A 57,671-nucleotide genomic window follows, 5' to 3' on the forward strand; every position below is an offset into this window, starting at 1 on the left:
TGATGACTCGACCAATGGCATATTATTATCAAACGGCTGGAAGTATTAACGAGCCGCTACCCGTTATGGGGCCGCCTTTGCCTGCTGGCCCTGGACAAATTGTTTATGATGTCCATGCAATGGGCAATCCATTTTTGTGGTGGTTTGGTGTTGCTGCAATTTTATTTTTAATCGGAATGCTGGTGTCCCAAGCCTTAATTCCTTGGGTAAAGGAAAAGCGTTTTTCTGTGCCTGCAACTCTTAGCGTCGATACTTGGATTGCCTTGTATTTAGTAATAAATTATACTGCTAATTTATTACCTTGGGTAAAGGTGACGAGGTGCGTTTTTATTTACCATTATATGTGTGCAGTGGTATTTGTATTTTTAGCGATCGCTTGGTTTGTCGATCAGTGTCTTCGCAGTTATTATCAACAACTCCGTGCAGTAGGCGTCACCATTACTTTTATAATCTTAATTGCTTTTATTTTCTGGATGCCCGTTTATTTAGGTTTACCCCTCTCCCATGACGGCTATTGGCTGCGGATGTGGTTTAAATCTTGGATTTAACTCAGATAAAGCAGGGCAAATACATCAACGCGCTTAACTCCGCTTCCTGTAGGGTATAACAAAGGACAAATGACTAACCACAAGCTTCACCTAAAAATTCCTAAACTAATTTTTATACTTAACACAGCTACATATATATAGATTTTTTTAATCACATGATTTTCACATTTCTTATCTGTATCTCAGTTTGGTCGCTGTTACACTTTTAAAGCGCAAGCAGATTCAGAAAAAGGCTGCAAAACGCAATATAAGGGCATAAAAAATTAGATACTAAGTAAAAATGATGAATTAAAATTACGGAAATTTTTACACTAATCATTTTAAGTGATTATAGATACTCTAGTTTTGATGCTCCCGAACCGCACCAGGAGGATCGTTATGGAAATGAACATACAATTGCCAGGTATTAATCTAATTAGCTTGAAAGAAGCACCGATTCATATTTCTAGTCAAATTCAGCCTCATGGTGTTCTGTTGGTGTTGGAGGAGCCAGAGCTAAAAATATTACAAGTTAGTACTAATACATTAAAAATTTTGGGAATTCCTCCCGAAAATATGTTGCAAAAAAAACTCGAAGATTTACTCGATTCGTTCCAAATAGAAAGAATTAAAAAAGGACTATCTGAGGAAAATCTGGATTTTATCAATCCGACGAAGGTTTGGGTAAGAAAAAAAGGTGATGACTATATAGTATTTGATGCAGTTTTTCACCGGAATCTAGAAGGATTTTTGATTCTGGAATTAGAACCTGCCATTACTCAAGAAAATATTCCATTTTTAAGCTTTTATCATCTAGCTAGAGCCTCAATTAACCAACTAGAAAAAACAGCAAGTCTCCATGATTTTTGTCAAATTATCGTTAAAGAAGTCAGGAAACTAACGGAATTTGACAGGGTAATGTTATATAAATTTGATGATGATGGTCATGGTTGTGTTGTTGCTGAAGAAAAATTAGAAAGCTTAGAGCCATACTTGGGACTGCACTATCCAGAGTCGGATATTCCCAAACCAGCGAGAAAGCTATTTGCTTCCAATTCCATCAGAATTATCCCGGATGCTTATTCAGAGCCAGTAAAACTTTTTCCGGTGAATAACCCGATTAGCGATCGCCCCGTTAATTTAACTAACTCTATTCTCAGAAGTGCTGCTAGCTGTCATCTAGAGTACTTACATAATATGAATGTTGGTGCTTCGCTGACTATCTCATTAATTAAAGACCAAAAACTCTGGGGACTAATTGCTTGTCATCATCAGTCACCAAAATATGTTTCTTACGAATTGCGTAAGGCTTGCGAGTTTTTAGGACGAGTCATATTCACAGAAATTTCAGCCAGAGAAGAAACAGAAGATTACTATCACCGGATAAATTTGACACATCTTCAATCAGTCTTGATTGAATACATGTCCCAAGAAGAAAACTTCATTGATGGTTTAGTTAAAAACCCCCAAAATTTTCTAGATTTAGCCAGTGCCCAAGGTGCAGCCGTATGTTTTGGCGGCAATTGCAGGGTAGTTGGTGAAACTCCTAAAGAAGAAGAACTGAATTTCTTAGTTCAATGGCTGAAAAATAATGTTGAGCAAGAAGTATTTTATACGGATTCTCTGCCGCAGATTTATCCAGATGCCGAAACATTTAAAAATGTCGCCAGCGGTTTGTTAGCTATTCCCATCGCCAAGCGCAATTATGTTTTGTGGTTCCGACCTGAAGTAATTCAAACCGTAAATTGGGGTGGCGATCCCAATAAAGCATTTGAAGTCAACCAATCAGAAGGAAATGTGCGTCTGTGTCCGCGCAAATCATTTGAACTGTGGAAAGAAACCGTTCGCTTAACTTCTTTACCTTGGAAAGAAGTAGAAATCAAAGCAGCGCTAGAATTGCGAAAAGCAATTGTGAATATTGTGCTGCGTCAAGCCGATGAACTCGCCCAGTTAGCGCAAGATTTAGAACGTTCCAATGCCGAATTGAAAAAATTTGCCTACGTCGCCTCCCATGACTTGCAAGAACCACTCAATCAAGTCGTGAATTACGTGCAATTATTAGAAATGCGCTATTCCGAAGAACTCGACGAGGATGCCCAGGAATTTATCAGCTATGCTGTACAGGGAGTTAGCCTGATGCAGACATTGATTGATGATGTGCTGGCATACTCAAAAGTCGATATGCAAGCGATCGCATTTCAAATGAACGAGGTAGAAACACCCTTAAATCGCGCTTTGGGTCATTTGCGTCAACGCATTCAGGAAACTGGGGCTACCATTACCCACGACCCCTTGCCAATAGTTATGGCTGACAGCACCCAACTGATGCAGCTATTCCAGAACCTCATCGGTAACGCCATTAAATTCCACAGTACCCAGCCACCACAAATCCATGTGGGAGCAGAAAGAATAGAAGATGCGTGGTTATTCTCAGTGCGGGATAACGGAATTGGTATCGACCCACAATTTAGCGATCGCATTTTCGTCATCTTTCAGCGGCTACATACACGTGATGAATATACTGGTACAGGTATGGGTTTAGCCATATGTAAGAAGATTGTCGAATGCCATCGGGGACGGATCTGGGTAGAGTCAGAACTGGGTAAAGGCGCAACCTTCTACTTCACGATTCCAGTTGGAGGACGCGAACTTGAGCGTAGAAACGGGAGAAAAACACAAAACCATCTTTTTGGTCGAGGACAATAAAGCCGACATTCGCTTAATTCAAGAAGCATTGAAAAATAGTTCGGTGCCACACGAGGTGGTAACGGTCAGGGATGGCATAGATGCTATGGCTTATTTACGCCAAGAAGGCGAATATGCCAACGCACCCCGCCCTGACCTTATCTTGCTCGATTTGAACTTGCCCAAAAAAGATGGTCGAGAAGTCCTGGCGGAAATTAAAGCCGACCCAGTACTAAAACGTATTCCAGTTGTTGTATTAACAACCTCAAAAAATGAAGATGATATTTATCATAGCTACGATTTGCATGTGAATTGCTACATTACTAAATCCCGCAACCTCAACCAGCTATTCCAAATCGTCAAGAGTATTGAAGACTTTTGGCTTTCTACTGTGACGCTACCATCGGATTGAGGGGAGTGGGGACTTGGGAGATGGCTTCGCAAAGGGAAAAGGGTAAAGGTTAAAGGGAGATCTTTCCTTTCCCCCTTCCCCTTTCCCCCTTCCCCTTTGCCCCATGCCCAATGCCCATTTACAAGATAGAGGAGCAATAGGGGGTGAAACCCGAAGATTATGGTTGTGAGCTACTCAGTAAAAATCTTGTTAATTGAGGATAACCTCGCTTCTGCTAGGTTGTTACAAGAGTTTCTCATGCAAGCCCAGTTGCAAGAGTTCACTTTGGTTCATGTGAAGCGATTGGGGGAAGCACTCCAGGAACTAAGTCAGTCTAATTATGATGTTATTTTGTTAGATTTAACTCTACCCGACAGCCAAGGATTATCATCTTTGCCTCCTCTGATTGGTCAAGCCCCAAGTACACCAATTGTTGTACTAACTAATACAAATGATGAACAACTAGCAATTGAGGCAGTACGCCAAGGGGCACAAGATTATTTAGTCAAGCGACAGGTAAATGTAGATGTGTTGGTACGATCGCTGCGTTATGCGATCGAGCGCAAGCAGGTATTAGAATCATTACGCACGGTTAATGAGACGTTACAAAGCCGGGTTGAAGAACGAACTGCTGAACTGGTGAAAGCTAAAGAAATCAATCAGTTCAAATCTGAATTTGTGTCGATGCTCTCCCATGACATCCGTAATCCCCTGAATACTATTCTTTTGGCTGCTGGATTACTAGAAAGTCACGACGAAAGATTGACCAAGGAGAAAAAACTCAACCATTTAGAGTTGATTCGCTCAGCAATCAAAAATATGGCGCAGCTATTAGATGAAGTCTCATTGATTGGTAGAGCTGATTCTGGTAGACTGCTGTGTGATTTAATTTCTCTGGATTTGGAAGCTTTTTGTCGCCAACTCATCAATGAAGTTCAATTAGCTGCTAGCCAGAAGCATCTTAGTTTGGTGTTCGGCAGTTTTGGCCAATTAGGCCAAGGACTATGGGATGAAAGTCTGCTGCGGCACATTTTAGGGAATTTACTTAGCAATGCTATTAAGTATTCATTACCAGGTAGTATGGTGCGCTTTGAACTAATTGGCCAGGAAAAAGCGGTAATTTTCCGAATTCAAGACTGGGGAATTGGCATTCCTGAAGAAAACCAAAAGCGACTGTTTGAGCCTTTCCATCGTGCAGATAATGTGGGAAGTATTCCTGGCACCGGCTTAGGGCTAGCGATCGCCAAAAAGTGTGTAGAAGCACACGGAGGCGAGATTGTAGTCAATAGTCAAGTTGGAGTAGGTACAACCTTTACTGTCACCTTGCCTTTACTAAAAGTTTAAGCTGTTATGGCAGGGAATAGGCAATAGGCAACAGGGTGAAAGTCTATTGGGGTCTGGATTTTAAGTCGCTTTATTTCTTAAACTTAATTTTGAATTTTGTTAGCGTAGCTAAGCCGTGTCCGCGAGCGTCATTTTGAATTTTGAATTTTGAATTGGAGCGTTCGCCCAGCGTCTCGTAGAGAAGCGACTTGACTCGTCTCCCCTAGTTTTCCCCGATTGTTATTTAATCTAAAAATATAAACTTATGGAAAACCACTTATACAGTAAGCCTTAAGTAGGGTAGGTAGGATAAGCGGCGGCTTCCGTCGATTATAACTGTCGTTGCATTAGGCTTAAGCCTAATGCACCCTACAAAAACTATATTTTTACTTAGAAATAACGTCTAAAAGTTGAAATCAAACCTATCAAGAATATTATGTTCAGATATTAGTTATGATTACCACAAACATTGTACTCCACCCCTTAATTCTCTCCCCGGCTTAGGGGTATTTTTTTATACATTTTGTCCTTGCTAAGGGCAGGGTGCGCGATCGCGCGGCTGGGTGTTTCGGAATTCATAGCAGTTGGAGCATAAAACCCAGATTAGAAGAGACTTTCAAGCCTGTTGTCTGAGGTATCCAGCCATGGCTTCTTTTTTCTATGTTCACAATTAATTCATTGATCTTTACAAAAACTTTATTAAACTTTAGCGGCTGTTTTCGGAATTTATAAATACGATTTGTAGGTTAATTTATCCCTAAAAAAGGAATAATCCCAAAGTCACTGTAAAAAATATCACTTTCCAAAATTAATTTTCTTGCATAAAATAAAAAGCGACTTGTGATAAGTATTACAGATACGACTAAAAATTAGCTTTTGCGATATCTATAGTCATTTCTACTTAAATTTAGAGATAACTGCCTAAATATGCATTGAACATAAGACATTTGTTTGTCAAAAATCAAGTGATTTTACCTATATGGCTGACTCTGAAACGAAAGTTCAAACAAAGTATACAGATGTAAATAGCGGTAAGTATCTAACATCATTTCAGCGAAAATTATTGCTAGTGAATTTACAGAAAAGTTTGCTGGAGTCTTACCGACAACGCATTGAAATTATGTTGTTGGCAGATGAGGGAAAAACTCAAACCCAGATTTGTCAAATTTTGGGGTGTTGTCCAGCAACAGCAAGACATTGGACGCACATAGCGAAGACAGGAATGGCGCATCAATGGCAAGATTGCCCCATTGGTCGCCCGAAGGCAATAAATGACGAGTATTTAGAACGTTTGCAAGAACTGATGAGAAATAGTCCGCGAGATTATGGCTATTCTTTTCGGCGGTGGACAGCAAACTGGCTAGCCAAACATTTGGCAAAAGAATTTGGGATTGAATTAAGCGATCGCCATCTGAAGCGACTGCTCAAACAAATGGGGTTATCCACACGGCCAAAAGCAAACAACACCGAAGCCAGCAGCAACGAGCAGACTCAAGGTAACAAAATTTTGATTGGTGACCTCAAATCGGTAACTAATGCGGAAGATTCCGAATTATTACCTATTAACTTTGCAAAATTAGCAAAAGATTCAAATAATGGCGCACAACATATCCAATCAGTTGCTTTCTCTTGAACAACTCAACAATATTCTGGGGCATTCTCTTTCTAAAGAAGAATTTGAACGATATCTGCCACAATTTAAAGAAAGCAACCCCAAAGTCGGCAAATTTTGGCAAGGGACTGACGTTGAACCAGGTGTATATATTGCGATCGCTGGCAAGGTAAGATTGCTTGATAGCGCCGACGAATTAATCGCTACTTTAGAGCCGGGAGACTCATTCGGGGAATTTACCTTATTCCCAGATACACAATTTCAACCTTATGCTGCCAGAGCCTCAGTAAATTTACAACTGTGTTTTATTCCGGGTGAGGTGCTGGGGTCATTGATGGCTAAGTATCCTCAGATTCGAGAGCATTTATGGGCTAGGGCACTATCTCGCAATCCCGAACAGGTGGAATTAGGCAATACTGCCAACAATGTTGAGACAAATGCAGATTCTGAAACAGATGTTTTGTCGCAACCAGCCGATGTGCCCCAGGGAAAGAAAATTAGCAAAGCCTATTTTCCCAATCCCACTCAGCAAGTCGGGCATTTATGGCAGCGAGTGACACGGCGCTATCCGTTTTTTGCTCAACAGAGTGGATCTGACTGCGGTGCAGCTTGTTTGGTGATGGTGTCTCGCTATTGGGGGAAACGCTTTAGTGTCAATCGCTTGCGAGATATCGCCAATGTCGATCGCAATGGCGCATCTTTGCGCGGGTTATTGGTAGCAGCCGAAAGCTTGGGCTTTGCCACACGACCGGTAAAAGCTGGTTTGAAGCAATTAGCGAAGCAAAGCTTACCAGCCATTGTTCACTGGGAAGGCAAGCATTACATTGTCGTCTACGAAGTTACCGCCAAACATGTGATTGTAGCCGATCCGGCCATCGGCCAACGCACCCTCAGTCACGCCGAATTTAAAGCCAACTGGACAGGTTACACATTGCTGCTGCAACCGACAGCCATGCTCAAAGAGACTCAAGAGAGTTCTACACCTTTTTGGCAGTTCTTTGAGTTGATGAAGCCTCATTCTTTGGTAATGCTGGAGGTATTTATTGCCTCAATATTTATTCAGATATTTGGACTGATTACTCCCTTATTCACCCAGCTAATTTTAGACCGCGTAGTAGTGCAGCGATCGGAACTCACCTTAACAGCTGTGGGAATAGGATTGCTGATGTTTAACCTGTTTCGGGTGGCAATGACAGGGTTGCGCCAATATCTCCTAGACCACACAGCCAATCGGATAGACTTAGCACTAATTGTCGGGTTTATTCGCCATACCCTACGCCTACCTTTAAATTTCTTCGAGTCACGTTATGTGGGAGATATTATCTCTCGCGTCCAAGAAAACCGCAAAATTCAACGCTTTCTTTCTGGTGAAGCATTATCAATCCTGCTAGATTTACTCACCGTCTTTATCTATGTGGGATTAATGTTTTGGTACAGTTGGAAAATGGCGTTGCTGTCATTATTAATTATCCCACCTTTTGCTTTACTGGCTTTAGTTGCCACACCTTTTTTACAAAAAATTTCGCGGGAAATATTTAACGCTGTTGCCAAAGAAAGTAGTTACCTAATTGAAGCTCTAACTGGTGTCAGGACAGTCAAAGCAACAGCAGTAGAACAAACAGTGCGTTGGCATTGGGAAGAGTTATTAAATAAAGAAGTAAAAACTAATTTTTCTGGACAGGTTATTAATAATCGTTTACAAATTTTCAGTAACACAATTCAAGCACTGATGACTACTGGTTTGCTGTGGTTTGGGGCATACCAAGTGATCCACAACCAATTAACTATTGGGCAACTAGTGGCATTTAATATGCTATTGGGTAATATTATTTCGCCCTTTCAACGCTTAACTGTCTTGTGGAATCAGTTTCAGGAAGTCGTGATAGCAATGGAACGTATTAATGATGTATTAGATGCAGAGCCAGAAGAAGATTTACATCACCAGCCACGACAAAATTTACCAAAAATTAAAGGCAATATTCGTTTTGACAAAGTAACATTTCGCTATCACTCAGATAGTGATATCAATATTTTAGAGAATCTCAGCTTTGAAATTAAACCAGGGCAAATGGTGGCACTCGTAGGACGTAGTGGTTCTGGAAAAACTACCATTTCTAAGTTGGTTTTAGGATTGTATCCTCCAACAGATGGCAAAATTTTGATTGATGGACAAGATATTACCAGCATTTCTTTAAGTTCCTTACGTCAGCAAGTTGGGGTAGTTGACCAAGATACCTTTTTGTTTGGCGGCACAATTCGAGAAAATATTAGCTTAGGACATCCTGGGGCAAGTTTAGAAGAGGTAATCCAGGCTGGAAAACTAGCAGGTGCTGACGAATTTATTAAAAAATTACCAATGGGGTATGAAACCCAAATTGGTGAAGGCGGGGGATTATTGTCTGGTGGACAAAGACAAAGAATAGCTATTGCTAGAGCTTTATTAGGTAATCCTCAGTTATTAGTTTTAGATGAAGCAACTTCTCATCTAGATACCGAATCAGAGAGGATTATCCAGCAGAACTTTAACACAATTCTTAGAGGAAGAACTACTTTAGTAATTGCCCATCGTCTTTCTACAATCCGCAATGCCGATTTGATTTTAGTGCTAGACCGAGGAGTGTTAATTGAGAGTGGAAATCATGAAGAATTGATGTCCAAAAAAGGACATTATTTCTATCTAAATCAACAGCAGTTACAGGTGGCAGCATGAACTATAGAAACAGATAATTTATCATTAATTAATGATTTCTAATTTATCAACATTGAAAAATATATTTCAAACATAATTATGCCAAATACTATATTGAATGGGCGAGTGACTAACTCAGTACCAGAAGAAATATTTGAGCAGGAAATTTTAGATTCACAAATTCCAGCCAATCAAACTGATGATTGGTCTGAAATTACCAAGGAATCACTTGATAGCTTTCCACAGGTTTGGACAAGAGGATTGCTATATTTTTTAGCTATATTTGTGTCTATAATTTTACCTTGGGCAATGCTATTTCAGGTTGATGAAACTGGCACAGCTAGAGGACGAACTGAGCCTAAAGAAAAGACAATTAAGCTCGATGCTGCTGTGGCCGGAACTGTTGCTCAAATTCGAGTCAAGGAAGGTGATACAGTAAAACCTGGACAGACTTTATTGGTATTAGAATCGGAACTAGTCAAATCAGATTTACAGCAGGCACAGGATAAATTAGAGGGACAATTAAATCGACTTGCTCAGTTAAATGCATCTAAAAGTCAATTATTTGTGTCTTTAGCAACTCAACAGCAACAAAATCAATCTCAACAGTTAGAGAAGCAGACCCAAATCGCTCAAGCAAGCCAAAATCTTGATGCTCTGAAAAATGCCTATCAATTACAAAAAGAAGAAAAATTAGCTCAGGTTAATCAAGTACAGAAAACTCTTGAACATAGCCATACTAATAGTAAATTGGCTGAGAGTAGTTTGAGAAGTACTCAGCGAGAAGTTGAACGCTATAGGAAACTCAAACAAGAAGGAGTTGTTCCAGAAATTAATGTTGTAGAAAAGGAAGATATAGCTAAAGACAAACAAAAATTATATGAACAAACTAAGTCAGATATTGAACAAGCTAAATTAACATTGGCGGAACAAAAAAGTAGTTACGAGCGGAGTATTCGCCAAACTGATGCGGATATTGAACAAGCTAAATTACGATTAAAAGAACAAGAAAGGAGTTATGAAACTTTGACTCGTTCTGGTCAGCTAGCTGTGCTAAAAATTGCAGAACAGCAGAAAAGTTTAGAAACTGATATTACTTCATTACAATCGGAGATTGCTCAAAATAAAAGACAAATTTTAGCATTAAGATTTCAGTTAGGACAACGAGAAATCAGAGCTACTAGTAGTGGCATAGTATTTCATCTGCCGATTGAAAAAGCTGGTTCTGTTGTCCAGCCTGGAACAATGGTGGCGGAAATTGCATCGCTCAATTCGCCTTTAATAATTCGCGCACAAATGGCAACCACAGAAAGTGGTTCTTTGCAGACAGGATTACCAGTGAAACTGAAATTTGATGCTTATCCTTTTCAAGATTATGGAGTGATATCAGGGGAATTAATCAAAATTTCTCCTACTACTACAGAGATAGATACTCCTAATGGAAAAGTGGCAGCTTATAACTTAGATATTGCCCTAAAACAGAATTGTATCCCTTCTGCAAATAAGTGTATTCCCTTGCGTCCTGGAGATACAGCAACAGCTGAAGTGATTGTGCGCCAGCGCCGAATTATTGATTTTCTACTAGATCCATTTAAAAAGTTACAACAGGGAGATGTGAAATTGTAAACCAATTATTATAATTGCACCTTTTTTCAGTTGCATATGTAGGCTTGAAGAAGAATACATAATTCAGATCCAATCACTTATTCTTTCTTGTGAAATTTTAATTATTTTATTTAGGAGAATCTCATGCCACAAACGATTACAATTACTAACGAAGATATTCTTAATCAGGTGAAATTATCCTGTAAAATTCCTGAAATAATTGAAGATATTATTACTCTTCAAATTATCAAAAATGCAGTAGATAAAGCAGGCATAAAAGTAGAAACCGAAGAACTTCAGCAAACAGCAGACCAAATACGATTAGCTCAAAAACTCAATAATGCTGATGATACTTGGGCGTGGTTAAAAAAACATAGTTTATCTCTCGATAATTTTGAAGAATTAGTCTACAACACTGTTATCTCCGGAAAATTAGCCGCTCATCTGTTTGGAGATAAAGTTGAACAATATTTCTTTGAACATCAACTAGATTATGCTACGGTGTTGCTCTATGAAGTTGTTTTAGATGATGAAGATTTGTCGCTAGAACTATTTTATGCTATCCAGGAAGGTGAAGTTAGCTTTTATGAGGTTGCTCACAAATATATTGAAGATAAAGAATTACGCCGAAAATTAGGTTATCGAGGGAAATTGTATCGTAAAGATTTAAAGCCAGAAATTTCTGCTGCGGTCTTTGCTGCTAAACCTCCTCAACTTCTCAAACCCATAGTTACTTCTAAGGGAATACATTTAATATTAGTTGAGGAAATCATTCAACCAGAGCTAGATAATAAGCTATCCCGTCAAATTCTGACAGATTTATTTACTGCTTGGTTGAAGTTACAAATAGAGAAATTTGAATTTCTCCCTGTTCTGACTTCAGAAAAATAAGCCTTAGAAAATATCCAATTAATCTTTGTGGGGTGGGCATTTTGCCCACCCCACAAAGTTGGATAATTTATTTGTTGGACTTTACTTTATCAGTGACCTTGTAGAACTGGCATACTCATAAATAAATAGACTGATGTTTACAGCTATTAGGACTAGAAAACCAGCCAATCCTGTAACACCAACTGTTAAATCATTACCTCCTTTGATTGCTAATATAGAGAGTCCAGCTGTAGCATTCAATGTTCCATGTAAAATAGAAGTAGCAATTACAGATTGCGACTTGAGTCTGATATAGCTAAAAATTGGTGATAACAATAGGGTAAAAATTGTCATCATCAAAACACCTAATAACGGGTGTTGAGGATAGTTATGTCCTTGGATAATTATTGGGGCGTGCCATATTCCCCAAATCAAACCGATAATAAATGATGACTTCCAGAACCCTAGATAATTAAGTTCTTTTTGCAGCAACCCTCTCCAACCTAATTCTTCACCAAAACCTGCAACAGCATTGATGGTTGCACCTGCAATTAAACCCTGTATTAAGCTAATCCAAATCAAGGGAATTGGCAAAGCTGCTATTTGAGTTTGTACTTGCTGCAATTTTTCTGGAGAGAGTACTGTTTTTAATTGTGCAAATAGCCCTGCCATTTCTGGAGAATATTCAACTCCAGGAAAAAGTAGACTAACTGCAAAGGTCATAAATGCTATAGTTGGTGCCAATAACCATGCTACCAAAAACCACCAATTGAACTTAAAAGAAATACCAAATGGTTTTTGCAATGGTTCGTGGTAAATTAACTTCTGGATAACTACAGCAACGAGCATTGGAATAAACATATAAGCTGTAGTTACAATCAGCGAACCAGGTACGGCCCATTTACCACCTAAAGCTAGGTACAGAATGACTAATAAATAATTAAAGAAAAAAGTTAGACCGAGAAAGAGCCAAACTTTTTTGAAATGTCTTTTCATAAACTCACCAATATACCTGAGTTTGAGGTAATTATGTTTAGATTGATGATGTATTGACATAGCTTGATTATTACATTCTATAGATATTTCGTCTAAGAGGTTGTTTGAAAAGTGGTTGGTTGTGATTGTAGGCACTTGATTGATCCCCCCTAACCCCCCTTAAAAAGGGGGGAACCAGAATCAAAGTCCCTCTTTTTAAGAGTAGCTACTGCGATCTTGGGGGTTTCCCCGATGAGCAAGTGGCGTGGATTTAGGGAGATCTAGAACGTTTTGCTATCGACAAGAGGAATTTTCAAACATCCTCTAAAAGTTCCTGGATAATAAATATAAATATCCAAGAAACTTGTGTAATTTCTAATTATTTTTAGCTGTTGCTAAACTGTGAGAATCAGAGTGAATTTGACTCTTTAACCATGTTTGCAGAAGAAATTCTAGTACTTGCTCTTTGACTTCTCTGAACTCATGAGAAAACCACTTTTCGACTTTGAGAATGTGATAACCCAACTTAGTTTGAATTGGACCAATTACATCGCCATCTTTTGCTTCTGTAATAGCTTGTCCTAGTTCTGGCAGTAGTTCTGAAACAAAACGAATACCCACAAAGCCGCCATTCTCTTTGGATTGTTTACCCTTTGAGTATTGTAGTGCCAAACTACAGAAGGCAGCCTTATCTTCTTGCAGTGCTTGGACTATTCTCAAAGCTTCTGTCAAATCGAGTACGAGAATTTGAGATAAAGCAACGCGTTTAAAAATATAAGGATCGACTAGATATTGAGTATCTATAGTTGAGCCAAATAAACGTTCTTTTAACTTTTGTTTCAGCAGTGCGACTCTAATACTTTCAGACCATTCTTCTACTTGTAAACGCTGCTGTGCTAGCCATGACAAAGTTTCTGAAGCTGTTAATAATTTATGATCTTGGCGAAAGGTATCTCCTGCGGCTTGCAATTCATCTTCAGAAACTGTAATTTCTAGCTGTTCGCAGAGACGTAAAATCAAGACTTCTTGTTCAGCATCAGCAGCAACAGCACCAATTTTATATGAATGGCGTAGGTGGTCTAATATTTGTTCATTTGTTGCGAGTGAAATTTCTGGGAGTTTTAGTGTTGCTAAAAGGTTTTCGCCGCTAGATATTCTTGGTGTAGCTACATTTTCTGTCATAATTATTAACCTCGGTAAATTAATCTATCTGTAGGAATATTTTGGTTTTGGAAACGATGGCGATGTAAATCACCATAAAGGTTGAGATAATCTATTTCTTCCGTGGTGAGTTTACCTTTTTGAATGCCTGCGATCGCTGCGTCTATATGTTCCCGCTTTTCTGAACCCATCAGGCAGACATCTACACAGTTTTGGCTCAAAGAATAACGGTATAAATCGGGAACTGAAGGCTGCCAACATCCTTCTGGCAAACCAGCAGGAGGATGCCAAAGGGGCCCGTGCATTCCCGCAGACTTAAACGTGACAACACCTGATCGCTGTGGATCTTCCGCTTCCAAATTGTTGAATACTGATTTTTGAGCAGTACGATGAGCGACATTATGTCTAACCATCGCCACATCTATTAAAGAATTATTCAGCCATTTGTTAGCTAAATCCAGGTCGTGAAAAGAAGCGCCAATATAACGAACAGCCCCCATTTTTTTGAGACGTTCGGAAACGCCAAACATTCTTTCTACAATCCGTTCGTAGATGCTGCCGGCACCTCTAAGATCGTTAGATCTGTCTAAGCATTTCTCAAACATTGGCTCATCAGTAGTGCCAATCCAGCCCCAAAAGAAGACATCAATATAGTCCATTCTTAGGTCTACAAATTGGTCGATGATGGCTGCCATTGCCGCATCTGGATTTTTGATATAACTCACCGTTGCCAAAACTACTTTTTCTCGCACTGATGAGCCACGACCGCATAATTTCCGCAGTCCCTCAGACATGTGGCTGTAGAGATAGTGGTGCAAATCGCTAGAGTAAAAAAAGAAGTTAATCCCTTGGTCGAAGGCATAAAGAGTATCTTCACTAGAGATTTTACCTCCACCTCCTAATCCTAGAGCGCTAACAGTTAAATCAGTTCGTCCTAGTTTGCGGTAAAATGGCAAATCTGCTTCAGGAAATTTATTATTGAAATTAACTTCGTTGGAAGTTGCTACTTTTGGCGGCGCAAGGTCGAGTATTTGCATTAGTTCAACGGTGTGTAGATGTCTTCAGAGTTGGCATTAAGATAAGAACGGTGTAATTCAATTCCCAGAAGAGAAAAGTTTTCGAGAATAGCTTTTATCCGTTCTTTAGGAGAGTTATTTCCCTGTTGCCTAGCTTGTAACAATCCATTAGCAATAATTTGACAGCGGTTGATACCAAAACTTTCTTGGGCTGCAAATCTCTGGTTTGGTTCTTCTGCCAAACTTAGCCCTGGCATCAGAAATTTTGTGAATAATGGAACTTCTGGATTAAAGTGCAATCGCTTTTCTGTATAAACACTTTGTAAAATTGGTCGGACTGCTTCGTAGTAGCTTTTCTCAAAGTAAAGTACTGCTGAGTCATAGCGACCGTAGTCCGCAGGATTGTATAGTGCTTTAAATGTGAAAGGAATATTAATTTCGTTGAGTTGCTGGGTTAGGCTACCCATGACTGCAACTGCACCGTCAGGACTCAAATTAAAGTAAATGCGTACAGTTTGTGGCTGATGATTTGGATTACCGATAGTTTGGGGACCAGCATTGCCAACTGCCAAATAAAATCCATTTTGAACTCGATTTTTAGGCAGTCGAATCGTAACTAAATCGCCTACTACCGCAGATTGTTCGGCTGGTTGTAAGTGATAATCACGTTTAATGTATAAATTTAAACCGCCCTTTGCGACCATTAAGGTATCATCATTGACTTGTTTCACTACAGACCAATTAGCGTCAAAGTAGCCCTCTCCAGTATTGCTGTTGTGTAAGCGATCGTAAAACGCCAAGTCTACCCCTAAGAAGGAGTTATTTTCTAAATCTTGGTGTAATTGCAAGTTAGATGAATCTCCATCAAGCGCCAGAGTCGTTTGTAGAGAACCGTTGTAATAAATTCCGTAGAGAAAACTACGCAGTTGCAAATTCGAGTATTTATTTTGAACATCCTGAGACATCTTTTTGAAACGAACTATCACCTCTTCTGGCAGATCTAAAGGCTTGTAATTTGGGTGACGAATGCAAAAATCAGACTCGATTTCAACGTTATTAACGATGTCTTCTAAAGCATCCCACAGTCGTCGGTCTGCTTCTAAAAATTGATTTTCGGTAAATTCTAATAATTCAGTACTCATTGAATAAGTTAGTTAATAAATAGACAGGATTTACTCTTGTTTAGGAGTAACAGTGCTTTAATTAGCACTGTTAATAATGCTGGGAAAAACTATTATACAACTTCCAATATTACAAAGTAAAAGTAATTGTAATTGTTATAGTGATAGTTAGTGTTATTCCGAGCAATCCTCCATTAACGTTATTTAATTCTTCAGCATTTAATTCATTGAGAAAGCTTTCAGAATCTTGAAAAAGTTCAGAACCAGCGGGACTTAAGTCGTGCAGTTTGATATTAGCCATGATGAGTTAATCTCTTAATTGAGTGATGAACCTATATCTTGTCAAACAGCCTGAAACTGAGCAAGAGTGATTGTAATCGTGATTGTAATCGTGATAGTGATTGAGAATAATCCTCCATTGACGTGGTTTATTTCTTCAGTATTTAATTCATTGAGAAAGCTTTCAGAATCTTGAAATAGTTCGGAACCAGCGGGACTTAAGTCATGCAATTTGATATTAGCCATGATGAGTTAATCTCCTAATTGAGTAACTTTCAATAAATGATGAACTTTTTAGTTCATGTCTAAATCTTGGCATACTGTTTTGAGTAAAACAACAAAAAAACAATGCTTTTTCGGGCACAACTAAAACCTTTATGTCATGTTTTCTTTTTCTGAATTATCCTATCGAACCTAAAAAATATGCCTTAAGACAATCTGTCATCTAAGCAGAACTAAAACCTTACCAAGTTATCTGTTTAAACATAGAAATACAAAAAAAGACAGTTCCGCCAAGCAGAACTGTCTTTGAGGCAAAACTAAAAAATTACGCAGCCACAATAATAGTAAAAGTCAAAGGGAAAGTCCAAGTCAAAGTCGGAGTCAAAGGCAAAGTAATTGATATAATGCCACCACGTGTTCCTAGTTCTGCATCTGTGAGTTCATTGAGAAAGCTTTCAGAATCTTGAAATAGTTCTGAACCAGCCGGACTTAAGTTATTGATTTTGATATTAGCCATGATTTTTCATCCTCGAGTATTGTGTGAATTATCTACAAAAGATTACAAAAGGATAGTCCAAGACACAGGCCAGCAATAAGTGAATGATTGTGTTCTAAAACCTCCTTGTACTCCCAATTCTGCATCTGTTAGCTCATTGAGAAAGCTTTCAGAATCTTGAAATAGTTCGGAACCAACGGGATTTAAGTCATGAATTTTGATAGTAGCCATCAGTTTTTATCCTCAAAAAATAATGTGTGAATTATGAACAAAAAAAAAGACAGTTCTACTAAGCAGGACTGTCTTTTAAGCAAAACTAAAAAATTACCAAGTCCAAGTCCAAGTCCAAGTAACTGTCACAGTAACAGTGACTGATGCGATTCTCAGACCACCATTTACTCCCAGTTCTTCATCTGTTAACTCATTGAGAAAGCTTTCAGAATCTTGAAACAGTTCGGAACCAGCGGGGCTTAAGTCGTGAATTTTGATAGTAGCCATACGTTTTCATCCTCAAAAAATAATGTGTGAATTATGAACAAAAAAGACAGTTTTACTAAATATGACTGTCTTTTAAGCAAAACTAAAAAATTATAAAGCCCAAGTCCAAGTCCAAGAGTAAGTAACTGTTACAGTAACACTAATACTCACTGATGCTAATGCTCGACCGCCATGTACTCCCAGTTCTGCATCTGTTAGCTCATTGAGGAAGCTTTCAGAATCATGAAATAGTTCGGAACCAGCAGGACTTAAGTCGTGAATTTTGATAGTAGCCATGAAATCTCTCCTAGTTGAATAAAGTAAATTGACTGATGAACTTTTTAGTTCATGCCTAAATCTTGGCATAGGAATTAATAGATGAACTAGGATAAGCAAGTAGTTTTTATTCCTTTAATACACCTTTTTTGTCATCTTTGGTTTTTTCTAATTGGCTAATTAAATAAATCAGATGCTTTACATTTTTACATGCAACACAACTATAAATATTTTGAATCAATGCAATATATAGGACTAGTATTTGATTTTTGCAATTACTCGTAGAGGCAGAGAACAGGCAATAGGCAATATTAGAAGTGTACGGATTTTTTTTAGAAATCAAACCGAATTTCTATATTTCCTGAGTGTTACAGAAGGTTAATCTTTTCTGAGTAATAAAAATAAGGTATAAAAAATGGTGAAATAACATGACTGTCATTTCACCTAAACTGCAAGGATTTTAATACTCAAAAGCTTATTTTAGGGATAACGTAATTTACTAGTTATCTCCTGAAAATTGCTAATACCAATTCTGTATGAAGATGCGCCAAACTATATAAGGAACGAACCGCTAAGGGCGCAAAGGACACAAAGAAAGAAGGAAGGAAGGAAGCCAAGACAATTTGGCGCAGCCTCACAAAGAAATGGTATAAGAGATAATCATTATATTTCCAATTAATTTCACAATTACCAAATTTAGAAACCAAACTGCTTTGAGCTAGCAACTTGGGTTAGATAATACTTCAGTACGAGAGGTACTGAGGCGGGTTAGTTCTGCTGCTGTCGTACCAAAAACGGTAGGAATAGATTGCTCTGGGCGGCACAACAAACTTTTAGCAACCTGAAGCATAGAAATACCCATATTGCCGAAAGATTTTTGATACTGAATTATGGACTGAATTGCTTGAATTAATGCCAAACCAGAAAATTGCACAACTCGCTGAATAAAATCAGGATAGTGAACCAAAATTTCTGGAAAAGACTCCAAATAAGCGCTAGTCAGAGCATAAATAGAAGGTTGTAGGGATTCGAGGGGAGTAGTAGCTAAGCGCAGAGATTCATCGATAGTCATCTCTTTACTAACAATTAAGCTATTGAGCCAAATTTGGAGATAACTGGCAATAATTGTCCCAAGATCGAAAGCTGGATCTCCCCAAGACGATCGCTCCCAATCAATCAGTCGCACAATACCGTTTCCTGATACTTCAGCTTGAGGGAATGAGTGCTCCCAATCCTGATGCAATAGAACATTGTTGAGCTTCAGGTCATTGTGCGTCAGGCATCGGGGTCTAAAAGCTGTACTCAGTTCTCTGAGTGCTTGTCCCAAGCTATCATATCGCTGATAGAGGGCGAAAAATTTCAATCCATCAGCAGGTACTAAACCAAAAATTTCTGGGCCGATATGCTCCAATTTCCGAATTAAAAGCAATACCAGATCGGATTTGATATTATCAGAATTTTGAGAGAAGAAATCCTGATATTTTTGGCAATTGAAGGTCTCACGATGGATTGTTGCTATACAACTACCAATAGCTGCTGCTACTGTTGGAGGGAATATATTCCCCTTCATATAGAAATCGTTTAAATCCCGATAATTATCTAGGTATTTAAAGACAATAATCGAATGTTCTCTATCAAAATAGAGTACTTCGGGCAAAAATGGTTTTGTGTAATTCAGTTCGGAAAAATTTTGTAATAATTCTTGAATTCGCCACTCATCTAAAAACTCACCTGCTGTTTTTCCATCGCGATCGTGCCGTTCTTGCTTCACAAGAAGCTTACCACCGTCTGACAGGCTGAGTAATAAGTTAAAGTTTTTAGCAGGTACAACTTCAATATTCGTGAGAGATTGCTCTGATTGAGTCAATAAGTCACGTTCAACTAAATAATCAAAAACATTGTTGGAGTTCAATATAAATGTCATACGCTATCAAATATGAGTACTAAGCTTAAACAGGGCTATTTTTAGTAAAAGAAATCTTTTGTCTTCTACGATTTTAGACAAAATGAAGATTGTAGACTCTATTGTTAAAACTTTTGCTTCGACACAACTAAAACTTTTATGTCCCATTGAAGAGAACAAGACGAAGGGGAGAAAAACTCACCTTGCCAATGCTTTAAGGCAACAGACAAGTGTAAATAGCTGTCTCTATTCAAGCCAGAAGCGATCGCAGCTATGCAAATTTTGAGCAGCAACTAAAACATTTATGCCCTGAAAACTTTTTTGTCTAGAGATTGTGCTGTTATTCTTCTTGATTCCCTGCCTCTCGCCTGACAAACAAAGCCCGATAAACAGGTTCACCCTTGTTTTGAGTATATATTTCTCGTTCTGTGGCAACTGGTAGCGGGTTTTCAGTTAGCCATTCTTCTGTACCAACTTTCTGATAAGCTGGGTGAGCAGCAAAGCGATCGCGCATTTGGTCAGCGATAAATTCCATATCTGATTGCAGAAATACAACCCCCCCAACCGCAAGATAATTAGCTAATTCTGCTACTAGTTCTGGTTGGACTACACGACGTTTGGCATGGCGGGTTTTAAACCAAGGATCGGGAAATTGAATTGTTACCCGCTGTAAACTTCCTGGAGGCAGGGAAGATAAAAGCGATTCTAAGGAATTATTCACATTGCAAAATAAGTAATGCAGATTTGTTAAACCCAACTTAGAACGTAACTTATTAGCCTCCACCACCAGCGGTTCCCGAATTTCTAAGCCCAAAAAATTCCAGTTTGGTTCTATCTTGGCCATATTCAACAAAAAGAGTCCTTTAGCACAGCCAATATCTAAATGTAGAGATTGATTTGGCTTTGCATAAACGTTTTCCCAGTCAAGAGGATTTACTGGTGTTTGATACTTTTGGGCAAGCGGGTTAACATGTTGGCGGACTCGGACTGCTGCCAAAATTACTCTCCTTATTGGTAATTCGTAATTTGTAATTCGTAATTTTTAGTAATCAAATTTTTCTCATTTTTGCTGATTCAATGCATCTCATAACTTTTGAAGTCAATTGTTACTATAGCGTGTAATCGATGCTCAATGTATACAAATGTTAAGTCGGCGGACTCCTGAGCAGGAATATAGAGTAAGGGTTATACTTTTTGGAAAAGACTTGTTTTAGCTCCTCCTTTTAACATTTTCCTAAATCGATGACTCTCAATTTTCGCTTTGCGATCGTCAGTGACTTACACCTGGCACTTCCCCACACAATCTGGAATCATCCTAGTCGATTTCATTTGGTGGAAGTCAGTATTTCAGCGTTTGAAAGTGTACTAGAACATTTGACACAACTCGACTTAGATTTCCTGTTGTTGCCAGGAGATTTAACCCAGCATGGCGAACCTGAAAATCACGCTTGGTTGCAACAGCGCTTAGCCCAGCTACCTTTTCCCGTCTATGTTGTTCCTGGTAATCATGATGTTCCTGTACTTTTAGCCGATCAACAATCAATTGCTTTTGCAGATTTTCCCTACTATTACACTAAGTGTGGCTATGAAGATCCACGCCAGATTTACTACATTCGTGAGTTGCTACCTGGAGTGAAGCTGATTGGATTGAATTCTAACTTTTTTAATGACCAAGGTGAGCAGGTGGGATGTTTGGATATCAAACAGCTACGTTGGTTAGAAGAAGTGCTGGCGGCATCTGGTGATGAATTAATTTTGGTAATGGTGCATCATAATGTGGTTGAGCATTTGCCCAATCAATCGCGTCACCCACTGGCAAATCGCTATATGCTGGCGAATTCAGCACAATTGTTGCAGTTACTCAGCCGCTACGGAGTCAAACTAGTGTTTACTGGACATTTGCACGTTCAGGATGTTGCTTATTCACAAGGGGTATATGATATTACCACCGGTTCTTTAGTGAGCTATCCTCATCCTTATCGGGTGCTAGAATTTCGTCGGGATAGCCAAGGTAGAGAATGGTTGCAAATTTTATCCCATAGAGTAGAGTCAGTACCTGACTTTCCGAATTTGCAGCAGTCATCACGGCAGTGGATGGGCGATCGCTCTTTCCCATTTTTAATCAAACTACTAACTAACTCTCCATTAAACTTACCATTATCGCAGGCAAAAGAATTAGCTCCTGGTTTGCGTGACTTCTGGGCGACTATTGCCGATGGTGATGCCGTGTTAGACTACCCCCATTTTCCCCAAGAAGTGCGCCACTACATTCAAACTTATGGTGCATCACAGCCCAACTCAAGCATCGCCAGCAGTCAAACTCTGACTTTGATTGATAATAACAGCACACTTTTGCTGAATTAAGCAATTTTAGATTTTAGATTGGGCATGGGGCATGGGGCATGGGGCATGGGGCATGGGGCATGGGGCATGGGGCATCAGGGGAAAATCTCCTCTAGTTCGCCAATTTCCAGTGCCCAGGAGTTATTTAATTTTGAATTTTGAATTTTGAATTTTGAATTGATTTGTCCCCAGTCCCCACTTATTGATTTTGCCGGCAAATTCCAAATGCTGAAGTATAGGCGTGTAAGAAGGTTCTGCCGCCAACAGGGCCGATTTCACCACCACAGAAAAAGCCACCTACAGGAATATCTTTGAGGTAACGCCCAAAAAGTTCCGAATCAAAATTGGGTTTACCATATAGTCCTTCACCTCTTCCCAGACAGGCAAACATCAAAGCAGCTACGGCAGATGGTTCGGAGTTCCGTTGATCTTGATAACTTTGAAGGAGTAACTCTAAATCTTCGGCAGAGGCTTCGGCATCGCGGAGGTGGAATTGCAGCCTTTGACCGGGACGAACGCGATCGCCAATTGCGATCGCTCCTGCTGTAGGATCTACACCTAGAATACCGCGAATTAAAAAGTCTCCCTGCTGTAAAGCTAGCTTAAATTCATCCATTGCCACACCCACAAACAAGGAGTGTTGTGCTAAAGTTCGTTCCTCTTCACTGAGACTGGCAATCAAATCTCGTAATACAACTAAAGGCACTTGCTCATCTAACTCTAGAATGATATTGCGATCGGCTTTTGTGACTTGCAACGGTTTGCCAATAGGCCTGCATCCTTGGGCGACAATCGTTTCCAAAACAATATTCCCAGTCAAAGCTATGCCAATAGTGCCCTCACGATACAAGCTTTGACCCAAATCGCCATAGTCATCTTTACAAAATAAGGCAACACGACCACCCATACCCCCGCCACTAGCTTGTCCCCCCACTATTACCGATCCTGGATAAGCAAAATCCAGCCCCTGCAACAAATCGTTGATTCCAGAGGCGAAAGAACTAGACAGCAAAATGAACTGGGGTGTTGGTGATGGTGGTACACCAACCAAATCAAGCCAAGCATCTGGAGAACTGTCCAAGTCAGGTAATTCTTCAGCAACAACATGAAATACTTGAACCTGCACCCCTGGAAGGTGCGCTAAAGTCAAACTGATAGCTGGTTCAGCTTCTAGTTCTTGGGTTTGTCCGCTAACTGTGGTCCCAATTACACCTCCACCACTACAGCCAATTAGCACTGGCACAGAAAGTTTTTCAGCCAACAAAGGTAATAGTCGAGAATACTCACTCGTAAAAGCAGACGAAATGAATACCAGCCCTAAATCCGCAGGTGCTGTTAACGATGAGACAGCTCGTTGTACCACATCTGCGACTGCTGCTTCCAATGAATGATGGGTTGATAGGGCGTTTGCCCACTGCATTTGGTCTGCCATGAGTTTTGGGCTTCTTTTGCTTTTTAGGCTAGTAGTTTTTGATTTTCCATTTTGAGAAGAATTGCATCCTACAAGAGTTGACCCCAGTTGTTTGTATTCGCCATCCCAGGAAACCGGGGTTGTCATTCCCTAATACATGCATCTAAATATATTGTATGATTATCTATCTGTAGTACTGATTCCATAAAATCTTAAAAAATAAAGGTGAATGCATTATAAATGTCACGGTTTGCTGTATTGGTTAGAGATCGATAGACTCAAACATTAACTTAATTATCAGCCAAGTGGTTAAAATGGTTAGTAATAAAACCAAAAACTGCCATTTTTGAAGTTTTTCTATACTAGTACTAACAACACACAACGAGACTAAAACAATGACCAACATTCAAGAAACAGCAAAGGGCGACATCCAAGAACAAATCCAACAAGAAGTGGAACAAGCACGTACTGTCTGTGATATCAGTGGTAGCAACTCACCAGAGTGTGCTGCTGCTTGGGATGCAGTAGAAGAATTACAAGCCGAAGCTTCTCACCAACGCCAAAGCAAGCCAAAAAACTCTTTTGAACAGTATTGTGATGATAACCCAGACGCAATTGAATGCCGAGTTTACGATGACTAGAAATTGAGACCAGCAAATTTTTTGTTTGTTTACTCAGCAGCTAACCAGGATCTATTTACTGATATCTTGCACCTTGGCATCACTCCGGTCTAAAATCACACTCTTACCTTTTCACCATGTTTGCCAACTGGTAGAGAATTGGTGAAACATCCAGAGTTAAGCATTTATATTGGGTAAGTAAACCTTTACACCCTATAAAACTCGGGTTTTTGTTCAAAACTACTAAATGTATGGGCGATGGGTTAGTTTTCTAACTCTTCCTGATGCTACTACATATCAGTAGGTGCAAAATCAAAATTTAGAATCTTAGAGTTGCTTGTTGTTCTGGCAAATAGAAAACTCAGGAAAATCAATTAACTAAGTTGCAAAATTTCATTTTGTAATACGGATTGCAAAAATTTTTGTAACAAATTAGCTAGCTGTAGGGGCGTGCATTTGTGCGCCCCTACAAACGTATTTTATAGTACAGTCTGTTTAGTGTTAGACCTAAAAACCTTGAACTACGTAGGTTAGAACAGCCCTGCGTTAGTGTTAGGGAAGCGGTAACACCCAACTTAAAATTATCCTTGAGGTAATGAAATTTTCTCTTTTTACGTCTTGCGACGGCAGTCGCTACAACGGGAGGAACCCACGCTACGCGCTGCTTCTTCTTTGCGTCCTTAGCAGTAGCCTGTCTTGAAAAGTAATTTTCACAACTGGCATAGAATTGCTATAGTTAATAGCTTAGAAGTATGTCCGAGTTGATTTAGTTGAACAAAAATTTCTCATACTAATTTGGGTATCATTTGCGTAATTTAGAAATTTCTACTCACTACTGTCTACTCACTTAAACTGAAAATTACAGTTTACAACGTAGATTTGTATCTGTTATAGATATTCACTTTTGGTTAAAAATGTTTTATTTATCATTTGAGAAAGACTATGGATTATAATGTTTGGTTTCGCCCTTTTGTCTGGATTGATTATCGACTAGCAGTATTATTTTTGGTAATTATTCCCCTAATTCTGCTGATTTGGGCATTTGTGCAAAAAGCAGAAAGCATACAACGGTTGTTAAGTATATACTGGCGAGTATCAAGCCTGCTGGCAATAACTGTTTATCTCATGATTGCCCAGTATCCAGTTAGCTTTATTTCTGGATTGATGGCTCGGATTTTGATCCCAATTTCACTATGGTTTTGGGTGGATCTCAACGATGAAATTGAGTATCAAACCAGTGGATCTTTAAAGTTTATTTTTACTTCTTGGCGCTGGGCTACAACTGTTTATTGTCTTTTAGGCGCAGTAGCTTCTACGCTTTTTTTAGGTTGTGCTTTTTCTGGTAATCTGCTGAAGACGCCCTATTGTCGCGTCTGGTTTGAGGCTCCGTTAATGTTTAAAGAATATTTTCATGCTAATAGCAAAGCTGAGTTCTTAGGTTTTCTTGGCATAACTAGTTTAGTAATTTATGTGCTGTACCTAAGTTATTTTGTCCTCATTAAGCTAGGCAAGCAGGGACGCACAGCTACACCTCAATAATAGTTGTTTTGCTTCAATTCAAAATTGAAAATTTCAACTTCAAAAAATGAATTCCATTGGTAAGCGACTGGAACAATATACTGCTAAACGCCCCCAAGAAGTCTTACTGGTAACGGTAGAAATTGCTGGAGAAGAAGATACAATTGCTGTTTTCAAAGGTTTTTCTAGTTCTTTGATGCACCCAACAGCATTCGATCCAGATGTGCCCGTTTTCCCAGATGGGGCAATTATTCTCAACATTGACCGAGTAGCTAGTCCTTACAATCCTGAAGCACCTCGTTATATTCAACAAGGAGTTTCTTGGGAAGCTATGCAAGCTCTATTATCAGAAGTAGGAGTCTAAGTAATTAATAATTTATATTTACTCACTGACTATCGTAGCTTGCCCTTTAGTTACCATACTTAAAATAGCTAAAATCCCGGATGCCAGAGGCTTTCAATCCGCTAATCGGTTGGATGATACTTGCAAAACAATTACCGCAATATTGAACTGTGGTAGATTCTGTTGAAACGATAAGTTGCGATCAACTGTTATGAAAACATCAAACTCTACCTCAGCGAGGGCAAGAAGTTGACGATTCTTGACTCCCGCCCATTTCATCTGTGGAACTGTTTTCACTTCGTAGCCAGAAAATTCTCTCGCAAATTTCCGATCAATACACTCATCTAGAAGCAGCCTCATATTATGCCACCATAGCGATGACCTGTCTTCCAGCTTCTTCCAGGAATGCAAGGACTTGCTTTCTAGTTACAGTTGGGAAGCCGCCTAAAAAATCATCAATTGACTCTCCTGCCATTAGATAGTCGAGAAGCGTCTGCACAGGAACCCGCGTACCAGTAAAAACCGGAGTCCCGCCCATAATTTCGGGTGATGCGCTAATGATTGAGGAGTTCTTAAGCATAGCTATTTGATCGTTCCTGTTCTCATGTTTATAGTTTAGCTATATCTGAGTCAGAGTTCCCAAACTGCTCTCCCAGCGATCGCGGTCTACAAATGGGTCTAAATTGCCATCTCAAATTGTCTTCAATTTTGACTTTTAAATTTAAAAAATGTCCCGTTCTGGATACACGCTTCCCGTTTTTGCCTGCGCTGCGGCTGTTGCTGCTTTACACTGGTTACACGATCGCCAGCCCTTAACTCTAGCGTCGATAGATCTAATTGAACCAAACCAAATCGCAGAAATCCCAATTGAACAGGTAGCGGGACTGTCTGAGAATACAGCTTTGGCAATTACCCGTAGTGACCCTGGTGATAATCTTGACTTGACTAAAGATACACCGATTTGGGCATTGGTGGAATGGCGAGAAGAGGGTGAAGAGGCTGTAATTATTCAAGGTGGCGAAGGAATTGGCAGACAGGCGAATGCTGACGACCAGCCGGCTATTTATGCCTATGCTCGGAGGTTGTTGCAAGAGAATTTGCAACGGATGTTGGCAGGCAAAGAAAAAATCACGGTGACGATTATTCTACCCCAAGGGCGATCGCTTGCTGTTCGCACTTCAAATTCTGCTTTTGGTGTGGTTGAAGGACTTTCGCTTTTAGGCACAACCGGCATTTCCCAACCTTTAAGTACTCCCGACCAACTTGCAGCTTTTCGGGCTGAGTTACAAAATAAAGCTAGTCGTTTTGAGAGTTTGGTATTTTGTATCGGCGAGAATGGTCTAGATTTAGCGCGAAAACTAGGAATTAATCCCGAACAATTGGTGAAAACTGCTAACTGGCTTGGCCCAATGCTAGTAGAAGCTGATGTGCTGGGTGTGAAAGAAATCTTATTATTTGGCTATCACGGCAAGCTGATGAAGTTAGCAGGAGGGATTTTTCACACCCATCACCACCTAGCTGATGGACGCCGGGAAATTTTAGCAGCCCACTGTGCGATCGCCGGTTTAAAATCACCAGATATCCAAGCTATATTTGACAGCCCTACCGCCGAAGCCGCATTAAAATACTTACGCTCCCTAGACGCTTCCACGGGGAGTGATTGGGTAAATCAAGTTTACAGTGCGATCGCCCAAACCATCGACGCTCGTTCCCAAGAATACATCCAAAGCCATAGCCAAAGAGGCACAGAAGTTACAGTCTGTGGTTCTGTTCTGTTTGACCGCGATCGCAAAATTATCGTGAAGAGTGAAACTGGTGGTCTGCTAGTGGGAAAATTATGTTAACTTATTATGAATAATCGTAAACAATTCACATAAATAATCTTTTAAGTAATCTCTTTCGTGTAAGTTTATCCTTCTAATACCATCTCCGACTCAGAAAATAGACGACCGCATATAAATACGCGTTTGTCAAGGTTGTTTATACCATTATCAGCCTGCCCAGGCTGAATAATAGCATCAAGCTATAAAGATCCCAGGGCATCATTTATCCTTCACAGACATAACTCTCCCCGTCATGAATACAGCGGTGACTCTACCAACAGAACAGGCTCCCGAAACATTAGAAAACTTTGGGCAGCTGAATCGCCAATTGATTGTGATTTTGGACTTCGGCTCCCAATATTCCGAGCTGATTGCCCGTCGCATCCGCGAGACTCAAGTATACTCTGAAGTTTTGTCTTATCGCACTAGTTCTGCACATTTGCGCCAACTCAATCCTAAGGGAATCATCCTCTCTGGTGGGCCGAGTTCGGTTTATGGCGATAAGGCTCCCCATTGTGACCCAGAAATCTGGAATTTGGGAATACCCATCTTGGGTGTTTGCTACGGAATGCAGCTGATGGTGAATCAATTGGGTGGGGAAGTGGCAAAGGCCGACCGGGGCGAATATGGCAAAGCATCATTATATATAGATGATCCCACAGATTTGCTCACCAATGTTGAAGACGGTACTACCATGTGGATGAGTCACGGAGACTCAGTTACCCAAATGCCACCGGGGTTTGAATTGCTGGCGCATACAGAAAATACCCCCTGTGCTGCCATTGCTGACCACGAAAGAAAACTTTACGGCGTGCAGTTTCATCCAGAGGTAGTACATTCACTTGGCGGCATAGCATTAATTCGGAATTTTGTCTACCATATCTGCGATTGCGAACCCACTTGGACAACAGCGGCTTTTGTGGAAGAAGCAATTCGGGAAATTCGCGCCAGAGTTGGTGAAAAGCGGGTGTTGTTGGCATTGTCTGGGGGTGTGGATTCTTCAACTTTGGCCTTCTTGTTATATAAAGCCATTGGTGACCAGCTAACTTGTGTGTTTATTGACCAAGGCTTTATGCGGAAATACGAGCCAGAGCGATTGGTGAAGCTGTTCCAAGAGCAGTTTCATATTCCTGTAGAATACGTGAATGCTCGCGATCGCTTTTTAGCCAACATTTCTGGCGTTACAGATCCTGAAGAAAAACGTCGCCGCATCGGACACGAATTCATTCGAGTATTTGAAGAAACATCTAAACGTCTCGGCCACTTTGATTATCTGGCTCAAGGGACTCTTTATCCAGATGTCATCGAATCTGCTGATACCAACGTCGATCCCCAAACTGGTGAACGCGTAGCAGTGAAAATTAAGAGCCATCACAATGTCGGTGGTTTACCCAAAGACTTACGATTTAAATTAGTGGAACCACTGCGGAAACTATTTAAAGATGAAGTCCGCAAAGTTGGGCGTTCCATTGGTTTACCAGAAGAAATTGTTCAACGCCAACCTTTCCCTGGCCCTGGTTTGGCAATTCGGATTCTGGGTGAAGTCACCGCCGAACGCTTAAATATTTTGCGCGATGCCGATTTAATTGTGCGCCAAGAAATTAACCAACGCGGCTTGTATCATAGCTTTTGGCAAGCATTTGCTGTATTGCTGCCAATTCGTAGCGTTGGTGTTATGGGAGATCAACGTACCTATGCTTACCCCATCGTTTTGCGGATTGTCACTAGTGAAGATGGCATGACAGCAGATTGGGCAAGAGTGCCTTACGATGTGCTGGAAGTGATTTCTACTCGAATTGTCAATGAAGTCAAAGGGGTGAATCGGGTGGTTTATGACATCACTTCCAAGCCGCCTGGAACCATTGAATGGGAATAAGTTAGTTTTTGGTAAGGGGAAGATGAGTTTTTCTTTCCCTTTCACTAAATACTAAAATTGGGAAAACATCGTCAGGTTTCGATCCCACCATGCAAACACCACAAATAGGGCAAACAGCGAAAAGTGCGAACCCTATGAAACTAATTTTCATGCCTGGACTCAACAGCAGGCTAACTTATTGCGTCATTACCAATGGAGTCAATTAGATTTGTCCAATTTAATTGAGGAAATTGAATCCTTGGGCAGAAAAGAACGCCAAAAATTGAGAAATTGCCTCAGTATCTTAATTGGACATTTGCTGAAATGGCAATATCAAGCAGAACAACGTAGTCGGAGTTGGTTAGCTACAATTCGCGTGCAAAGGCGGGAGACTCTGAAGTTGTTGAATGAAAATCCTAGTTTAAAATCTTATTTAGCAGAATTACTCCAGGAAGCTGATGAAAATGCTAGAGATTTAGCATCAGGAGAAACAAATTTGCCGCTGTCAATTTTTGCGCAACAATGTTTATATTGATTGGAGAATATTATTAGCGATCGCTTTTATCCAGGCTCATCTGCAAGTAATCAGATGATGGAATAATACCATACAACTAAAGTTTACAAAAATTATCAATTTGATTAAGTTATGTTGATTTTACGCGAATATTTCTCAATAACTCAACGAATTTGCCTTGTTTGAGGAGTTGACTAATTACAGGCTTTTTTGATATTCTCAAATTCTTGGTTATTATTGGCTACTGCTATAACTACTTTGATTTGTGTCAAGTTCAAGGTATAAATTTTTAATTTTTAGAAGGGCAGCTTGATGGTAAAAGTAGCTCCTTGCCCAACGCCAGGACTAGCAACTTGAATAGAGCCGCCATGTAATTCCACCAGATGACGGGCGATGGCCAAACCCAGCCCTAAACCGCCTTGTTTGTAATTGGAATGTCCTTGATGATAGCGTTCAAAAACGTAGGGCAGAAACTCTGGGCTGATGCCAATACCAGTATCGCTAACTGTGATTTCGGCATGAGAGCCATTGCGAAACAATCTAACTTCTACTTGTCCTCCTGACGGGGTAAATTTAATAGCGTTGGCGAGTAAATTTCCGAAAACTTGCAGCAAACGGTTGATATCGCCGGAAATTGTGGAAATTGACCTGTCAATTATGGACTCTAAGCGAATATTTTTGGCGTTTGCAGATGGATAAGCAGTTTCTATTGCTGCGCCTACAACTGCTCCGAGATTCACTTGGCTGACCTCAAGTTGTAGCTTACCTTGGACGATGCGAGACATATTTAGTAGGTCTTCGAGAAGTTTTTCCTGAGACCTAGCATTGCGTTCGATGGTTTCGAGAGCTTTAGCAAGGTTGGCTTCATCGAATTTGCGAGTCCGCAGCAGTTGTACCCAGCCCAGAATGGCGTTGAGCGGAGAGCGCAGGTCATGGGAAACCATTGCCACAAACTCATCTTTAGTGCGGTTAGCAGCTTCGGCTTGGGCGCGGGCGACTTGCTCAAGTTGGAAAAGTTGGTTGCGTTCGGCTTCTAAGTGTTTGCGATCGTCAATATCTGTACTCGTACCAAACCACTTGATGATACTTCCTTGTTCGTTCTTGATGGGCACACCTCGTACTAGATGCCAAGAAGAGCTACCATCGCGTTTTTGATAGCGGATTTCCTGTTGGTAAAGTTCCCCTCTTTGCAAGGCTTGAGTCCATCCTGCCATAGCTCCTTCAATGTCGTCTGGATGAATAACTTTTTGCCAGCCAAACCCTATCGCTTCCTCAACGCTTTGCCCAGTAAATTCATACCAGCGTTCATTAACATGTTCGCATTCGCCCTGAGCATTGCAGATCCAGACAAGCTGTGGCATGGCATTGCATAAGTAGCGGTAGCGTTCTTCGCTTTCACGCAGGGCTAGTTCGGCACGTTTGCGTTGGGTGAGGTCGAGAACGAAGCAGACGCTATAACCGTTGTCCTTTGTGCTTTCTATCCGGGCAATTCCCAGTAAAACTGGAATACGAGTACCATTTTTGTGAAGATATTCCTTCTCGAAAGGAGTGCAAACACCAGAGACTTCCAGTTCTTGAATTTTTTGTTGGTCGAGGGTTTGATATTCTGGCGGTGTCATGGAATTCCAGCGGATGATTCTGGCTGCCAAATCTTCACGAGTGTAGCCGAAGGTTTCTAAGAAAGCGTCATTTGCTTCATAAACTCGACCGCTGAAGTCGCCGAAATAAATACCAACTATATTAGATTCGACAATGCGGCGGAACTTAGCTTCACTCTCTTGCAAAGCAACTTCGGCACGTTTGCGATCGCTAATATCTGTCGTACTACCCACGGCCCTAATTACCTGGCCATTAGCATCTCGTCTAATCACTCCCTGATCCAGCACATATCGATATTCCTGGTCTTTATGTCGTGCCCGATACTCAACCGTATAGTGATTTTGATTAGCAGAAATTATAGTGTGGAAGCGATCGACTAAACGCTCTCTATCTTCGGGATGAATTTGCTCTTTCCACCATTGATGGGTTGTTGGTATCTCCTTTAAGGAGTAACCCAAAATTTTAGTTAATCCTTCAGTTCTCTCAACCCTGTCGGTTTGCAGATCCCAGTCATAAATTAGGCAATTAACGGCCGCCGCTGCTAGTTGGAAACGCTCGTTGCTTAAACGTAGCTGTTCCTCGGTTTGCTTACGTTCTGTGATATCAAAGGTTGTACCGATGATTTGGCGTGGCGAACCATCAGGATTTCTGGTGAATATCGTATCTCTACTAAAAAACCAACGCCATTCTCCATTGACGTGTCGCATCCGATATTCATTTTCCACGATGCTGCGATCTTGAGTTGAGCCAAGTTCTTGGAATAGATTAGGAAATCGAGCTAAATCCTCAGGATGCATGATTTTGGGTAAGAACTGTGTTCCCATTTGTTGAATTTGCTCTTGGGTATAGCCAAGCAATTTACTAACCTGACTATTAATATAGACATTCTGCTGTTTAACTAAGTCGTAAACATACAACATTCCAGGAGTAGTTTCAGCAATGCGTTCAATAAACTGCTGACTCTGGCGCAATCTTTCCTGTGCTTGGTATTTCTCAGTTACATCCCGCCAGGAAGCAACAAACCCATCTCCCATTTTGGTGATGCGAATATCGATAGTTTTAGTTAGCAGCTGGTTGCTATCAAAATTGGAAGTGTAGATGAGTGACTCTTTCACCAAAGGATTACCCGTTTCTACAACTTGGCAACACTCATTAAACAAGTCACTTTCTCGAAAATTCGGGAGAATTTCGCACAGTCCTTTACCAAGCTGTTTCTCCTTACTTATGTGGCTAAATTCACAAGCCGCCGCATTTACATAATCAACACAAAAATCAAGTATTTCACCCATCTGGTTACGAATGGCTGAGTAAATGCCAAAACAGTCGAGCATATTTTCCACCGAGGTGCGAAAACGTTCCTCACTGCCTTGTAGTTGCTGGCGTAACTGAGTGTTTTTAATTGCTGAGTAGATAGTAGAACGCAAACGTTCTGCTGTTGTCTGCCCCTTGATCAGATAATCTTGGACACCACTTTTCATCGCCTGGACAGCTACAGACTCGTTGCCATATCCTGTTAACATAACTACAGCTGGCATAGTTGCCTTTGACTGCTGCCGTAATTCTGCTAGAAATTCCAGTCCATCCATGTCTGGCAGCAGAAAGTCTAATAATATTCCCTGAGGCTGCAACTGTTGACATAATGCCAACGCTTCTTCTCCCGATTCTGCGGCGAGAATTGTGTAGCTGTGTTCTTGGTCTTGCAGAAGATAGCGACGATAAACCTGTCGGTCTTCAGGAGAATCATCAATGATTAAAACGGTTAGCGGTTGTACCATGACTACTTGCTAACAGCATCAGGGAGAATGACGATATCTAACCAATAAGTTATAAAACTTTGAATAGTTTGTACCAATCTGTTGATGTCGATTGGTTTGAGAATATAACTACTAATGCAATATCGATAGCATACTTCAATATCTCTGGGGTTAGAAGAGGTGGTAAATACAACCACCGGAATATTTTTCAGGTCTCGATCCTGTTTGATTTGCTCTAAAACTTCTCGCCCATCGGTTCCTGGTAAATTCAGGTCGAGCAAAATAATTGAGGGACAAGGGAATTTTTGAGAATCAGTGTAGGGGCCTGTGTGGTAAAGAAAGTCCAGGGCCTCATCGCCATCAGTGCAGCGAAAGATGGGATTAATTACAGCTTCTCGGCGCATGACTCGACATAACGCTTCAAAGTCTTCATCGCTGTCTTCAATCACCAGCAAAGGTTGGGCGGTTTTGGCAATCATGAATTCAGTCTCCTGCTTGTAGCGTGAAATAAAACGTAGTACCTTCGCCGTAGGTTGACTCCACCCAGATTTTACCGCCATGTCGCTCCACAATTTTTTTTGTGATGGTTAATCCTGCCCCTGTACCACCACCATATTTGCTTGGCCCGTGTAGCCGTTTGAAGATGCGGAAAATCGCCTCAAAGTGTTTTTCTCTAATGCCAATGCCGTTATCGCGCACGTAGAACGTCACTGGTGCAGGTAAAGCGGCTTCGATATAGCCAATTTCAATGCATTTTTCGGGTTTGTCGTTGTATTTAATGGCGTTGGCAATCAGATTGTTAAAGACTTCACCTACTTGGACGCGATCGCAATACACTGTTGGTAATGGTCTAGGAATACGGATTTCTACCCCCATCTCCTCAATTCGGGCACTCAACAAATCTAAATTTCGCTTTACTACACTATTAATATCAGTGTGCTGCATAGAGAGATCCACTCTTCCCAAGCGGGAAAAATGTAGCAGCGAATCAATTAAATCTTCCATCCGCTGAGTTAAACGAATTAAAGTTCTTAACTTTTCCTTACCTTCTTCGTTGAGAATTTCGCCGTAGTCTTCTATGAGGAAATTGGAATAATTATGAATCCCGCGCAGTGGTTCTTTCAAATCATGGGAAGCAATATAGGCAAAAGCATCTAATTCATTATTACTGCGTTCTAGTTCAATATTTAGCTGCGCTAATTCATCTGCTTTTCGCAACACCACACCAATAATAGCGCTTCTCAACTCCAGTGCTGCATTCACCTCACAAGCTTTCCAACTCAGAGATTTTAAACGCACTGTTTCTTTCCATGACTCAAAGGATTTCCGGGGTGATAGATGTAAACTACCGTTTCCAGTTACCTCCACAGGCTTATTTGGGTTACCTCCCCAATTGACAGTTCGCAGCACCTCTGGGCGAAACCACAGAACGTAGTTTTTCTGAACTTTGGAAAATGAAAGCGTCATCAAGCCACTAGCTACATCCCGGAATTTTTCTGCCTCTGGATAAATTTGTGATAGCGAATCAGTGTAAAAAATTTCTTCCTGGACGTTTTGATGAATCCATTCAATTAAATTTTGAATATCTGGTTTTTCAGGAGTGCCACCAACTGCAAAATATTCTTTTTCAAAAAATACCACTGCTCCTTGGGCATTCACAAGATTTAGTAGATTCGGTTGATGCTGAATTAAACCTTCAATAAAGTTATTTCCTGCTGACATGTACTCTACTAACTTGCTATGAACTGATTTCAACTGAATTTTAGATTCACTATCTTCGCTATCCTCTTTTGCACTCAGTTCTACAGATGTAATTTGTCCTAAAAATTCACACGCATTACGAATTTCATATGGGACATATTTAGGTGATTGATGATGGCAAGCAATTAACCCCCATAATTTTTGGTTTTTCATAATGGAAATTGACATTGATGCCGTTACGCCCATATTATGCATATATTCAATATGTAAAGGCGAAACACTCCGCAACACTGACTTACTTAAATCTAAAGGCTGCCCAGTCAAAGGATTATTTATAGGCAAAATTGCTGCTGGTTGATAGTCAGCATTGGGTATGAGCCGCAGCCAATTTTGGCTGTAGAGTAGCCTAGCTTGCACGGGAATATCAGAAGCTGGATAATGTAACCCTAAATAAGATGTCAGATATTCTGGCTTTTGTTCAGCAATGACAACGCCATTCCAATCCTTATCAAAGCGATAGACCATCACTCGTTCAAAGCCAGTTATTTTTTTGACTTCTTGAGCAAGAATTTGGCTGAGTTCTAGAACACCTGATGCCGCCTGTAATTTAGATATACCCTGTTTCACTAAATGATAAAATTTAAAGAATCCATTACTTTTTTCTAAAAATGTCGGTTCTAATTCGAGAATCAAAATTTGATGTAGCCGATGAATAATCGCATCATAATGTAAATTTTTAATCCCAAATTTTATGGTAATTTCTAGAGGATTTACAATGTTTAAATCGTCTTGAGATAAACAATCTTTTAATAAATTAATTTGCTCAGATTCCAAAAAAATGTTTAAAGATTGGTTTAGTAATTGTTCTGGTTTTATGCCAATTAAAGAATAAGTATTATTGCTGCACTGGAGGATAGTTAACTCTGGTTCTTTTAATACCAAAAGAACTCCATGAGGTTGAATATAGCCAGGAATATGAATTGGCTCTCGATCGCAGTTAGTGAGGTCAACTTGAAAGGGAATGCTAATATCGTTAGTGTTCACGTTTTAGTACCAATGGATGACTAGTGTCCGATCGATGTACCTCAGCCTAAAAATGGTCTCTAAATTAGTTGCAAAATTTTTGTTTAAATATATCTCAAAAACCACAACTAAAATTTATTATAAAATTATTTTTAGCAGATTTTATCAGGAAACTAATAACAATTTATGAAAATTAAATTTATTTACCTCAATAAATTTAGGGGTCTGGAAAGTTTAATCTAGAGAAGAATATCAATGTCAGAGAAAAATTAGCTGTAAATTGAATAATAAGTAAAAGAGTTGAGTTTTTTTCTAGAAAAATAGGCGCGATCGCAGTAAAATGACCAATAATGTGGCCACTGAGAAAGTAAAACAAGTAGGTCATTAGCAATTAAATTTTATTCTATCAACGTTAATGGAAATGTTATGGAACCTCCTCTCCCTCTTGCTGGCTTAAACATCCTCGTAGTTGATGATGATGAGGATAGCCGCTTCTACGTTACAACTGTATTGGAGGCAGATGGAGCATCCGTTACAGCAGTTGCATCAGCAGCAGCCGCATTAAAAGTACTACCAGAATTGCAGCCTGATATCTTGATATGTGATATTGCTATGCCTAATGAAGATGGTTACACCCTCATCCGCAAAATACGAACGCTGCAACCAGATATCTGTGGCAAACTCCCTGCCATCGCCTTAACTGCTTATGGCGATCGCGAGTACCGTAATATTGCTCTAGAAGCAGGTTTTCAGATGCATGTGTCTAAGCCAGTCGATCCAGGCGAATTAGTGGCGATTGTTGTAAATTTAGTTGATTCTTTTAATAGTCATTAGTCATTTCTGATTAGTCATTCTTCTTGTCCCCGCGTCAGAGTATCCCCCTTATGCCTTGCTCTCAAAACTAATTTGCTCAGACTTGTATCCCGGTGGCTCGACGTGAATTAAAATCCTCACTGGACGAAACCGTTCTTCTAATCGGCTTTCTACTTCTTCGGTGATCTGGTGAGCAGTTTGTACATCTGGTGTCTCTACGATTAAATGCATTTCAATGAACACCTGACGACCAAGAACACCCCGAGAAGCGATATCATGACAGTTGATTACACCAGGGACAGAAGTAGCGATCGCATGAATTACTTCTGGTGCGATCGCCATTTGATCTACCAACCAAGGTAAATTCTCTTTTAAAACTGACCAGCCACTCCAAAATACCAACAAAGCTACGGGGAAAGCCAACACTACATCCATCCATTGATAACCCAGCCAAACTCCGATCAAGCCGCCAATTACAGAAATTGTCACCCAGATATCGCTCATGGTGTGTGTAGCATCAGCTATGAGAATCGGGCTACCTACCCGCCTACCTACAGCACGTTCGTAAAACGCGACAAAAATATTTATACCCAACACAATTAGTAATAACGACAACTCAGGTAGTGATATTTTCACGGGTTCACCACCCTTGAGAATTCGCTCAATTGCTCCTTGGAGAATTTCAAAACAGGCTATTCCTAAAAAGGCTGCGATCCCTAATGCTCCCACTGCTTCAAACTTGCTGTGTCCGTAAGGATGCTCGCGATCGGGTTGGGGAGAAGAAAATTTACTGGCGATTAATCCTAAAACGTTGTTGGCACTATCGGTAACACTATGCAAAGCATCAGCTAATAAACTCAAAGAACCTGTCCACGAACCAACTATTGCTTTTAATCCCATTACAAACAGATTAAGTACTAAGGTGATAATTAAAACCTTTCGTACTTCGGCACGGTTATCGGCAGTCATAGATTATTTATCACATCAAGTTCTATGACTTCTAATGTAAAACTCAAAACATCAATAAATACAAATAAAATGTATCAAAGTCTTACACAATAAGAACTATTTCTCTCTTTAGCTGACAATTTTTATTCTAGCTATTGAGATTATTTATAAATAATATTAGCTACAATTTAGATAAACAGTGATATTAGCTCTGTTAAGAACAGCATATTTTTAGCATTAATACTAAGAAGATTTTAATTAACTTTATTTGTATGCGAATACTCTGAACAGATTAAACAGCCTGTATTAAAAATTGGTTTTAATAGTTTGCTCTCTCAACACTTGCCATTCTGGATATTAATTAACCAAGGACTATAGCGCTTCTCATTTCAATGATTAGGGTAGCACTGCTGTGCTACCCTACGAAAAGTCCTGTTCATCTGTGGTTAATTATTTTTTTCTGTACCTTACGTTTCTGGGAACCGCTATAACCCTGACTACTTATTCCAGTAACATTAGTAATTATCAAGAAGTTTAATACAAAGCTAATGTCTTCAACTCCTCTAACACTCAACCTAGTTGAAGGTTCTGTGTCCTTCAGTTTTTCACCCCAAGCAGCACGAGAATTAAAGGCAGCAATAGATCAGTTAATGGAACGCCTCAAAGCTGGCGCTGCTAAAGCCAGTCCTGGCGGCAGTAAAGCGACTCCCCAACCCCCCCTGGAATATCGTTACACTGGCGAAGTCTTTTTAGAAGTTTTCTGTAACCCTAATATTTGGCCGAGTCCCTTCGCAGCCAAAGTCCTGCTGACTGTTCGCAATATTAACATCCGCGTAACTACAGAAGCCGAATTGACTCGTATCATTGATGATATTAATCAGTATTTAGACCAAGTGGGATGAGGGAGATGGAGAGTGGGGAGTGTGGGGAGATTAAAAAAAAGCTTCTTAACCTTCCTCTCCTCCCACACCTCTCCTGCACCCTACCCCCTGCCCCTCTACCTCTTTTCCATGCCCAATGCGCCATCCCCCACATTTATGGAAAAATTACCGGAGCAGTTCAACATTAGGAACCGCTCCGGTAAATGAATCCACATACTAGACTCAAGTTTAAGCACCAGAACTATTAGTTTTGATGCCTAAATTCACCTGAAAACTTGTATAATTTGAGACTCTAATGTTTCCGTATTAAAAAAACGCAAGATTCTAGATTGGGCAATGTTTACCAAAAGCCAGAGATTATCCCAGATTGGGCGTCGAATTGTTGATTGTGAAATCCACACATCAAAAATAAACTCCCAATCTCAAACCCGAAATTAAATATTGACTAGTCGTTGTCCCATTCTTCACGACCAATCAAATCACCAATGCGATCGCGTAACAAAAAGTCACATTTTTCTAATTCACATTCAACGCAAACCCACTCTCTCGCTGGGATGTATTGGCAGAGTGTATATATTGGCTGTTGTCGGCTGACCATTCCCTTTTGCACCAGTCGGCGTGCTTCGTCTTGGATGACATCCAGAGAGTAGTAATTAATAGAAGGCACCGTATTCACACTCATGGTTTTTACTCACAAATTAACACTTAGATAGTGTTCCCGCTAGCTACTAGGAACAAACATGACAGGGATTTGACTTGTGGCTATGGTTTTGTAGTTTGCTATACGGAACTAATTTCATTTTGACGCTACACATCCTGAAATTATCTCAAGAAATGTTAAGAAAGTCAACGAAAGCTGACATTTCCGAAAAATACGCTTCACAAAACAATGTCAAAGTAGTTAACGAAACCTGCTGTTGTTGTTATGTGAGTTTTATTCAACAGGTCTCAAAGCTTTGCCATTAGTGCCTTGAGGCATGATTTGGCTGGTGATAAAAGTCCATATTGCGATCGCTCACAGATCAAATAATCACCTGAAAGCTGTATCTAGAAGTGTTGGTATCTATCTCAAGGTAAACAAGATAAGGATATTTGGCAGCAACTAGGGTATAAACTATGGCAAAACTAACGGCTAAATTACACTATGAAGGCTTTTAGGCAAGCAACTGTTAACAATTTCTTAAACAAATCCGCAATTACTTGGTTAATTCCAGGGCTGATGTTACATGTTTTTTTTTAGATAAACATCTGTAGAAAGGGGGATGAGGGGATGGCTTAAGGGGGAAGGAGGGATTTTTGCTTTGCCCTTTGCCCTTTCATCCATGCCTAATGCTTATGGTCACATTAAAACAGACGCGATCTAGTCACGTCTGTAAAGTGTTTGGCGGATTTGCTGAGATCGATTTGTTCTGAAGTTACATTGTTCTTTAAGTTACTTATTCTGAAAGTTCATCATCATCTGGATCTGTGCTGTCTTCTACTGTTGTGGGATTTTCTGGCGATCGCTGATTATTCAGCTGGTTTAATAGTGCCAATACCTTATTACCACGTTCTATGGAGCGATCTTCGACAAAGATAACCTCTGGTGTGCGACGTAGCCGTACCCTAGCACCAAGTTCGCTACGGACAAAACCCGTGGCTGACTTTAAGCCTGCCATTGTTTCTGCCTTAGCTTCATCTGTACCATAAATACTGACGTAGATTTTGGCGTGTTGGAGATCGCCAGAAACATCAACATCAGTAACACTTACCATTCCTGTACCTACACGGTCATCCTTAATGCCGTTGAGCAGCATTTGGCTAACTTCCCGTTTAATCAGTTCAGCAACACGGGAAACGCGGCGATTTGTAGCCATAAAACTTTAGCCTCCTCACAGAGGTTGTACAACATAATATAGACGCAAGCTGGGTAGATAGTACCTAGCGGATGGCAATTAACGCCAAAAACAACTGTCTTTAGGGCAGAATAACAACATCGCCCTAGCCTAGATTGTACTCAAGCCCAGCATTGCACGTAGGGTGAGAGTCACGAACACCAGACTGCTGACAAATAAACCCAAAAGGGCGATTAAGGTAATTGGGCGTTTTAACAGTGGCACTAATGGTGCAAAGGTGTTGAGAAATACCCCTAAGAGCACAGTAATGAAGTAGCGGGGGTAGCGAAAGACGTTATCCCAAAATCCGTCAAACATTTGAATCTAAACTGCCTTGTTATAAACTTACGTTTGTTTTGATATGCTTTATCTACTCAATTGTAATCTATGCGGCTGGAAAATTACCCAGTTAATATAAAATATGGTTCGTCAGTTATATTAACTATATTTAGTCGCAACTATTTCGGTAAAATTGTAAATAAATGGTTATTCAAATCCCCAAAGAAACTAGCCCGCGTCCATTTTTGAAGTGGGCAGGGGGTAAAAGTAAGTTGATTCAGCAATATATTCCTTATTTTCCTAAAAATTATCAAAATTACTATGAACCATTTTTAGGTGGTGGTGCTGTTTTTTTCTATTTGCAACCAACTCAAGCAATTTTAACTGATATTAACGCCGAATTAATTAATACTTATTGCTGCGTTAGAGATAACGTTGATGAATTAATTGCGCTCCTCAAAGAACATAAAAAAGGACATAATAGAGATTATTACTACAGTGTCAGAAATAACTGTGGTGGTACTAATTTAGAAAAGGCTGCTCGTTTAATTTATCTGAATAAAACCTGTTTTAACGGTCTTTATCGAGTCAACTCACAGGGCAATTTCAATGTGCCTTTAGGCAGATATAACAATCCCAATATTTGTCCTGAAAATTTATTGCGACTAGCCTCTAAAGCACTTTCTCAGGTCAAAATTCAACAAGCAGATTTTACACAAGTACTAAACCGTGCTAATAGCAGTGATGACTTTGTATTTTTTGATCCGCCTTACCACCCTATAAGTGATACTAGCTATTTCACTGCTTATAGTCAAAATTGTTTTAGTAAAAAAGACCAAGAACTTTTGCGAGATACTTGTGCAGAGTTAGCAAGTCGTGGTGTTAAAGTAATGGTATGTAATTCTGATAGTGAATTTATTAAAAAAATTTATACAGATATCAAATTTGAAACACACACAATCAAAGCGGCGCGATCAATTAACTCAAATATCAAAAATCGAGGCATAATCGATGAACTATTAATTACATCTTTTGATAATAAAGAATTCAGGAGTCAGAATTCAGAAATCAGGATGAATGCTGTAAGACTGGCGAGTGAATCAATGAACGACATTATGTAATTAAATCAAAGTAGCATATTCTAATTGAGCAACTATTACATTCTGGATTTTGAATTCTGAGTTCTTATTCTAAAGATTTTTATTTGCCCAAGCGATGAATCTGTCTAAGCTAAAAACTGCTAATAAATTATGATTATCATTAACTCTTGCTTTTAGCCATTTACTTGCACCTTCTCGCATACCTTCACCACCTAGTATGACGATAGTCGGTGCAGGGTAATAATGCTGAATGTTCATATTCAAATAAGGAAACTTTTCATCAACCGAGCCAGGGCTTTCTTGCCATTTGCACTCGATAATTAAACCAGATGGCATTGCAGGTGAGCCAAGAATGTAAAAATCAACTTTTAAATCGGTATGATAAATTCCACTTCCGATATAAACCTCTTTACCATAGCGTTTTGGTAATAAAGCCGCATTTGATACAATTTCTTTGGAGACATAATTCCCTACTTGGAAATAATTATGCCCATTCAAAATTGCTTCTACATTGATTTCTAAAATTCTCCCTGCCTTATTTGCCCGCCCACCTTGAGTCAGAGCCATCCTAAATTCCTCTGCCAAAAGTACTGCTTACTCTAGGATTCCATAGAAGCAGTAATAAATGGTCAGTTGCTGAATATGAATTTTTGTTTAGAGTACAAAAATTTGGTAATTTTGTACTAAATAAATACACATGTATTAATAATTTGAATAAGAAATCAGTTATTAATTCAAGTAATAATTTTCTTTTGGGCTTTAACCCGTCTGAGCTTCAGTATTACCGTTGCGGATAGCCCATGCGATCTCTAAAAGTTGAGTCCAACGCTTTTGCAGTTGTTTAGGGGTGCATTTGATGGCTTTGGCGATCGCTTGATCGTTTTCTCGCGCAGTTTTGAACTGTAAAATTTGCTGTTGTTGTTCTGTGAGTTGACCGATAAAGGTTTCCCACTGTTGGGAAGATAAACCCAACTTTTGCTCTAAACCCGCACCTAACCATTGATGTACTAATTGCCAATGGTGTTGCTTGGCAAACTTTTCTACATGGTATTTAAACCGTTGTTGTAGATAATCACGCTGACGGCTAGTTAAACCGAGAATTTGGTCAATTTCTGGTGCTGAGAGGTCTTGGAGTTTGAGGCTTAAGTAGTCCATACAGTCAGATTGACCTTGAGACTCCAAGTATTTCATCAATTCAGCGATGACGCGATCGCGTTCTGATTCTTCCGATGGATCGAAACTGGCTTTGGCGATCATTTGCGATCGCAGTTGTTGTACCGCCGAATTACGCTGGTAAGATTCTGCTTCTTCACCCTTAGCAGACTCCACCGCCATTTCAATATCTACAGTAGTTTCTTGGGGCTGACGACGAGCAAAACCTTGGGCCCGCAAGATAATTAATTGCTGATTTGCACCGCCAGGTAAATTGATGCGACGTTTGGCGTATTGTTCTGTAAACGCCATATATTCAGCTAATTGCAGCTGAGTACGGGGCGTGTGATCCTCAGGTAATTCGTTTTCGCGGCGGAAAGCTTTAATTGCTTCAATATAAAATGCTTGTAAAAAATCTTCAATCAGGCTGTAACGAGCGTCAAAACCCAACTCAGAACCGGATATAGTTACATGGCGGTAAACCATCGCACCCAAATTGCTATGTAATTCCACCCGTCCTTGTTTTGAACCTAGTTGGTAGTAACGTAAGCACTTTTGCATCCGATGTCTTGCCAACGTCATCTGCCAAGACTTGATTTGTCCAGATGTTTGGATACGGGAGCTTTTATCGCAAATGCGTTCTACTTCCTTGGCGATGCGCTTTGCTAAAGCTTGTACGCACCTGGGTGCTGCTTTCACTTGGCCTTGCATTTCCTCACACAGCAGTTGAATCAAAGTATCACTGCTGTTAGCTGGCAATTCTTCGCCAGAAACGTGGTTTTCAAAAATTGGTGTAGAGTTTGGTAGATTGGCGACATTAGCTTTCATGACTTTTCCAGGGAGTAGTATTGCACCGTAATTACAACGCAGACACAGCGATCGAGGCTAGTCTTGGCTGGAGAATCTTTGGGCATTCATCCATCAAGACTTGCCCCATGTAATGCTCACATCTAAAGCTCATATTTAAAACTATAGGAAATAGGAAAGAGTTATAGCTATGACAATGTGTCGGTTCTTCCACAAACCACCACATAGATGCTAGTAAATGGATACGCAGCATTTCTTTAAAGTTGTTAAATGCCTTGCTCTAACGTGTGTTGCCACCATCCTGCTTATACCTACTGCGTAGGCGTAGGCCGTCGTAGACATCGCGTTTAATTATGACAATTTCAAAACTGGAGTCATTTAAATCACAATTTCCGAAACCAAGAAGTGCGCTGATGAAATTTAATTGTTATACCCATGCTGCCGCGGCTTCCCAACCTAAACCCCTCCGTATCATTACTGCTTCATCCCCCGTTAAATCCAAAATAGTAGACACTTCATATGTAGGTTCCTCGCCAGTATCTACAATGATGTCTACGAATTTGTCCAAACGGTCAAATAACTCTACCCGTGATTGAATAGTCTCTGGATCTATGTGAATCAAGCCATTATCTACTTCATCTGGTGGCACGTGTGCGGAAGTTGAGATAATCGGATTGCCCAAGGCTGCCAGCAGAGCCAAACACACAGTATGGTTTGGGACTCTAATTCCAGTAGTTTTCCGCTTGGGACTTTGCACCAATCGCGGTACTAACTTAGTAGCTGGTAGCAAAAACGTGTATGTACCTGGAATTAGGCGCTTCATAATCCGATAGGCTGTGTCACTTACGAAGGCATAAGTCGCCACATTTGAAAGCGAGGGACATAAAAATGTCAGTGGTTTATCATTTGCTAGCTGCTTAATTTGCCGCACTCGTTCTACCGCCGACTTGGCATTCAAATCACAACCGATGGCATAGACTGTATCAGTAGGGTAAAGCATGACAGCACCACTAGAGAGCGCTGACTTTATTTCCTCTATTCGGCGAATTTGAGGATTATCCGGATGGACTGGGAAAATTTTTGCCATAGGTGGGGACTGGGGATTGGGGACTGGGAAGATAAAGAGAATGACTAATGACTAATGACTAATGACTAATGAATATGAATAAGATCGCTTATCTTCAATGTCCGACAGGAATTTCCGGTGATATGTGCCTGGGCGCTTTGGTCAGTTTGGGTGTTCCTGTGGAGTATTTAATTGAAAAACTCAATGGGTTGGGAATCGAACAGGAATATCAGTTAACGGCAGAACTTGTGCAACGGAATGGTCAGCAAGCGACTAAAGTCCATGTGGATTTAATAGACCATCATCACCACCACGATCGCGAACACACTCATCATCACGAACGCCACCTGCCAGAAATAGAGCAGATGATTCTCAAAGCAGGGTTGCCACCACGAGCAGAAGCTTGGAGTTTGGCGGTATTTCGGCGGCTAGCAGTAGCAGAAGGGGCGGTGCATGGCATTTCTCCTGAAAAAGTTCATTTTCATGAGGTGGGTGCTGTAGATGCGATTGTAGATATTGTGGGTACTTGCTTGGGTTTGGATTGGTTGGGGATTGAGAGCAATGACGAAGGGTTGCCCTTACTATACTGCTCGGCGTTCCCGACTGGCGGCGGTACTGTTAAAGCAGCACATGGTCAAATGGCTGTACCAGTACCAGCAGTATTAAAGCTTTGGGAAATGCGGGGTTGCCCAGTTTATAGCAACGGCATTGAAAGAGAACTGGTGACACCAACAGGTGCCGCGATCGCCACTACCTTGGCAAGAGAGTTTGGTTCACCGCCCCCCATCGCTATCAAGCAGATAGGATTGGGAGCAGGAACCATAAATTTACCCATCCCCAATATTCTACGCCTCTGGCTGGGCGAAAGCGCAATTTTAGAGTCAAATTTCAGCGATTCTGGCGATACTAGCTCAAATCTGGAAACCATAGTTGTACTAGAAACCCAAATTGATGATTTAAATCCCCAAGCCATCGGCTATGTGTTTGAGGCCTTGTTTGCGGCTGGTGCGCTGGATGTTTTCACTCAGGCGATCGCTATGAAAAAATCCCGCCCAGGAATTTTGCTAACTGCGATTTGTCATCCAGAAAATTTACTCAGTTGCGAAGCAGTTATATTCCGTGAAACCACAACTTTGGGTATTCGGCGAAGTAATCAGCAACGCGCCATTTTAGAACGAGAAATTCAACAGGTGGAAACTGAATATGGCAAAGTGCGCGTCAAAGTGGCATGGAAAGGGCGATCGTCAGAAAAAGTTATTGCTAATGTCCAGCCAGAATATGAAGATTGTGCAGAATTAGCCCGAAAACATAATATTCCCTGGCGGGAAATTCACCGGCTGGCGTTACAGCATTGGTATTTAGAAAATCCAAACAACTAACTTATCTTGAAAATAGCGTTGACTCTTAACTGTCAAGAAATTTTTACATTCTTATTGTGGCCATCATTGTTAACTTAACGCGAAATTGTTGCCTATTTATGGAAATAAAAACTCGTCAAAATTCAGCATGAATTTTGACGAGTGGTGCGTTTATTGTGGCTTGTTAAACTGGATTATTGCCACCAGTTTAACGACTAATTTCTGTTCAATGCGTTAGCTGCATCTTCAGCGGTGCGCTGAATATTGGTACTAGCATCTTCGCCAGCACGTTGAGCATTTTTCGTCAAGTCTTTGGCTGCATTCTGGGTATTTCCCTTGAGGTTTTCAATTCCGCGTTGAGTCCCCTTAGCAAAACCTTCCCCCAATTCTCCGGCAGAACTTCCAACATCTTCACCCAGGTTTTTTACTCTTTCACCAAAAGATGTACCTTGTTGGTAATTTCGGACATATTGCTCACGAGAATCAACACTCTTTTGCTCAATATTTCTTTGAGCATTTTTTGCTAGTGCATCAGCTCTGTCATTAGCTGCTTTTTCACCTAATCCCCCTCTAGGATCTACATCACTGAAGTTATTCATCCCGCCAGCGGGTGCAGAGAGAGGATAATCTTTTGTGGGATCGTAGCGTTTGACATAATTATTTGATTGAGGCGTTTGAGCATCAGGCTGTGGTGGTTGTGTCGCTACTCCTGGCGCGGCACAAGCCTGGGTCACAAACAAGAATATTCCTACTAAAAAAGCAGCTAAAACTTTCAGCGGACGAATATTGTTCAACCAAGTACCTAATTGTTTCATACTCTTACTCCTTGCATTTTTGTCACTAATTTAAACTTCAAACAAGATGGTATTTGCAAACCATTTCAAATCTCAACTATTGAGACAAAATAAAATTTCTATTTGCCTCTTGCTGGATTTTTTTGTAATTCTGATCTAGCACCTGCTTCATCTGCCTTGTCTTTCAAAAAGCCGGAAGCTTCTTCAACAGTTTCTTTCACAGTTCCAAGGCGTTCTTTAACGCGACTTCCTACACTGGGTTCGTTTTGAATCAAACCACCCGGTTCGGGTTGTTGGAAATTCTCTTCTGTGATCAGTGGTAGTTGTGCTTCTTTCTTGATTCGACCTACTGGTGTTTCAGCACCAGGATAAAGTATCTCAGAATCTCTATTTCCAACATTTGTAGCAATCAATAGTAAGCTTGGCTCTAGGCTAGCTTGGTCGCGTCCGTAATTAGTTTTTGCGCTCGTTTTGGAATCGGTGGACGATCTAGTGTATTTGTCTCCACCATTCTTATAAGGATTGTTGGCTCCACCTGCTTGCACAGCAGGATTTTGTGGATTTGCACCTTGAGCATCTCCTGTACTACAAGCAGTGCTAACTATCAACAATAATCCTACGAGAAAAATTGTTAATATTTGGCGCAGCCGTAGTTTTTTCAAAAAAGTTATCACAGCGTTCACTTAGTCCTCCTTACCAAACTATTAATAAGCTGAAGTCTTAGCTGAATAATTTGTATTATTCAGTCAGTTATTGTGGTTCTTTAGTTGGTTAATTTGTGAATAACCTCTATTCAAAGATAGGAAGAATAAAACAACTTTTACCTCTAGCGCAGGCCACATTTTTATTAGTACAAAAATAATATTTTTATCTAACTCTAGAGAGATATAAAATAATATAACATCATTTAAGTAAAAAATGTTACATTTGACTTTTTCATACTTTTAAATCTTTGAATATGTAGTTGATATATATAGTAAGATTTGAGGTATTTGTCCCTTGTTCTTCTAACCGTTAAATTACTAATTTCATGAAGCAATTTTTACGTTGGATAATTTTAGGCGGAACAATATTTTTTTTAGGGAAAGCCCTGAAGGATAATTGGATTCAAGTGACTGCTATCCGCATTGATGGGGTAGGATGGGGAATTATGGCGATCGCTACAGCCGTCACTTTACTCGCACATACCTGGGCTGGCTGGATTTGGACTTGGGTTTTGCAAGAGTTAAATCAACCCGTGTCATCTTCCAAGTTCATCAAAGTTTACTTAAAAACTAATATTGCTAAGTATTTGCCAGGTAATATCTGGCATTACTACGGACGAATTATCGCCGCCAAAAATGCCAACGTTTCTGCTGGTGCAGCCACCTTAAGCGTTTTGCTAGAACCGCTACTGATGGCGACGGCTGCTTTAATTATCATTATCTTATTCAGTAGTCAATTTGCAGTAAATAATACTACTTCGATTGTACAAATCTTACAATTGCTGAGTTTAGCTGTGGTGCTTTGTGCAGTTCATCCCCGGTTTTTAAACCCAGCCATTCGCTTTTTATACAAATTGAAGGCAAAAAAATCCGATCTCAATACTCAGCCAAGTGTCGTTTTAACTCTTAAACGCTATCCCCTACGACCTTTATTAGGGGAATTGGGCTTTTTAGGATTGCGTGGCATAGGGTTTATTTTAACTGTATTTGCCCTAAATTCTCTTAATTTTAGTCAAATTCCTTTATTGCTGGGCGCTTTTAGTTGCGCTTGGTTGCTCGGGTTAGTGATTCCGGGTGCGCCTGGTGGGTTGGGTGTGTTTGAAGCGACTGCGTATGAGCTTTTACGACACGAGTTTCCATCTGCGTTAGTGTTTAGTGCGATCGCCCTATATCGCCTCATTAGCATTCTAGCTGAAACTGTCGGCGCTGCCTTAGCTTGGTTACACGAACGGCTTGGCAAGTCATAAGTTTTCAGTTAGCATAATTTTGGATTTTGGATTTTGGATTAAGCATAAAGCCTGTTTTAGTTATCAATTCTGACTCTAATAACTCACTAATTCCACTGTGATATTACCAAATGAGAACTTAACTAATCAGGTAAAAACTCTTCATTTAAACACTCATCTCCAGTAAACGGAGAGTCTACAGGAAAAGTATCAAGTGATAAACCAGTTTCATCACTCGCTTGCTTTCTTGCATCTTGATAACACTCTGGCAGAACTTCCTGGAAATATGGTTTTAAACTAGGACTATCCACAAAAGCTTCTTTGAGCCTCCGGCGATGTTCTCTAATACTTCCCTTCCAACTATTAGAGCGCTTTTCTGGCTGATATTTATATTTTAACAAATGGATTAATACAACTATCAAATTACTTTTGATTGCCTTTTTTTCACTTCTCCCCATACATTCAATCTCTTCGATCAGATTTTCTAAATCAACCTCAGAAAATCTGCCCTCTTTTAATTGTTTAGCAGTTGTCTCTATCCACAAATAAAAATCTTGGTCGTAAAGATGAGAGTTTGTGAAGACTGTTGGTTGAGGCGCTGTCATCTGATTTTTCAACCTCCCAAAATCCAACTATTGAGCTTGATTTCATCCAGCTATTACTATGCCCGCGATATATCCAAATAAATTTTTTTTGGACTTATCCCAAGTGAAACTTTGCAAATAGCAGGGTAAGTGTATGATAACAAAACCTGCCATATACAAAGATTGTTCGTGCGATCGCCTGCTACGATCAGCGACATTAATTTTGTCAACTAAAAACCAGCCGCAATTAATTTGCTACCAAGACAACTAGATGTAACTCAATGACAAAAACATACCACTGGTGACAAATAATTAATCAATGTAGAGCAAGCTATCAGTCTAAATTTAATGGGGGTGGAGGGACTTGAACCCACACGACCTTTTACGGTCAACGGATTTTCATTCTCCCGCAATTTTCACTGCTACTTGATGGCAACAGCCGCTTCAAGTTTTGAGAATTGGACTCTCCCTTTACCCTCGACTTTACGTTAGGGTAGCTCCCGTCGGGTCTCTGCACCTTCCGAATAGCTATGAGCTATGAGTTAGAAGTTATGAGTTTTTAGTTTACTCATCACTCACTAATCAGCACTCAGGACTTTTTCGGCTTGGCTCAGGATTGCCATGTCTGTTACCAGATTTAGGTTTCCCTGAGTTTGAGAGCTTCCACTTGAGGGATTTCTCCTTCAAGGCTCAGTTATCTAAGTCCGTAGCGTCTACCATTCCGCCACACCCCCGCAGGTGTTCGGTAACTATTTATTTTGTAGAGGCAGCAAATACCTCCTCATCTATTCCAGCACTAATTGTGTCATTTGTCCAACTAGATTGAAAATATTTTTTCCAACTGGAAGTTTTTTGTTTTTTCCTAACCAATTTGGATGAACATTTTCGAGCTTGTCTGACAATAGCATTTATTTGCCACTGGGTTAATAATCATAGCATCATATCCCGGAAATATGTCAATTTTCCTAGCGGGTTTTCTCAAAATACTTACTGAGTGTTGACTGTTGACCAAAGCTGGAGACTCTGAAGCTCCGGTGAGGAGTTATTATTCGCGCCTCCACTTCTTTGCCCCACTCCCGCCACCCGTTGAAAGCACGCCACTGGCAGCGCACCATCGGTTATGAATGAAAGAAACATCCATCGGTAAAATTCAATCCCTTTGCCCTTTTCCCCTTTCCCTTTCTCCGTATTTCTTGAAAGCATCATGACTCTACTTCCCTGAGTTTGGCTCTTCGCCGTATGATGAGAAATAGATGCTTAGACAGAAAAGTTATGATTGTCGCCCTGCTGTATCTGATTTTGGCTGGAGCTTACCTTTTAGTAATTCCGATCGCTGTCTTGTTCTACCTGAAACAGCGTTGGTATGTGGCTAGCTCCATCGAGCGCGTGTTTATGTACTTTTTGGTGTTTTTCTTCTTTCCAGGTTTGTTGGTGTTATCGCCGATTGTAAATATTCGACCACGGCCGCGACAAATTGAAGTTTAACGAGATTGGTAGGTCATAACTCTCATGCGACGGATTGATGCTATTGGAATTGGCTTAGGCGTTTTTATTGCCGGCGGCTTGGCATATGTAGGATTACAGCTAGCCGGCTTCAATAATCAGCAAGCTGGTATATGGAGCCAAGTTTTACTAGTGGCTGCCTTAGTTGGCTGGTTAGCTACCTATTTTTTCCGTGCGGTGGGACAAAAAATGACCTACCACGAACAGCGGGAACAGTATGAGCAAGAATTTCTGCAAAAGCGCTTGGAAGAATTAACTCCCGAAGAACTAGCACGAATTCAAGCCCAGATAGAACAAGAAGAGCAGTCTCAGGTGTAAAGTAATCATTGGTCAGTTGTCCTTTGTTATCAGTCATTTGTATTTGTTTAAACATCAGTTTTAACTAATGACCAATGGCTAATGACTAATGGCCAATGACCAATGACCAATGACTAATGACCAATGACCAATGACTGCAATTTCTGACTGCTTTGAAAGACTGAGGCACAATCGTGACTGTGCTTTGATTCCATTTATCACCGCTGGCGACCCAGATTTACAAACAACAGCAGCAGCGTTGCAAATTCTGGATCGTAGTGGAGCAGATATCATTGAACTGGGTGTACCATACTCCGATCCTCTAGCGGATGGACCAGTAATTCAAGCAGCTGCTACCCGCGCTCTGCAAAGGGGAACGAAATTTGAGCAGGTGCTGGAAATGGTGCAAGCAACTACACCCAAGATGCGATCGCCCATTGTCCTGTTTACCTATTACAACCCAATTTTGCACCGTGGCATTGAAAAATTTCTCCAGCAAATTGCTGCGGCTGGGGTCGCGGGATTAGTAGTACCTGACTTACCCCTAGAAGAGGCCGCAGGCTTGCTTGAGCCAGCTAGTGCAATGGGAATTGATGTCACCTTGTTTATAGCTCCCACCAGTTCCGATGAACGAATACAAGCAATCGCTCGCTCCTCCCAAGGATTTATTTATTTAGTCAGTTTGACAGGGGTGACGGGGATGCGATCGCAAGTTCAAACAAGGGTATCAGATTTACTAAAACAAATTCGTGTTACTACTGACAAACCCATTGGCGTAGGCTTTGGGATCTCTGACCCGGAACAAGGCCGTCAAGTACGGGAATGGGGAGCAGATGCGGTGATTGTAGGTAGTGCTTTTGTGAAGCGGTTGGCAGAAGGTACACCAGAACAGGGACTAAATGCGATTGCTGAATTTTGTCAAAGTCTCAAAGCAGCCATCAAGACCACCAACAGTACAAATACTCATGTTGATGAGAGCGAAAAAGTAGATTAAAAAAGTGTAACAGCGTAGTTTTTTTATCCTAAGTTTAGTAGACAATTTGACTGTTCTGGTCTTGAATATTAACATCAGATATCAAGATGTAAAAAAACTAGCTGATAGAGTCGCTTATAGTCTGAGTATTATGTGAAGTGGTCAAAAATTATGAGTGTGAGAGTAAGTCAGTCACAGATGGTTATAGTTACATTGCATTTGAGGGGCAAGGGCGATGAGTGAGAGTATGGCATTTATCGGTGGGGTCGCTGTAGCTGGGCTGGCGGCTCTGGTATTGCTCAAAGGGACAAATATACAACCTAACTTCGCTGTTGCTCCCCAAATGCCTGTAGTAGCGCCCCAGGTTATGCCACCACAAGTGCAATATCCTCCTGGATATTATGGGCAAACACAACCAATTTATCCCAATCAGCCACCAGCTGCTCCCAATTCTGACCAGCGGTTAGAAATGGAAAAGCTGAACATGCAGATGGAAACTTTGAAAAAGGACAATGAACAGCTCAAGGTGTTCAACCAACAACTCCAAGGCCAAGTCCAAAATTTCAATACTCAGCAGCAGTGGCAATTAGCTCAGCAAAATAACCAACAAAAAGCAGCAGCATTCCAGCCACAAAACCCTTGGTGGTCTTCACCTATGTTGTGGGCAGTAGGAGGTGCAGCTCTCACTATTGGCGGTGGTGTTGTCGTGGCTGGGGTGTTGGCTTTATTCTCACCACGGCAGCGTCCAACTCGCACTGTACAAGTGATTCACCCTTATCAAGGACCGACACCGCCCTTGGTTCCAGTACGTCGCGCTGAGTTTCTACCTGCTTCTCGTGTAGAAGCAAGACGAGTTGAAGCCCCAGAATACGACGAAATGCACTGATAGGGAAATTGAAGAAGAATTCACCAATTCAAAATTCAGCAATCAGAATCATTTTAAAAGTCCCTCTCCCAGATTTGTGAGAGGGATTTAGGCTGAGGGCAAGGATTCATGCAACAAGTCTAATGAATATTTTTGTGCCCTCACAAATGCTACTTGATAAAAACCGTACATCGCGCTAGTCTTCATGGACGTAACTGCACGCTATGACATTAGGCGATGACAAATCAATCCTCCCCGAAAATTCCTTCTTGCACTTGGAATCGTCCCATCGGTTTAGGCTGGGATAAGCCCTATACTGTCCGCTACGCAAGTAATCTTGATGATGGTCCTTGGCATGGTACGCCATTAGGTGGCTTTGGTGCAGGTTGCATCGGTCGTTCTTCACGGGGAGACTTTAATCTCTGGCACATTGATGGTGGCGAGCATATCTTCAAAAATGTCCCCGCCTGTCAATTCAGTGTCTTTGAGTCCAATGTTACATCCACCCAAGCTTATGCTTTATCTACCCAAGCACCTGAGGATGCTAGTCTTAACAGATGGCAATGGTATCCAGGGAGTAAAAGAGCAGGAGCAAAGGAGCAAGGGAGCAGGGGAGAACTTAACCAAACTGGTGAGTATCATGCTCTTTATCCCCGTAGCTGGTTTGTCTATGAAAATGTTTTTCAAACACAGTTGACTTGTGAGCAGTTTTCCCCAGTATGGGCCGGAAATTACCAGGAAACTAGCTACCCTGTGGCGGTGTTCCTTTGGAATGCTCACAACCCCACAAATGCACCTATTACTCTCAGCATCATGTTCACCTGGGAAAATATGGTGGGTTGGTTTACTAACGCTCTCAAATCTCCTCAAGTGCAGGTGCGGGATGATGGTAGTCCAGTTTATGAATACCAACCGCGCTGGGGCGAAAGTCAAGGAAACTACAACCAAATTGTGGAAAATACACAACAATTTGCTTGTGTCTTAGGTCGGGTTGATAGTGACAAACCTTTGGAAGAAGGGGATGGAACCTGGTGTATTGCGACTTTGAAACATCCAGGAGTGGAATTATTTTATAATACGCGCTGGAATTCTGTTGGTACGGGTGAAGATGTGTGGCAAACCTTTGCTGAAGATGGTTCTTTACCTAACTATCAAGACGCAACTCCAGCAACAGAAAATACACAAATAGCGGCTGCGATCGCACTTCGTTTTACTCTCCAACCAGGCGAAACTCTAGAAATCCCCTTTGTCCTGGCTTGGGATTTGCCGATTACAGAATTTGCTGCCGGAATAAATTATGATCGCAGATACACAGACTTTTTTGGTAAAGATGGTAGTAATGCTTGGACGATCGCATCTACCGCCTTAGAACAATACCAAAACTGGCGATCGCAAATTCAAAGTTGGCAACAACCCATTCTCGACCGCAAAGATTTGCCAGACTGGTTTAAGATGGCTTTATTTAATGAGCTTTACGACCTCACCAGTGGTGGTACTCTGTGGAGTGCGGCATCAAAACTTGACCCCATCGGTCAGTTTGCGGTGCTGGAGTGCCTAGATTATCGTTGGTATGAAAGTCTAGACGTGCGGTTGTATGGCTCTTTTGCCCTATTGATGCTGTTTCCAGAATTGGAAAAGTCAGTGATGCGGGCATTTGCACGGGCAATTCCTCAAGGTGATGACACTCCCCGAATCATTGGCTATTATATGACAATTAAAGCCGAAAGTCCCCTTGCAGTTCGTAAAGCCCCCGGTGCAACACCCCACGATTTAGGCGCACCGAATGAACATGTTTGGGAAAAAACAAACTACACGAGCTATCAAGACTGTAATTTATGGAAAGATTTAGGTAGTGACTTTGTATTGCAAGTATACCGAGATTTTCTGCTCACGGGTGCTGAGGATGTGCAATTCTTGGCAGACTGTTGGGATGCCATCGTTAAAACTCTCGACTACCTAAAAACTTTTGACCTAGATGGCGATGGTATTCCGGAAAATTCTGGTGCCCCTGACCAAACATTTGATGATTGGCGGTTGCAAGGTGTCAGTGCCTATTGTGGTGGGTTGTGGTTGGCGGCGCTAGAAGCTGCCATCGCCACTAGTCAAGTTTTATTAAATCACAACCTTGGCGATCGCAACGACTTGGAAATTCAAAAATCTACCTATGAAGCTTGGTTGGAACAATCCCGCCCAATCTACCAAGAAAAACTTTGGAATGGACAATACTATCGACTCGATAGTGAAAGTGGTTCGGATGTCGTAATGGCAGATCAATTGTGCGGACAGTTCTACGCCCGATTGCTAGGATTACCTGATATTGTACCGAGCGATCGTGCCCTCTGTGCCCTGAAAACTGTTTATGATGCCTGCTTTTTGAAATTCTGCGACGGTGAATTTGGCGCTGCTAACGGTGTTCGTCCTGACGGTTCCCCAGAAAATCCCAAAGCTACTCATCCCCTAGAAGTCTGGACAGGAATAAACTTTGGTTTGGCCGCTTTTCTTGTGCAGATGGGAATGAAAGATGAAGCATTGAATTTGACGCAAGCTGTAGTCCAGCAAATTTACAACAATGGACTGCAATTTCGCACGCCTGAAGCCATCACCGCAGCTGGTACTTTTCGCGCCTGCACTTATCTGCGCCCAATGGCAATCTGGGGAATTTATTTAATGATTAATTGATTTGGCAAATGTACTCTCTTCTCACCTGGAAAAATAGTTGACTTTTCACTGTTATCTGCAAACCCTCTCTCCTTGTAGAATGCAGTTGGCGAATGAAGGGTCAGATCCCTGGTTTACCCACAAAATAGGTGGTAGAGACGCTGCAATGCAACGTCTCTACATCTGTTGGAATAGGGAAAAATCGTGGAATGTGGGGTGCGATCCTTGATTTGCCAACAGTATCCTCGTAGGGGAGAGGTTTCCACACTTCCTCATCTCCCCACTCCTCGGTTTTTCCAGATGACCTAAATTTGTGATTTTATTTTCCGAGTGTTTCCGGAAGCGAAGGAAAATTTCAGTAATGGTAAGAGTTAAAGGAGCGAGAATTCAAGACTACTGTTTCAAAAAATGGAAATATTACTAGCTTTAGCGATAAATATTGGTAATGTTGCCCAAGCTATTTTCCGGAGACAGCTGGCAATATCTCAAATGGGAACGCTAAGACATTTAGACTTTGCGTAACTTTGGGCGGATAGACCGTACAGGGGTTTTCTCTCGGTTTTAGCAGAAATAGCCCAAACTTGAAGATATGAGGTGTTAGTAGTTTAGGCAAGTCTGAATTAGCTGGACTCATATCATAACCTGTAAATAGCTTATTGGCAAGAAATTTCTGATCTATGTGTCTGTCATTCCTCACACAAGCCATACCTTGTTTTAAACCGAGGTATCTTATTTAAACAAAGTATTCATCAGCAACTTATACTAATGAATAGTTTTTATTCACCGTTTTTACTACTGGAAATATATTTATATTTTTATCTATTCAAATAGCTTAGATTTAACATAAATTTATATTTATGTAATATAGTATTTATTGCTAATACTTATCTGAACTTCATTAAAAATCTAAATTTTGATATTTATAATAAATACAATGTTTACATTAATATTACATACAATATCAAATAATTTATAAAAAAAATAATTTTAACAAACTAAAAATATTTTTTTTATAAATATATTATTTATCTATATTATATTTCAAATATAACTCTATTTATTATTTATAGTTAATATAAGATTTTCATTTTTTGATAATACTTTATTACTCTCTAGCGCTTTCACAGCAGGAACTAGAGACAAAAAAAGTATCATTAGTCTAGCAGAATACAAAAAATATTTTTAATAAAGCTGCGGTTGAGTTTATTTATGATGCTGCTATATATACTCCTAAAGTTGGAGATTGTCTTAGGTGATAGTTAATGATATTATCATTTAGCTACTAGACAATAATAAGGGTTTAAAAATAATATTGACTGAGGGGTAAGACCCCTCATAAATTAGCAAATATGACAAAATTAAAAGTTGCACAATCCATAAATAAATATTCAAATTTAATCAGTAGATTTAACTTATAAATCTGCTAAGATAGCAGATGACATTAACCGAAAAAATAGTATAAATCCAAATGGTATTTTGAACGGCAAGGGTAAATAGTTTTTTGTTTAATTCTAAAAAAAATTAGAAATTTTCCGGAAATTGTTTAATTCTAAAAGTAGTAATTTATACAGCATAAATTCCAGAGAAATATTGATTGAATTAGGAATTGAGAAAGTTTAAGAGCACAAACCTACATCTACCAATAGCTATGCCCAGA

General features: G+C 40.4%; 53 protein-coding genes and 1 pseudogene. 25 read left to right on the top strand and 29 right to left on the bottom strand.

Annotated features, from left to right (window positions below; all coding sequences use genetic code 11):
• From ACM0OY_RS19225 to ACM0OY_RS19260, 8 genes and pseudogenes are all read left to right on the top strand, one after another.
• Positions 1-548: pseudogene (locus ACM0OY_RS19225) on the top strand (dolichyl-phosphate-mannose--protein O-mannosyl transferase); the annotation flags it as partial.
• A 378-nt stretch (positions 549-926) separates the two neighbouring features.
• Entirely contained in the window at positions 927-3,233 is a 2,307-nt protein-coding gene (locus ACM0OY_RS19230; protein ID WP_414570452.1) for an ATP-binding protein, read from the top strand.
• Complete coding sequence (locus ACM0OY_RS19235; protein ID WP_096537481.1) at positions 3,178-3,624, top strand: response regulator; 447 nt, start codon at positions 3,178-3,180, stop codon at positions 3,622-3,624. The genes ACM0OY_RS19230 and ACM0OY_RS19235 overlap by 56 nt, the downstream gene beginning before the upstream one ends.
• A gap of 159 nt (positions 3,625-3,783) precedes the next feature.
• Entirely contained in the window at positions 3,784-4,947 is a 1,164-nt protein-coding gene (locus ACM0OY_RS19240; protein ID WP_414570453.1) for an ATP-binding protein, read from the top strand.
• Between the two features lie 958 nt (positions 4,948-5,905).
• Positions 5,906-6,559, top strand: a complete 654-nt coding sequence (locus tag ACM0OY_RS19245) for a helix-turn-helix domain-containing protein (RefSeq protein WP_414570454.1) — start codon at positions 5,906-5,908, stop codon at positions 6,557-6,559.
• Positions 6,522-9,248 (top strand): peptidase domain-containing ABC transporter, encoded by a 2,727-nt coding sequence (locus ACM0OY_RS19250; protein WP_414570455.1) that lies wholly within the window; start codon positions 6,522-6,524, stop codon positions 9,246-9,248. The genes ACM0OY_RS19245 and ACM0OY_RS19250 overlap by 38 nt, the downstream gene beginning before the upstream one ends.
• Before the next feature lie 78 nt (positions 9,249-9,326).
• Complete coding sequence (locus ACM0OY_RS19255; RefSeq protein WP_414570456.1) at positions 9,327-10,853, top strand: HlyD family efflux transporter periplasmic adaptor subunit; 1,527 nt, start codon at positions 9,327-9,329, stop codon at positions 10,851-10,853.
• A gap of 123 nt (positions 10,854-10,976) precedes the next feature.
• Positions 10,977-11,723, top strand: a complete 747-nt coding sequence (locus ACM0OY_RS19260) for a peptidylprolyl isomerase (RefSeq protein WP_414570457.1) — start codon at positions 10,977-10,979, stop codon at positions 11,721-11,723.
• 81 nt (positions 11,724-11,804) lie between these two features.
• Here ACM0OY_RS19260 and ACM0OY_RS19265 read toward each other — a convergent pair whose 3' ends face one another.
• The 12 genes from ACM0OY_RS19265 to trmB all read right to left on the bottom strand — a co-directional run bounded on the left by ACM0OY_RS19265 (position 11,805) and on the right by trmB (position 20,625).
• Positions 11,805-12,833, bottom strand: a complete 1,029-nt coding sequence (locus ACM0OY_RS19265; protein WP_414570458.1) for a CPBP family intramembrane glutamic endopeptidase — start codon at positions 12,831-12,833, stop codon at positions 11,805-11,807.
• 219 nt (positions 12,834-13,052) lie between these two features.
• The gene (locus ACM0OY_RS19270) at positions 13,053-13,859 is read right to left on the bottom strand and encodes a peptidylprolyl isomerase (protein ID WP_414570459.1); all 807 of its coding nucleotides are present in this window, start codon (positions 13,857-13,859) and stop codon (positions 13,053-13,055) included.
• Positions 13,860-13,864: 5 nt separating this feature from the next.
• Entirely contained in the window at positions 13,865-14,875 is a 1,011-nt protein-coding gene (locus tag ACM0OY_RS19275) for an aldo/keto reductase (protein ID WP_414570460.1), read from the bottom strand.
• The gene (locus ACM0OY_RS19280; RefSeq protein ID WP_414570461.1) at positions 14,875-15,996 is read right to left on the bottom strand and encodes a T3SS effector HopA1 family protein; all 1,122 of its coding nucleotides are present in this window, start codon (positions 15,994-15,996) and stop codon (positions 14,875-14,877) included. The genes ACM0OY_RS19275 and ACM0OY_RS19280 overlap by 1 nt, the downstream gene beginning before the upstream one ends.
• Positions 15,997-16,105: 109 nt before the next feature.
• Positions 16,106-16,276: a bacteriocin gene (locus ACM0OY_RS19285; protein ID WP_190953382.1), complete on the bottom strand. Its 171-nt coding sequence runs from the start codon at positions 16,274-16,276 to the stop codon at positions 16,106-16,108.
• A gap of 41 nt (positions 16,277-16,317) precedes the next feature.
• Positions 16,318-16,500, bottom strand: a complete 183-nt coding sequence (locus tag ACM0OY_RS19290) for a hypothetical protein (RefSeq protein ID WP_414570462.1) — start codon at positions 16,498-16,500, stop codon at positions 16,318-16,320.
• Positions 16,501-16,801: 301 nt separating this feature from the next.
• Positions 16,802-16,993: a hypothetical protein gene (locus tag ACM0OY_RS19295; protein ID WP_414570463.1), complete on the bottom strand. Its 192-nt coding sequence runs from the start codon at positions 16,991-16,993 to the stop codon at positions 16,802-16,804.
• 42 nt (positions 16,994-17,035) lie between these two features.
• Positions 17,036-17,203 (bottom strand): hypothetical protein, encoded by a 168-nt coding sequence (locus tag ACM0OY_RS19300; RefSeq protein WP_414570464.1) that lies wholly within the window; start codon positions 17,201-17,203, stop codon positions 17,036-17,038.
• A gap of 93 nt (positions 17,204-17,296) precedes the next feature.
• The gene (locus ACM0OY_RS19305) at positions 17,297-17,470 is read right to left on the bottom strand and encodes a hypothetical protein (RefSeq protein ID WP_414570465.1); all 174 of its coding nucleotides are present in this window, start codon (positions 17,468-17,470) and stop codon (positions 17,297-17,299) included.
• A gap of 90 nt (positions 17,471-17,560) precedes the next feature.
• A complete protein-coding gene (locus ACM0OY_RS19310; RefSeq protein ID WP_414570466.1) occupies positions 17,561-17,746 on the bottom strand; it encodes a hypothetical protein in 186 nt (61 codons plus the stop codon).
• A 697-nt stretch (positions 17,747-18,443) separates the two neighbouring features.
• Positions 18,444-19,649 carry a phosphotransferase family protein gene (locus ACM0OY_RS19315; RefSeq protein WP_414570467.1) on the bottom strand — a complete coding sequence of 402 codons (1,206 nt, stop codon included), beginning with the start codon at positions 19,647-19,649 and terminating at the stop codon, positions 18,444-18,446.
• Between the two features lie 319 nt (positions 19,650-19,968).
• Positions 19,969-20,625: a tRNA (guanosine(46)-N7)-methyltransferase TrmB gene (gene trmB / locus ACM0OY_RS19320; protein WP_414570468.1), complete on the bottom strand. Its 657-nt coding sequence runs from the start codon at positions 20,623-20,625 to the stop codon at positions 19,969-19,971.
• Between the two features lie 245 nt (positions 20,626-20,870).
• On the opposite strand from trmB, the gene ACM0OY_RS19325 reads away from it, so the two are divergent.
• Entirely contained in the window at positions 20,871-21,992 is a 1,122-nt protein-coding gene (locus ACM0OY_RS19325; protein WP_414570469.1) for a metallophosphoesterase family protein, read from the top strand.
• 178 nt (positions 21,993-22,170) lie between these two features.
• Here the strand turns inward: ACM0OY_RS19325 and ACM0OY_RS19330 are convergent, their stop codons facing one another.
• Positions 22,171-23,403 (bottom strand): FIST N-terminal domain-containing protein, encoded by a 1,233-nt coding sequence (locus tag ACM0OY_RS19330; RefSeq protein ID WP_414570470.1) that lies wholly within the window; start codon positions 23,401-23,403, stop codon positions 22,171-22,173.
• 374 nt (positions 23,404-23,777) lie between these two features.
• Here ACM0OY_RS19330 and ACM0OY_RS19335 point away from each other — a divergent pair, with 374 nt between their 5' ends.
• The 3 genes from ACM0OY_RS19335 to ACM0OY_RS19345 all read left to right on the top strand — a co-directional run bounded on the left by ACM0OY_RS19335 (position 23,778) and on the right by ACM0OY_RS19345 (position 25,884).
• A complete protein-coding gene (locus ACM0OY_RS19335) occupies positions 23,778-24,023 on the top strand; it encodes a Calvin cycle protein CP12 (protein WP_414570471.1) in 246 nt (81 codons plus the stop codon).
• 921 nt (positions 24,024-24,944) lie between these two features.
• The gene (locus ACM0OY_RS19340; protein WP_414570472.1) at positions 24,945-25,541 is read left to right on the top strand and encodes a DUF3177 family protein; all 597 of its coding nucleotides are present in this window, start codon (positions 24,945-24,947) and stop codon (positions 25,539-25,541) included.
• 46 nt (positions 25,542-25,587) lie between these two features.
• Positions 25,588-25,884 carry a hypothetical protein gene (locus tag ACM0OY_RS19345; RefSeq protein ID WP_414570473.1) on the top strand — a complete coding sequence of 99 codons (297 nt, stop codon included), beginning with the start codon at positions 25,588-25,590 and terminating at the stop codon, positions 25,882-25,884.
• Between the two features lie 93 nt (positions 25,885-25,977).
• Here ACM0OY_RS19345 and ACM0OY_RS19350 read toward each other — a convergent pair whose 3' ends face one another.
• Together ACM0OY_RS19350 and ACM0OY_RS19355 are read right to left on the bottom strand one after the other, a co-directional pair.
• Positions 25,978-26,223, bottom strand: a complete 246-nt coding sequence (locus tag ACM0OY_RS19350; RefSeq protein ID WP_414570474.1) for a DUF5615 family PIN-like protein — start codon at positions 26,221-26,223, stop codon at positions 25,978-25,980.
• Position 26,224: 1 nt separating this feature from the next.
• Entirely contained in the window at positions 26,225-26,443 is a 219-nt protein-coding gene (locus ACM0OY_RS19355) for a DUF433 domain-containing protein (protein WP_414570475.1), read from the bottom strand.
• A 148-nt stretch (positions 26,444-26,591) separates the two neighbouring features.
• Here ACM0OY_RS19355 and cbiD point away from each other — a divergent pair, with 148 nt between their 5' ends.
• From cbiD to ACM0OY_RS19370, 3 genes are all read left to right on the top strand, one after another.
• Complete coding sequence (gene cbiD, locus ACM0OY_RS19360; protein WP_414570476.1) at positions 26,592-27,707, top strand: cobalt-precorrin-5B (C(1))-methyltransferase CbiD; 1,116 nt, start codon at positions 26,592-26,594, stop codon at positions 27,705-27,707.
• 232 nt (positions 27,708-27,939) lie between these two features.
• Positions 27,940-29,562, top strand: a complete 1,623-nt coding sequence (gene guaA / locus ACM0OY_RS19365; protein WP_414570477.1) for a glutamine-hydrolyzing GMP synthase — start codon at positions 27,940-27,942, stop codon at positions 29,560-29,562.
• Positions 29,563-29,740: 178 nt separating this feature from the next.
• The gene (locus ACM0OY_RS19370) at positions 29,741-30,076 is read left to right on the top strand and encodes a DUF29 domain-containing protein (RefSeq protein WP_414570478.1); all 336 of its coding nucleotides are present in this window, start codon (positions 29,741-29,743) and stop codon (positions 30,074-30,076) included.
• Positions 30,077-30,351: 275 nt separating this feature from the next.
• Here ACM0OY_RS19370 and ACM0OY_RS19375 read toward each other — a convergent pair whose 3' ends face one another.
• The 3 genes from ACM0OY_RS19375 to ACM0OY_RS19385 are packed head-to-tail and all read right to left on the bottom strand — an operon-like array spanning position 30,352 to position 36,153.
• Positions 30,352-33,429, bottom strand: a complete 3,078-nt coding sequence (locus tag ACM0OY_RS19375) for a PAS domain S-box protein (RefSeq protein WP_414570479.1) — start codon at positions 33,427-33,429, stop codon at positions 30,352-30,354.
• 2 nt (positions 33,430-33,431) lie between these two features.
• Positions 33,432-33,887 carry a response regulator gene (locus ACM0OY_RS19380; RefSeq protein ID WP_414570480.1) on the bottom strand — a complete coding sequence of 152 codons (456 nt, stop codon included), beginning with the start codon at positions 33,885-33,887 and terminating at the stop codon, positions 33,432-33,434.
• 4 nt (positions 33,888-33,891) lie between these two features.
• Positions 33,892-36,153, bottom strand: coding sequence for an ATP-binding protein (locus ACM0OY_RS19385; RefSeq protein ID WP_414570481.1), 2,262 nt, complete (start codon positions 36,151-36,153; stop codon positions 33,892-33,894).
• Positions 36,154-36,558: 405 nt separating this feature from the next.
• Between ACM0OY_RS19385 and ACM0OY_RS19390 the strand changes: the two genes are divergently transcribed.
• The gene (locus ACM0OY_RS19390) at positions 36,559-36,966 is read left to right on the top strand and encodes a response regulator (RefSeq protein WP_414570482.1); all 408 of its coding nucleotides are present in this window, start codon (positions 36,559-36,561) and stop codon (positions 36,964-36,966) included.
• A 48-nt stretch (positions 36,967-37,014) separates the two neighbouring features.
• On the opposite strand, the gene ACM0OY_RS19395 is transcribed toward ACM0OY_RS19390, so the two are convergent.
• Entirely contained in the window at positions 37,015-37,914 is a 900-nt protein-coding gene (locus ACM0OY_RS19395) for a cation diffusion facilitator family transporter (RefSeq protein WP_414570483.1), read from the bottom strand.
• A gap of 527 nt (positions 37,915-38,441) precedes the next feature.
• On the opposite strand from ACM0OY_RS19395, the gene ACM0OY_RS19400 reads away from it, so the two are divergent.
• Entirely contained in the window at positions 38,442-38,795 is a 354-nt protein-coding gene (locus tag ACM0OY_RS19400) for a hypothetical protein (RefSeq protein ID WP_414570484.1), read from the top strand.
• 424 nt (positions 38,796-39,219) lie between these two features.
• On the opposite strand, the gene ACM0OY_RS19405 is transcribed toward ACM0OY_RS19400, so the two are convergent.
• From ACM0OY_RS19405 to ACM0OY_RS19415, 3 genes are all read right to left on the bottom strand, one after another.
• Complete coding sequence (locus ACM0OY_RS19405) at positions 39,220-39,456, bottom strand: DUF4327 family protein (protein WP_096537447.1); 237 nt, start codon at positions 39,454-39,456, stop codon at positions 39,220-39,222.
• Positions 39,457-40,210: 754 nt separating this feature from the next.
• Positions 40,211-40,630: a 30S ribosome-binding factor RbfA gene (gene rbfA / locus ACM0OY_RS19410; RefSeq protein WP_414570485.1), complete on the bottom strand. Its 420-nt coding sequence runs from the start codon at positions 40,628-40,630 to the stop codon at positions 40,211-40,213.
• Between the two features lie 129 nt (positions 40,631-40,759).
• Positions 40,760-40,966 carry a DUF751 family protein gene (locus ACM0OY_RS19415; RefSeq protein WP_099068287.1) on the bottom strand — a complete coding sequence of 69 codons (207 nt, stop codon included), beginning with the start codon at positions 40,964-40,966 and terminating at the stop codon, positions 40,760-40,762.
• A gap of 164 nt (positions 40,967-41,130) precedes the next feature.
• Between ACM0OY_RS19415 and ACM0OY_RS19420 the strand changes: the two genes are divergently transcribed.
• Positions 41,131-42,048, top strand: a complete 918-nt coding sequence (locus tag ACM0OY_RS19420; protein WP_414570486.1) for a DNA adenine methylase — start codon at positions 41,131-41,133, stop codon at positions 42,046-42,048.
• Positions 42,049-42,117: 69 nt separating this feature from the next.
• Here the strand turns inward: ACM0OY_RS19420 and ACM0OY_RS19425 are convergent, their stop codons facing one another.
• From ACM0OY_RS19425 to ACM0OY_RS19440, 4 genes are all read right to left on the bottom strand, one after another.
• The gene (locus tag ACM0OY_RS19425) at positions 42,118-42,594 is read right to left on the bottom strand and encodes a PD-(D/E)XK nuclease superfamily protein (protein ID WP_414570487.1); all 477 of its coding nucleotides are present in this window, start codon (positions 42,592-42,594) and stop codon (positions 42,118-42,120) included.
• Between the two features lie 192 nt (positions 42,595-42,786).
• Positions 42,787-44,007, bottom strand: a complete 1,221-nt coding sequence (locus ACM0OY_RS19430) for a HetZ-related protein (RefSeq protein WP_414570488.1) — start codon at positions 44,005-44,007, stop codon at positions 42,787-42,789.
• A 31-nt stretch (positions 44,008-44,038) separates the two neighbouring features.
• Positions 44,039-44,239, bottom strand: a complete 201-nt coding sequence (locus tag ACM0OY_RS19435; protein WP_414570489.1) for a hypothetical protein — start codon at positions 44,237-44,239, stop codon at positions 44,039-44,041.
• 174 nt (positions 44,240-44,413) lie between these two features.
• Entirely contained in the window at positions 44,414-45,073 is a 660-nt protein-coding gene (locus tag ACM0OY_RS19440; protein WP_414570490.1) for an L-threonylcarbamoyladenylate synthase, read from the bottom strand.
• 74 nt (positions 45,074-45,147) lie between these two features.
• Here ACM0OY_RS19440 and larC point away from each other — a divergent pair, with 74 nt between their 5' ends.
• On the top strand, positions 45,148-46,431 hold the full coding sequence (gene larC, locus ACM0OY_RS19445) for a nickel pincer cofactor biosynthesis protein LarC (RefSeq protein ID WP_414570512.1): 1,284 nt from the start codon (positions 45,148-45,150) through the stop codon (positions 46,429-46,431).
• A 194-nt stretch (positions 46,432-46,625) separates the two neighbouring features.
• On the opposite strand, the gene ACM0OY_RS19450 is transcribed toward larC, so the two are convergent.
• Together ACM0OY_RS19450 and ACM0OY_RS19455 are read right to left on the bottom strand one after the other, a co-directional pair.
• Positions 46,626-47,225 (bottom strand): hypothetical protein, encoded by a 600-nt coding sequence (locus tag ACM0OY_RS19450; protein WP_414570492.1) that lies wholly within the window; start codon positions 47,223-47,225, stop codon positions 46,626-46,628.
• A 98-nt stretch (positions 47,226-47,323) separates the two neighbouring features.
• Positions 47,324-47,887, bottom strand: a complete 564-nt coding sequence (locus ACM0OY_RS19455) for a DUF6658 family protein (protein ID WP_414570493.1) — start codon at positions 47,885-47,887, stop codon at positions 47,324-47,326.
• Between the two features lie 347 nt (positions 47,888-48,234).
• On the opposite strand from ACM0OY_RS19455, the gene ACM0OY_RS19460 reads away from it, so the two are divergent.
• Complete coding sequence (locus ACM0OY_RS19460; RefSeq protein ID WP_414570494.1) at positions 48,235-49,155, top strand: lysylphosphatidylglycerol synthase domain-containing protein; 921 nt, start codon at positions 48,235-48,237, stop codon at positions 49,153-49,155.
• Positions 49,156-49,277: 122 nt separating this feature from the next.
• Here the strand turns inward: ACM0OY_RS19460 and ACM0OY_RS19465 are convergent, their stop codons facing one another.
• On the bottom strand, positions 49,278-49,739 hold the full coding sequence (locus tag ACM0OY_RS19465; RefSeq protein WP_414570495.1) for a DUF29 domain-containing protein: 462 nt from the start codon (positions 49,737-49,739) through the stop codon (positions 49,278-49,280).
• 1,251 nt (positions 49,740-50,990) lie between these two features.
• Between ACM0OY_RS19465 and ndhL the strand changes: the two genes are divergently transcribed.
• The 5 genes from ndhL to ACM0OY_RS19490 all read left to right on the top strand — a co-directional run bounded on the left by ndhL (position 50,991) and on the right by ACM0OY_RS19490 (position 56,035).
• Complete coding sequence (gene ndhL / locus ACM0OY_RS19470) at positions 50,991-51,203, top strand: NAD(P)H-quinone oxidoreductase subunit L (RefSeq protein WP_414570513.1); 213 nt, start codon at positions 50,991-50,993, stop codon at positions 51,201-51,203.
• Between the two features lie 24 nt (positions 51,204-51,227).
• The gene (locus tag ACM0OY_RS19475; protein WP_414570496.1) at positions 51,228-51,539 is read left to right on the top strand and encodes a DUF3007 family protein; all 312 of its coding nucleotides are present in this window, start codon (positions 51,228-51,230) and stop codon (positions 51,537-51,539) included.
• A gap of 130 nt (positions 51,540-51,669) precedes the next feature.
• Complete coding sequence (gene trpA, locus ACM0OY_RS19480) at positions 51,670-52,512, top strand: tryptophan synthase subunit alpha (RefSeq protein WP_414570497.1); 843 nt, start codon at positions 51,670-51,672, stop codon at positions 52,510-52,512.
• Between the two features lie 214 nt (positions 52,513-52,726).
• Positions 52,727-53,377, top strand: a complete 651-nt coding sequence (locus ACM0OY_RS19485; RefSeq protein WP_414570498.1) for a heterocyst differentiation related protein — start codon at positions 52,727-52,729, stop codon at positions 53,375-53,377.
• 216 nt (positions 53,378-53,593) lie between these two features.
• Entirely contained in the window at positions 53,594-56,035 is a 2,442-nt protein-coding gene (locus ACM0OY_RS19490; protein WP_414570499.1) for a GH116 family glycosyl hydrolase, read from the top strand.
• Positions 56,036-57,671: the final 1,636 nt, after the last annotated feature.

It is taken from the genome of Nostoc sp. CCY 9925 (assembly GCF_963920935.1).
GTDB lineage: Bacteria > Cyanobacteriota > Cyanobacteriia > Cyanobacteriales > Nostocaceae > Nostoc.

Excerpts from the sequence above, each read along its gene's own strand:
- ACM0OY_RS19230 (WP_414570452.1), top strand. The coding sequence starts at position 927 with ATGGAAATGAACATACAATTGCCAGGTATTAATCTAATTAGCTTGAAA.
- ACM0OY_RS19240 (WP_414570453.1), top strand. The coding sequence starts at position 3,784 with ATGGTTGTGAGCTACTCAGTAAAAATCTTGTTAATTGAGGATAACCTC.
- ACM0OY_RS19245 (WP_414570454.1), top strand. The coding sequence starts at position 5,906 with ATGGCTGACTCTGAAACGAAAGTTCAAACAAAGTATACAGATGTAAAT.
- ACM0OY_RS19250 (WP_414570455.1), top strand. The coding sequence starts at position 6,522 with ATGGCGCACAACATATCCAATCAGTTGCTTTCTCTTGAACAACTCAAC.
- ACM0OY_RS19255 (WP_414570456.1), top strand. The coding sequence starts at position 9,327 with ATGCCAAATACTATATTGAATGGGCGAGTGACTAACTCAGTACCAGAA.
- ACM0OY_RS19260 (WP_414570457.1), top strand. The coding sequence starts at position 10,977 with ATGCCACAAACGATTACAATTACTAACGAAGATATTCTTAATCAGGTG.
- ACM0OY_RS19270 (WP_414570459.1), bottom strand. The coding sequence starts at position 13,859 with ATGACAGAAAATGTAGCTACACCAAGAATATCTAGCGGCGAAAACCTT.
- ACM0OY_RS19275 (WP_414570460.1), bottom strand. The coding sequence starts at position 14,875 with ATGCAAATACTCGACCTTGCGCCGCCAAAAGTAGCAACTTCCAACGAA.
- ACM0OY_RS19280 (WP_414570461.1), bottom strand. The coding sequence starts at position 15,996 with ATGAGTACTGAATTATTAGAATTTACCGAAAATCAATTTTTAGAAGCA.
- ACM0OY_RS19285 (WP_190953382.1), bottom strand. The coding sequence starts at position 16,276 with ATGGCTAATATCAAACTGCACGACTTAAGTCCCGCTGGTTCTGAACTT.
- ACM0OY_RS19290 (WP_414570462.1), bottom strand. The coding sequence starts at position 16,500 with ATGGCTAATATCAAATTGCATGACTTAAGTCCCGCTGGTTCCGAACTA.
- ACM0OY_RS19295 (WP_414570463.1), bottom strand. The coding sequence starts at position 16,993 with ATGGCTAATATCAAAATCAATAACTTAAGTCCGGCTGGTTCAGAACTA.
- ACM0OY_RS19300 (WP_414570464.1), bottom strand. The coding sequence starts at position 17,203 with ATGGCTACTATCAAAATTCATGACTTAAATCCCGTTGGTTCCGAACTA.
- ACM0OY_RS19305 (WP_414570465.1), bottom strand. The coding sequence starts at position 17,470 with ATGGCTACTATCAAAATTCACGACTTAAGCCCCGCTGGTTCCGAACTG.
- ACM0OY_RS19310 (WP_414570466.1), bottom strand. The coding sequence starts at position 17,746 with ATGGCTACTATCAAAATTCACGACTTAAGTCCTGCTGGTTCCGAACTA.
- ACM0OY_RS19315 (WP_414570467.1), bottom strand. The coding sequence starts at position 19,649 with ATGACATTTATATTGAACTCCAACAATGTTTTTGATTATTTAGTTGAA.
- ACM0OY_RS19325 (WP_414570469.1), top strand. The coding sequence starts at position 20,871 with ATGACTCTCAATTTTCGCTTTGCGATCGTCAGTGACTTACACCTGGCA.
- ACM0OY_RS19330 (WP_414570470.1), bottom strand. The coding sequence starts at position 23,403 with ATGGCAGACCAAATGCAGTGGGCAAACGCCCTATCAACCCATCATTCA.
- ACM0OY_RS19335 (WP_414570471.1), top strand. The coding sequence starts at position 23,778 with ATGACCAACATTCAAGAAACAGCAAAGGGCGACATCCAAGAACAAATC.
- ACM0OY_RS19340 (WP_414570472.1), top strand. The coding sequence starts at position 24,945 with ATGGATTATAATGTTTGGTTTCGCCCTTTTGTCTGGATTGATTATCGA.
- ACM0OY_RS19345 (WP_414570473.1), top strand. The coding sequence starts at position 25,588 with ATGAATTCCATTGGTAAGCGACTGGAACAATATACTGCTAAACGCCCC.
- ACM0OY_RS19350 (WP_414570474.1), bottom strand. The coding sequence starts at position 26,223 with ATGAGGCTGCTTCTAGATGAGTGTATTGATCGGAAATTTGCGAGAGAA.
- ACM0OY_RS19355 (WP_414570475.1), bottom strand. The coding sequence starts at position 26,443 with ATGCTTAAGAACTCCTCAATCATTAGCGCATCACCCGAAATTATGGGC.
- cbiD (WP_414570476.1), top strand. The coding sequence starts at position 26,592 with ATGTCCCGTTCTGGATACACGCTTCCCGTTTTTGCCTGCGCTGCGGCT.
- guaA (WP_414570477.1), top strand. The coding sequence starts at position 27,940 with ATGAATACAGCGGTGACTCTACCAACAGAACAGGCTCCCGAAACATTA.
- ACM0OY_RS19375 (WP_414570479.1), bottom strand. The coding sequence starts at position 33,429 with ATGGTACAACCGCTAACCGTTTTAATCATTGATGATTCTCCTGAAGAC.
- ACM0OY_RS19380 (WP_414570480.1), bottom strand. The coding sequence starts at position 33,887 with ATGATTGCCAAAACCGCCCAACCTTTGCTGGTGATTGAAGACAGCGAT.
- ACM0OY_RS19390 (WP_414570482.1), top strand. The coding sequence starts at position 36,559 with ATGGAACCTCCTCTCCCTCTTGCTGGCTTAAACATCCTCGTAGTTGAT.
- ACM0OY_RS19395 (WP_414570483.1), bottom strand. The coding sequence starts at position 37,914 with ATGACTGCCGATAACCGTGCCGAAGTACGAAAGGTTTTAATTATCACC.
- ACM0OY_RS19400 (WP_414570484.1), top strand. The coding sequence starts at position 38,442 with ATGTCTTCAACTCCTCTAACACTCAACCTAGTTGAAGGTTCTGTGTCC.
- ACM0OY_RS19405 (WP_096537447.1), bottom strand. The coding sequence starts at position 39,456 with ATGAGTGTGAATACGGTGCCTTCTATTAATTACTACTCTCTGGATGTC.
- rbfA (WP_414570485.1), bottom strand. The coding sequence starts at position 40,630 with ATGGCTACAAATCGCCGCGTTTCCCGTGTTGCTGAACTGATTAAACGG.
- ACM0OY_RS19415 (WP_099068287.1), bottom strand. The coding sequence starts at position 40,966 with ATGTTTGACGGATTTTGGGATAACGTCTTTCGCTACCCCCGCTACTTC.
- ACM0OY_RS19420 (WP_414570486.1), top strand. The coding sequence starts at position 41,131 with ATGGTTATTCAAATCCCCAAAGAAACTAGCCCGCGTCCATTTTTGAAG.
- ACM0OY_RS19425 (WP_414570487.1), bottom strand. The coding sequence starts at position 42,594 with ATGGCTCTGACTCAAGGTGGGCGGGCAAATAAGGCAGGGAGAATTTTA.
- ACM0OY_RS19430 (WP_414570488.1), bottom strand. The coding sequence starts at position 44,007 with ATGAAAGCTAATGTCGCCAATCTACCAAACTCTACACCAATTTTTGAA.
- ACM0OY_RS19435 (WP_414570489.1), bottom strand. The coding sequence starts at position 44,239 with ATGCTGCGTATCCATTTACTAGCATCTATGTGGTGGTTTGTGGAAGAA.
- ACM0OY_RS19440 (WP_414570490.1), bottom strand. The coding sequence starts at position 45,073 with ATGGCAAAAATTTTCCCAGTCCATCCGGATAATCCTCAAATTCGCCGA.
- larC (WP_414570512.1), top strand. The coding sequence starts at position 45,148 with ATGAATAAGATCGCTTATCTTCAATGTCCGACAGGAATTTCCGGTGAT.
- ACM0OY_RS19450 (WP_414570492.1), bottom strand. The coding sequence starts at position 47,225 with ATGAAACAATTAGGTACTTGGTTGAACAATATTCGTCCGCTGAAAGTT.
- ACM0OY_RS19460 (WP_414570494.1), top strand. The coding sequence starts at position 48,235 with ATGAAGCAATTTTTACGTTGGATAATTTTAGGCGGAACAATATTTTTT.
- ACM0OY_RS19465 (WP_414570495.1), bottom strand. The coding sequence starts at position 49,739 with ATGACAGCGCCTCAACCAACAGTCTTCACAAACTCTCATCTTTACGAC.
- ndhL (WP_414570513.1), top strand. The coding sequence starts at position 50,991 with ATGATTGTCGCCCTGCTGTATCTGATTTTGGCTGGAGCTTACCTTTTA.
- ACM0OY_RS19475 (WP_414570496.1), top strand. The coding sequence starts at position 51,228 with ATGCGACGGATTGATGCTATTGGAATTGGCTTAGGCGTTTTTATTGCC.
- trpA (WP_414570497.1), top strand. The coding sequence starts at position 51,670 with ATGACTGCAATTTCTGACTGCTTTGAAAGACTGAGGCACAATCGTGAC.
- ACM0OY_RS19485 (WP_414570498.1), top strand. The coding sequence starts at position 52,727 with ATGAGTGAGAGTATGGCATTTATCGGTGGGGTCGCTGTAGCTGGGCTG.
- ACM0OY_RS19490 (WP_414570499.1), top strand. The coding sequence starts at position 53,594 with ATGACAAATCAATCCTCCCCGAAAATTCCTTCTTGCACTTGGAATCGT.